Genomic DNA, 53,266 nt, shown 5'->3' with positions numbered 1-53,266 from the left:
GCTGAAAGCATCTAAGCGGGAAGCCTGCTTCGAGATGAGGACTCCCACCCACTTGATGGGGTAAGGCTCCCAGTAGACGACTGGGTTGATAGGCCGGATCTGGAAGCCTGGTAACGGGTGGAGGTGACCGGTACTAATAGGCCGAGGGCTTGTCCATTGATGCTCGCGTCCACTGTGTTAGTTCTGAGGCAACGACCGTTGTCGGCTTTGAGCAGAACGCATAACAGAAAAGTGTGCTTGTTCGCTCGAAACCATTAGGGTTTCGGTGGTCATAGCGTGAGGGAAACGCCCGGTTACATTTCGAACCCGGAAGCTAAGCCTCACAGCGCCGATGGTACTGCAGGGGGGACCCTGTGGGAGAGTAGGACGCCGCCGAACAATCTTTGGAAGGGACCCCTGGTCACCAGCGTTCAGCTGGGACCAGGGGTCCCTTCGTTTTTACAATGCTTGTGGTACCGAAGACAGGAGTCACCATGTCCACCAACTCGCCCGACGACCGACCGGAGCGCGACCAGCGGCGACGGGACAGTGGTGACCGTGGGGACCGCGGCGGCTACCGCGGCGACCGTGGCGGCTTCCGTCGCGACAATGACCGTGGCGGATATGGCCGGCGTGACGACCACCGTGGTGGGGTCGGTCGGCGCGATGACCGACGTGACGACCGCGACCGCGGTGACCGCGGCGAGCGAGGCGGTTTCCGTCGCGACGATCGTCGGGACGACCGGCGCGATGACCGGCGTGACGACAGCCGTGGTGGTGGGTACCGCCGTGAGGGCGACCGTGGTTCGCGTCCTGGGTTCCAGCGTGACGACCGTGACCGCGGTGACCGCGGCGAGCGCGGCGGTTTCCGTCGCGACGACCGCAGGGACGACCGCCGTGACGACCGGCGGGACGACCGTGGGGACCGCGGCTACCGCCGCGACGACCGCGGCGGCGACCGCGGCGGCGACCGTCCTTCCTACCGGCGTGACGACGACCGTGGCGGATATGGCCGGCGTGACGACCACCGTGGTGGGTTCGGTCGGCGCGATGACCGACGTGACGACCGCGACCGCGGTGACCGCGGCGAGCGAGGCGGTTTCCGTCGCGACGACCGGCGCGATGACCGTCGGGATGACCGTCGGGATGACCGGCGCGATGACCGTCGGGATGACCGGCGTGACGACAGCCGTGGTGGTGGGTACCGCCGTGAGGGCGACCGTGGTTCGCGTCCTGGGTTCCAGCGTGACGACCGTGACCGCGGTGACCGCGGCGAGCGAGGCGGCTTCCGCCGCGACGACCGCAGGGACGATCGTCGAGACGACCGCCGCGACGACCGGCGGGACGACCGTGGGGACCGCGGCTACCGCCGCGACGACCGCGGCGGCGACCGCCCCGCCTTCCGTCGGGACGACCGCCGTGACGACCGCCGTGACGACCGCCGCGATGACCGGCGTGACGACCGGCGCGGTGAGGACCGTGGTGGCTTCCGTGGTCGCGACGACCGCGGTGGCTTCCGGGGGCGTGACGACCGTGGCGGCCGTGGGCCCCGTCGGGACGACCGTGGTGGTCGACCCGGTGGCTTCCGTGGGCGTGACGGACGGGACGACCGCCGTGGCGGTGGCCGTTTCCGGGACGAGCGCGACCGCGACCGGGACCGCGAGCCGATCAAGCGGCTGCCGATCCCGGAGGACGTCACCGGCGAGGAGATCGACAAGGACGTCCGGCAGGAGCTGCAGAGCCTGCCCAAGACGCTCGCGGACGACGTCGCCAAGAACCTGGTGATGGTCGCGCGGCTCATCGACGAGGACCCCGAGGGCGCGTACGGCTACTCCAAGGTGGCCCTGCGCCTGGCGTCCCGTGTGGCCGCCGTACGCGAGGCCGCCGGCTTCGCCGCGTACGCGAACCAGAAGTACGGCGAGGCCCTCGCCGAGTTCCGGGCCGCCCGCCGGATGACCGGCACCGTGGATCTGTGGCCGGTGATGGCCGACTGCGAGCGCGGGCTCGGGCGGCCGGAGAAGGCGCTGGACATGGCCGGCGCCCCGGAGGTGCAGAAACTGGACAAGGCCGGGCAGGTCGAGATGCGGCTCGTCGCGGCCGGTGCCCGGCGTGACATGGGGCAGCTGGACGCGGCCATCGTGACCCTGCAGAGCCCCGAGCTGGCCTCCAACGCCGTACAGCCGTGGACCGCGCGCCTGCGGTACGCCTATGCCGACGCCCTGCTGGCCGTGGGCCGGGAGAAGGAGGCGCGGGAGTGGTTCGCGAAGGCCGTCGAGGCCGACCGGGACGGCAGCACGGACGCGTCCGACCGGCTCGCCGAGCTGGACGGTGTGGAGTTCGTCGACGCCCTCGACGAGAGCGAGAGCGAGAGCGAAGGCGCCGGCAGCGGCAAGGGCGAGGGTGAGTCCGAGCAGGCCTCCTCGGAGGACGGCGACGAGGACTGACGTCGGTCACCGAGAAGAGGGCAGGCTCCCGTCGGGGCCTGCCCTCTTCCATGTCTGTGCCCAATCTTCCGTACTCCGCTAGATCTCCAGCGCCCGCAGCACCAGACCCGACGCCGGCTTCGGGCCGAAGGACGTCGACTTGCGCGGCATCGTCACGCCCTGGCGGGCCAGTTCGCGCACGACCTCTTCGCGTACCGGGTGCATCAGGACCGCGGTTCCGCCGTCGCGTTCGGCCTTGGCGACCGTGGCGGCCGTGTCGTGGATGTAGGCGATGTGGGCGGGGGAGTCCTCGGGGATGTGCCAGACGTGGTCGAGGAGCGTGGCGTGCAGGACCGTGGCGTCCAGGGAGCGCCAGGCGGCCGGGCGGTCCGCGGGGATCGTCCGGGCCAGCAGGCCCGGGTCGGGGCGGTCGAGCAGGTGGAAGGCGCCGTCACCGGCCAGCAGGAAGGCGTTGCCCGCGCAGGACGCGTCCGCCAGTACCTCCAGGGCCTCGGCCAGCGGCGCGTCGAGGCGTCGTACCCGGAACAGGCCGTCCACGGCGGAGAGCGCGTCGGCGACCGGCAGGCCGTGCAGCAGTCGGTGGATGGCGCGGACGCGCAGCGGGTAGCGGGCGGTGTCGACCAGGAGGACCAGACCGTGGTCCCAGGGGCTGGGGGAGGGGTGCTCCGCGCGCAGCCGGCGGTAGGTCGCCCAGCGGTGGTGGCCGTCGGCGATCAGGGCCTGGTGGTGGGCCAGCTCGGACTGGATGAGGGACATGTCGGCCGGTTCGGTGACCGACCACAGGCGGTGCTGGAAGCCGTCCTCGGTGGTCGTGGCGAGCAGGGGAGGGCGCTGCGCGGTGCGTTCGACGACCTCGGCCGCCGTGCCGTTGCCGCGGTAGGTCAGCAGCAGCGGCTCCAGGTTCGCGCGGGTGGCGCGCATCAGGGCCGCGCGGTCCGCGACCACGGGCGGCATGATGTCCTCGTGCGGCAGTACCACGCCCTCCTCGGGGTCGGAGACGCGCAGGGCGCCGATGACGCCGCGCTGGATCATGCCGTTGCCGTCCCGCTGCTCGTACACGTACAGGCCCGGCTCGGGGTCCGCGGTGAGGATGCCCTCGTCCAGCCAGCGGCGCAGGGTGTCCGCCGCCTGCTCGGTGCGGGCGCTGGGGGTGCCGGCCTCGGGCAGGATCAGCCGGACGATGTTGTGCGGGTCGGCCGACTGGAGGTGGTGGACCCCGTCGGGACGTACGACGACGTCGTACGGCGGAGAGGTGACGGAGGCCAGGCTGCCGACCCGGTCGGGGTCGTAACGGAGGCCGCGGAACGGGGTGAGTTCCAGGCCCCGGCGCGCCGTTGCTTCCGAGTGACCTGCAGTGTTCATCCCGGCATCGTACGTGTGTCAGTGGGGTGCGGGATGATCGGGGAAAGGCGAGTCAAGAGGAGCGATGTGGACATGAGCCAGGACGTCAGGACGAGGCCCGAGGGCAGTGGGCAGCCCCTGAACGAGGCGTACGACACGGCGCTGCTCGATCTGGACGGGGTGGTGTACGCGGGCGGGAACGCGATCGCGCACGCGGTGGATTCGCTGGCGGTGGCGCGGGCGGGCGGTATGCGTCTGGCGTACGTCACCAACAACGCGCTGCGGACGCCGGACGCCGTGGCCGGGCATCTGACGGAGCTGGGCATACCGTCGGGGGCCGAGGACGTCATCACCTCCGCGCAGGCCGTCGCGCGGCTGATCAGCGAGCAGGTGCCGGCCGGGGCGCGGGTGCTGGTGATCGGCGGTGAGGGCCTGCGGGTGGCGCTGCGCGAGCGGGGACTGACCCCGGTGGAGTCGGCGGACGAGGATCCGGCGGCGGTGGTGCAGGGGTACGGCGGGCCGGATCTGCCGTGGGGGCGGTTCGCGGAGGCGTCGTACGCGGTGGCGCGCGGGGTGCCGTGGTTCGCGTCCAACACCGATCTGACGATTCCGAGCGGGCGGGGCATCGCGCCGGGCAACGGGGCGGCCGTGGAGGTCGTGCGGATCGCGACCGGTGCCGAGCCGCAGGTGGCGGGCAAGCCGCTGCCGCCCATGCACAAGGAGACGATCATCCGGACGGGTGCGAAGCGGCCGCTGGTCGTCGGGGACCGGCTGGACACGGACATCGAGGGCGCGTTCAACGGCGGGGTCGACTCGCTGCTGGTGCTGACCGGTGTCACGGACGGGGCGCAACTGCTCGCCGCGCCGCCGCAGCACCGACCGACCTATGTGGACGCGGATCTGCGCGGGCTGCTCACCGGGCAGCCGGAGATCACCCGGGAGGGTGATGGTTTCCGCTGCGGTGGGTGGACGGCGACCGTCGGCGCGGACCGGCTGGAGCTGGAGGGCGACGGGGAGACGCTGGACGGGTTGCGCTCGCTGTGCGCGGCCGCCTGGACGGCGGCGGGGGACGGGTCCTGCGAGCTGGACGGGGGGAAGGCGCTGGCCCGGCTCGGACTGTGAACCGCATCGCGCGCACCCCGGGGATCGAGATCGCATGCGAGGGTAGGCTAACCTAACCTCGTGTTGGTCGACAGTCCTCCCGAACAGCGCGCGCAGACCGCCCCCGCGCCCCCAACCCGCCGGGCGGTGAGGGCCTTTGGGCTCCTGCTCGCCGTCGCGACCCTGGTGCTCGTCGCCCTGGCGAGCATCGCGATCGGGGCGAAAGCGCTGTCCCTGGACCAGGTCTGGCACGGCCTGTTCCACGACACGGGGACGTACGGTGACGTCGTCGTGGACGAGCGGATCTCGCGCACGGTCCTCGGCCTGCTGGTCGGTGCCGCGCTCGGCCTGGCGGGTGCGGTGCTGCAGGCGCTCACCCGGAACCCGCTGGCAGACCCGGGTCTGCTCGGGATCAACGCCGGCGCCTCCGCGGCCGTCGTCACGGCCGTCACCTACTTCGGCGTCACCAGCCTCACCGGCTATGTGTGGTTCGCCTTCCTGGGGGCCGCGGCGGTCGGCGCGTTGGTGTGGTTCCTGGGCGGCAGCCGGGGCGCCACCCCGGTACGGCTCGCGCTCGCCGGTACGGCGATCAGCGCGGCGCTCTACGGCTATCTCCAGGCCGCGATGATCCTGGACGACGCGGCGCTGGGCAAGATGCGCTTCTGGACGGTGGGTTCGCTGGCCTCGGCCACGGACTCGACCATCGTGCAGGTGCTGCCGTTCCTCGCGGTCGGCACGGTCCTCGCGCTCGCGCTGGCCCGGCCGCTGAACGCGGTGGAGATGGGCGACGACACCGCCCGCGCGCTCGGCGCCGACCTCGACCGCACCCGCGCCCTGGCCATGCTGGCCGCCACCGTGCTGTGCGGTGCGGCCACCGCCGCCTGCGGCCCGATCATGTTCGTCGGCCTGATGGTCCCGCACGTGGTGCGCTCCTTCACCGGCCCCGACCTGCGCTGGATCCTGCCGTACGCCACGGTCCTGTCGCCCGTGCTGCTGCTCGGCGCCGACGTCATCGGCCGGGTCGTGGTCCGCCCCGCGGAACTCCAGGTCGGCATCGTCACCGCGATCATCGGCGGCCCGGTCTTCATCTTTCTCGTACGACGGCGGAGGACGGCCCAGCTGTGAGGACACATCCCAGGAGCCGTGCCGTACGCACCCCGGGCGGGCTCTCCCTGCGCCTGGACCCGCGTGCCCTGATCGTCGTCGCCATCCTCCTGACCGCCGCGCTCGCCGCCGGTGTCGCGCTGATCGGCACCGGCGAGGCCCAGATCCCCGCGGCCGACGTGCTCAGGACGCTCGCCGGGAACGGCACCGCGTACCAGGACTTCATCGTCAACGAGCTGCGGCTGCCGCGCGTCCTCGTCGGCCTGCTGGTCGGCGCCTCGCTCGGTCTCGGCGGCGCGCTGTTCCAGACCATCTCCCGCAACCCGCTGGGCAGTCCGGACGTGCTCGGCCTGTCACAGGGCTCGACGGCCGGCGCGCTGATCGTGATCGTGCTGATGTCCGGCAGTTCCACGCAGGTCACGGTCGGCGCGCTGATCGGCGGACTGGCGACCGGCCTCGCGATCTATCTGCTCGCCTGGAAGCAGGGCGTGCACGGCTACCGCCTCGTCCTGGTCGGCATCGGTGTCTCCGCCGTCGTCACCGCGGTCAACGGCTATCTGCTCACCAAGGCCGACCTGGTCGACGCGGCCCGCGCGGTCGTGTGGATGACCGGCTCGCTCAACGGCCGTGACTGGTCCCAGGTCTGGCCGCTGCTCGGCCTGTGCGCGGTCCTCGTCCCGCTGGTCCTCGCCAACGCGCGCGGCCTGAGGATGATGGAGATGGGCGACGACGTCGCAGGCGCCCTCGGCGTGCGCGTCCAGCCCGTCCGGCTGCTGCTGATGGTCTGCGCCGTACTGCTGACCGCGGCCGCCACCGCCGCCGCCGGACCCGTCAGCTTCGTGGCCCTCACCGCTCCGCAGCTCGCCCGGCGTCTGACCCGCTCGCCGGGGCCGAACCTGGTGCCCTCCCTCTGCATGGGCGCCACCCTGCTGGTCGCGGCGGACTGGGCCTCGCAGCGCGCCTTCGGCGCCGACCAGCTGCCCGTCGGCGTGGTCACCGGCGTCCTCGGCGGCGGCTATCTGCTGTGGCTGCTGGTCACCGAGCGCAGGGCGGGCCGGATATGAAGCGCACGCAGGGCGGGCCGGACCTGAGCGGCACGAACACGAACACGACGAGGAGCACTGTGAACCGCCTGTCCGCCGAGAACGTCACCCTCGCCTACGACCAGCGCGTGATCGCCGAACAGCTGTCCGTGGAGATCCCCGACAACTCCTTCACGGTCATCGTCGGCCCGAACGCGTGCGGCAAGTCCACACTGCTGCGGGCACTGTCACGGATGCTCAAGCCCAGTCGGGGCCGGGTGCTGCTCGACGGACAGGCCATCCAGTCGATGCCCGCGAAGAAGGTGGCGCGGACCCTCGGCCTGCTCCCGCAGTCGTCCATCGCGCCCGACGGCATCACGGTCGCCGACCTCGTCGGCCGGGGCCGCTACCCGCACCAGGGCCTGTTGCGCCAGTGGTCCGCGCAGGACGAGCGGGTCGTCCAGGAGTCGATGCGGCAGACCGGGGTCGCCGAGCTGGCCGACCGGTACGTGGACGAGCTGTCCGGCGGACAGCGGCAGCGCGTGTGGATCGCCATGGCACTGGCCCAGCAGACCCCGCTGCTGCTCCTGGACGAGCCGACCACCTACCTCGACATCCAGCACCAGATCGACGTCCTCGACCTGTGCGCCGAGCTGCACGAGACCCAGGGCCGCACCCTGGTGGCCGTCCTGCACGACCTGAACCACGCCGCCCGCTACGCCACCCACCTCATCGCCCTGCGCGGCGGCGAGGTCATCGCCGAGGGCGCCCCGAACGACATCGTGACGGCCGAGCTGGTCGAGCAGGTCTTCGGGCTGCGCTGCCAGGTCATCGACGACCCGGAGACGGGGACCCCGCTGGTGGTGCCGGCCGCGCGCAAGGCACGGGCGGAGAAGGTCACAGCAGCTTCCTGAGCCGGAACAGGTCCAGCAGGCTCGCCTCCAGCTTCACCCGGCCCCTGCCCCAGGCGGTCGCGAAGTTCAGCTCGCCGTCCACCAGGGCCAGCAGGTCGTCACCGGCCATGACGAGCCCGATCTGCGCCTTCTCGCGCGGTGGCCCCGGGTGGGTCTCGTCGACCTCGATCCGGCCGCCGGTCATCCGGCCCGCGAAGGTGACGTCGAGGTCGGTGATGTGGCAGCTCACCGAGCGGTCCAGGGCGGCGGCCGCGCGCACCTCGCCCTCGGCCCCCTGCATGTTGTCCGAAAGCTTTCCCAGTGCGGCGCGGCACTCCTCGATCGTGGCCATCGCCACCGACGGTACCCCAGTGGTTCGGGGTAGCGTCTGGGCATGAGCGAGTCCGTGTCCGAGGCCGAGGTCGTCCCGCAGGCCGCCGCGATCGTCACAGAGCCGGAGCCGGAGCCGGAGCCGGAGCCGGAGCCGGGGCCCGAGCCCGAGCCCGAGTACGAGCCCGCCGCACCCGCCCCCCTGGACGTTCCGCGCACCCCCACCGGCAACGCCGAGGTCGACGCCCAGCTGGAGCGGCTGGCCGACGCCGACCACCTCGCCACCGACGGACACCTGGCGGTGTACGAGGATGTACACCGGGGGCTGCGCGACGCGCTCACCGCGCTCGACGCCCGCCCGGGACCTCCGGCGCCCCCTTCGGCGTATGGAAACAGGAGCTGAACCGAACGTGGCAGGAGTCGCACGCCGTCGTCTGGACGCGGAGCTGGTCCGCCGGAAGCTCGCGCGCTCGCGCGAGCACGCCGGCCAGCTGATCGCCGCCGGCCGGGTCACCGTCGGCAAGACCGTCGCGACCAAGTCGGCCACGCAGGTGGAGACCGCCGCGGCGATCGTGGTCCAGGCCGACGACAGCGACCCCGACTACGTCTCGCGGGGCGGCCACAAGCTCGCCGGCGCGCTGGAGGTCTTCGTACCGCAGGGGCTCGTCGTCGAGGGCCGGCGCGCGCTGGACGCCGGGGCGTCCACCGGCGGCTTCACCGACGTCCTGCTGCGCGGGGGCGCCGCCCACGTCGTCGCGGTGGACGTCGGATACGGACAGCTCGCCTGGTCTCTGCAGAGTGATGAACGCGTCACCGTCAAGGACCGTACGAACGTACGCGAGTTGACGCTTGAGGCGATCGATGGGAAACCTGTGGATCTTGTCGTGGGCGATCTGTCCTTCATTCCGCTCGGGCTGGTGCTGCCCGCCCTGAAGCGGTGCGTGAAGCCGGACGCCGACCTGGTGATGATGGTCAAGCCGCAGTTCGAGGTGGGCAAGGAACGGCTCGGCAGCGGGGGTGTCGTGCGGAGTCCGCAGCTGCGGGCGGAGGCCGTGCGGGGAGTGGCCGAGAAGGCCTGGGAGCTGGGGCTCGGGGTGCGTGGCGTCACCGCGAGTCCGCTGCCGGGTCCCTCGGGGAACGTGGAGTACTTTCTCTGGCTGCGGTCCGGGGCCCCCGCACTGGACCCGGCCGACGTCGACCGTGCAGTGGCGGAGGGGCCGCGTTGACACAGAACCTGGCGCGTACTGTTTTCCTGCTGGCCCACACCGGGCGGCCCGCGGCGATCCGCAGCGCGGAACTCGTCGTCAAGGGGCTGCTGCGGCACGGCATCGGGGTGCGGGTACTGGAGGAGGAGGCGCGCGATCTGCCGCTGCCGGACGAGGTGCGACTGGTCAAGGAGGCGACTGCGCAGTGCCTCGACGGCTGCGAGCTGCTGATCGTCCTCGGCGGCGACGGCACGCTGCTGCGGGGGGCCGAGTTCGCGCGGGCCTCCGGGGTGCCGATGCTCGGCGTCAACCTCGGGCGCGTCGGGTTCCTCGCGGAGGCCGAGCGGGACGACCTCGACCGGGTGGTCGACCGGGTGGTGGCGCGGTCGTACGAGGTCGAGGAGCGGATGACCGTCGACGTCGTCGTGCACCGCAACGGGGACATCGTGCACACCGACTGGGCGCTGAACGAGGCGGCCGTGCAGAAGGCGGGCGCCGAGAAGCTGCTCGAGGTCGTGCTGGAGATCGACGGGCGGCCGGTGACGGGGTTCGGCTGTGACGGGGTCGTCCTGTCGACGCCCACCGGGTCCACGGCGTACGCGTTCTCCGCCGGAGGGCCCGTGGTGTGGCCGGAGGTGGAGGCGCTGCTGATGGTGCCGATCAGCGCGCACGCGTTGTTCGCGAAGCCGCTGGTCACTTCGCCGGATTCGGTGCTCGCGGTGGAGGTCCTGCCGCACATTCCGCCCGGCGTTCTGTGGTGCGACGGGCGGCGGACCGTGGAGTTGCCGCCCGGGGCGCGGGTGGAGGTGCGGCGGGGGGCTGTGCCGGTGCGGCTCGCTCGGCTGCACCATTCCTCGTTCACGGATCGGCTCGTGGCGAAGTTCGCGTTGCCGACCACCGGGTGGCGGGGGGCGCCGCACTAGCCGACCGGGGGGCGCCTCCGAGACGGCGGCCGCGGCTCTCGTCGTGGCTTGTCGTGTGGTTCCCCGCGCCCGGTGGGCGAAGACACTCGCCGGGGTGACGTGGGCGGGCCATGTGCACTCCCCGCCCCGGACCTCGTATGGTCTGTTCCGTGTTGGAGGAGATGCGGATACGGTCGCTCGGGGTCATCGACGATGCGGTCGTCGAGCTGTCGCCGGGGTTCACAGCCGTCACCGGTGAGACGGGTGCGGGCAAGACCATGGTGGTCACCAGCCTGGGGCTGCTGCTCGGTGGCCGGGCGGACCCGGCGCTCGTGCGGATCGGGGCCGAGAAGGCGGTCGTGGAGGGGCGGATCGCCGTACCCGCGGACGCCGCCGCCGTCGTACGCGCCGAGGAGGCCGGGGCCGAACTGGACGACGGGGCGTTGCTGATCAGCCGTACCGTTTCCGCCGAGGGCCGCTCGCGGGCGCACCTGGGCGGGCGCAGCGTGCCCGTGGGGCTGCTCGCCGAGCTGGCGGACGATCTGGTGGCCGTGCACGGGCAGACCGACCAGCAGGGGCTGCTGAAGCTGTCCCGGCAGCGGCAGGCGCTCGACCGGTACGCCGGGGACGCGGTCGCCGTGCCGCTCGCCAAGTACACGGAGGCCTACCGCCGGCTGCGGGCCGCATCCGCCGAGCTGGAGGAGATCACCACGCGCGCGCGTGAGCGGGCGCAGGAAGCCGACATGCTGCGGTACGGGCTCGACGAGATCGCCGCCGTGGAGCCGCGGGCCGGGGAGGACGTCGAGCTGGCCGAGGAGGCGGAGCGGCTGGGGCACGCCGAGGCCCTGTCGTCCGCCGCGACGGCCGCGCACGCCGCTCTCGCGGGCAATCCCGAGGATCCCGAGGGGATCGACGCCTCGACCCTCGTCGCGGGCGCCCACCGCGCCCTGGAGGCCGTGCGCTCGCACGATCCGGCGCTGGCCGCGCTCGCCGACCGGATCGGGGAGATCGGGATCCTGCTGGGCGATGTCGCGGGTGAGCTGGCGGGGTACGCCGACGATCTCGACGCGGATCCGCTGCGGCTGGCCGCGGTGGAGGAGCGCAGGGCCGCGCTCAACGGGCTCACCCGCAAGTACGGGGACGACGTGGGTGCCGTCCTGGCCTGGGCCGAGCAGAGCGCCGCACGGCTCACCGAGCTGGACGGCGACGACGAGCGGATCGAGGAGCTGACCGCCGAGCGGGACGCGCTGCGCGTCGAACTGGGCGGGCTCGCGCAGGCCTTGACGGACGCGCGGACGGAGGCCGCCGAGCGGTTCGCCGCCGCCGTGACCGCCGAGCTCGCCTCCCTCGCCATGCCCCACGCGCGCGTGTCCTTCGACATCCGGCAGACCGAGGACCCCGAGGGGGTCGAGGTCGGCGGACGTACGGTCGCGTACGGGCCCTCGGGCGTCGACGAGGTCGAGCTGCTGCTCGCCCCGCACCCGGGCGCCCCGCCCCGGCCCGTCGCCAAGGGCGCGTCCGGTGGTGAGCTGTCCCGCGTGATGCTGGCCGTGGAGGTCGTGTTCGCGGGCACCGACCCCGTGCCGACGTACCTCTTCGACGAGGTCGACGCCGGTGTCGGTGGCAAGGCGGCGGTCGAGATCGGGCGGCGCCTGGCGAAGCTCGCCAGGACCGCGCAGGTCGTCGTGGTCACCCACCTGCCCCAGGTCGCCGCCTTCGCGGACCGGCAGCTGCTGGTCGAGAAGACCGACGACGGGTCCGTCACCCGGTCCGGCGTGAAGGTCCTGGAGGGCGAGGAACGCGTCCGCGAGCTGTCCCGCATGCTGGCCGGCCAGGAGGACTCCGAGACGGCCCGCGCGCACGCGGAGGAGCTGCTGGCGACGGCCCGGGCGGACGGGTGAGGGGCCGGACCGGCTCCTTGGCGTTCACTGCCGCGGTCACCCGCGCGGGCATGGCCGTCCTGCGGAGGACCGCGCCCGGCGGGCGGGCGCTTGGGGAGCGGGTGAACCACGCCGGGCGGGCCGTCGGGATGTATGCCGGTCCTGCGTCGGCCGGGGCGGCGGCGGTGGGGGCCGCGCGGGTCCACCCCGCTGCCGGGCTCGCGGTGCTGGCGGCCGGGGTCTGCGGGGCGTACGACGATGTCGCCGGGGACCACCGGCGCGGGTTCCGGGCGCATCTGGGGGCGTTGCGGGACGGCGAGGTCACCAGCGGTGCCGTCAAGTTGTTCGGGATTTCGGCCGCGGGGCTGGTGGCGGGCGCCCTGATGAAGGAGCGGCCGGTGGACAAGGCACTGGCCGGTGTCGTGATCGCGGGGGCCGCGCACTTCGTCAACCTGGTCGACGTACGCCCCGGGCGGGCCGTGGGCGCGGTGCTCGCGCTCGGGGCGCCGGGACTGCTGCGGAAGGGACCGGGCGGCGAACTGACCGCGGCCGCCGTGGGCGCCGCCGCGGCCGTGCTGCCCGACGACCTCGGCGAGCGCACGATGATCGGGGACACGGGGGCGCACGCGCTCGGGGCGGCGCTCGGTACCGCCGTGGTCGTGTGCAACCGGCGCGCGGGGCTGCTCGCGCACGCCGTCGCCGTCGTGGCCGCCGCCGCGTACGGGGACCGGGTGACCGCGTGGGCGCGGGCCCTGTGAGGCACCGCGCGGGAGGTACGGCCGTTGCGGACGGCTGCGCGGGTGGTACGGGCGCTGCGGATGACTGCGCCGGTGGTACGGGGCGCCGTGCGGGGATGCGGGTGCTCTGAGGGGCTGAGCCCGTCGCGTGGGGGTGCTGGGGGCGGCTGACCTCGCGGGACCCGACCCCGAGGCGTCCCGGCGTGCCGGGGTGCATCTCACCCGTGTGGGTGACGTGCTCCGGCGCATTGCCCCGGCCCGCCGCACGGTGCGCCCACCCACGTTTCCCTGAACGGCCGTACGTCCTGGCATGCTTGGCACGGAACGCGGGGCGGGCGGCGGGTCGGGACAGTCCGCGCCGGAGGCGCGCGGGGTACGTCCTTCCACCCCCCTGACCCCGCTACCTTCTGTACGTTTCCTCGTGACCACACCACGCCGAACCAGGAGCCCCGGCCGCGTGAGCCCCGTGAGCAGCAACGCACCGCACGGCCAGTCGCCGCTGCGCACCGTGCAGGTGCTGGGCGGAGGCAACGCCGGCAGCAGCGCGCACGTACGTTCGCTCGCTGAGGGGCTCGTGGCGAGGGGCGTGCGGGTCACGGTGTGCGCCCCCGTCGAGGCCGACCGCGCCTACGACTTCAGCGGGGCCGGCGCCGCGCACGTACACGTGCCACGCAGCAGCGACCCGGCCTCCGTGGCCGCGCTCCGGGCGGCCTGCGCCGACGCCGACCTCGTGCACGCGCATGGCCTGCACGCCTCCTTCCGCGCCGTGCTCGCGCTCGGCGGACGCAGCACCCCTCTGGTGGTCACCTGGCACAACCGGGCGCGGGCCGACGGGGCACGGGCGCATCTGCTGCGGCTGCTGGAGCGGCGGGTGGTGAAGACAGCGGCCGTCGTCCTCGGCACCAGCTCCGACCTGGTCGACCGGGCCCGCCGGAGCGGCGCGCGCGACGCCCGGCTCGCGGCCGTCGGCCTGCCGGGAGGGCGCCGGCCCTTCGCCGCTCTCGGCCGCGCCCGAGCGGGGGAATCCCCGTCCCATGACGACCTCGACCGGTTGCGGCCCAAGATCCGGGCCGAACTCGGCACCACCGGCCGCCCCTTGCTCATCGCGGTCGGCTCCCTCGACCGGCACCGCGGCTACGAGGTCCTGCTCGACGCGGCCCGCGCCTGGCGGGACCTGGACCCCGTGCCGCTGGTGGTCATTGCCGGGGAGGGCCCGCTGCGGCCGGTGCTGCAGCGGCGGATCGAGGACGAGGAACTGCCGGTGCGGCTCATCGGCCGCCGCGAGGACGTGCCCGAGTTGCTCGCAGCCGCCGATCTGGCGCTGCTGACCAGCAGTTGGGAGTCGCGGTCGGTCTTCGCCCAGGAGGCGCTGCACGCGCGCGTACCGCTCGTCGCGACCCGCGTCGGCGGCAACCCGGACCTCGTCGGCGATGCCGCCGAACTCGTCCCGTACGGCGATGCGGAGGCGCTCGCCGAAGCCGTCGTACGACTGCTCGCCGACCCCGAGCGGCGAGAGCGGCTGCGGGAGCTGGGCCTGCGGCAGGCCGCCACCTGGCCGACGGAGGACGAGACCGTCGCCCAGGTGCTCAGCGTGTACGACGAGTTGACCCAGCCCCGGCCGCTCGCCTAAGAGACGTGGCGGCGGGCACGGAGGGCCAGGCTCAATGCCAGGACCGTCTGCGGGTCGTCGAGGTCGGTGCCGAGCAACTCCCCGATGCGGGCCAGGCGGTTGTAGAGGGTCTGGCGGTTGAGGTGCAGTTCGCGGGCCGTCTCGGCCTTGCGGCCGGCGTGCGCCAGGTAGGTCTCCAGGGTCGGCAGCAGCGGTGGCCTGGAGCGGTGGTCGTGGTCGCGCAGCGGGCCGATCGCGCGGTCCACGAAGGCCGCCAGGTCCGGGTGGTCGCGCAGCCGCCACAGCAGCAGGTCGATGTCGAGGCGGCGGGCGTCGTACCAGGGCCGGTCGGTCAGGCCCTGGGCCGCCGTCGCCGTCTCCGCCGCGTGCCTCAGCCCCGCCGAGGCGGCCGCCCAGCCACCCGCCACTGCGACGACCACCACCGGCGGGGGAGAGCCCGGCCGTCGCATCCCGGCCCGCTCCACACCCGCGCGCAGCGCCGCCGCCACCCGGTCCGCGACCGCCGACCGCTCCGGCTCCGAGCGCAGCCCCAGCAGCACCAGCACCCGGCCCTCCACCGGCCGCACCCCCAGCAGCACCGGCACCCCCACCGCGGCCAGCTCCTCCGAGACCGCCCTGGCCAGCACCGCCCACCCGCCGCCGGGGGAGAGGGAGTCGCCGATGCGCATCACCACGGGCAGCAGCGGGCTGTCGCCGGGCTTGAAGCCGAGGACCCGGGCCTGCGCCGGCGCGTCCTCCGCCGTGATGCGGCCCTCGGCGAGATCGGTGAGGAAGTCACCGCGGCCGCGAGCCGCCAGCTCCTCCTCCTGCCGGGCCTGCATCAGCACCACGGCCAGGATGCCCGCGGCCCGCTCGGCGGCGATCCGGTGCACCGGAGCCAGCGGTGAGCGCACCGGCAGCAGAACGAGCCGGGCGCGTACCGAGCCCGCCGTACCGGGACCGCCGCCGGGCACGTCCACGAGCACCGAACCGGCCGGCGGCGGGGCGTCCTTGTGCGGGCCGCGCAGCCCCTCCCACACCTGCAACGGATCCGCGCCCTCGGGCCCGGACCCGGCGGCGTACAGCAGCCGGCCGTCCGCCGTCTCCAGGAACACGGGATTGGCGCCGAAGTCGGCCAGGATGCCGAGCACCTGCGGCACACCGCCACCGCTCAGCAGGGCCTCGGTGCAGCGCCGGTGCACCTCCTCCGCCCGCTGCAGCAGCGCGTAGTGGCCGTTGACGATCTCGGTGTGGATCTCCTCGGTCACGGTCACGAACGGCACCTCGCGGTGCAGCTGGACCAGCGGGAGCCCGGCGCTGCGGGCGGTGTCCACCAGGGCGGCGGGCAGCCGGGTGAAGCGCGGGCCCAGCTCCACCACCAGGGCGGCGATCCCGCGCTCGGCGAGGGTCCGTACGAAGGCCCGCTGGTCGGCGGGGCGGGTGCCGAGGCCGTAGCCGGTGGTGAGCAGCAGCTCGCCGCCCTTGAGCAGCGAGGCGATGTTCGGCACCTCGCCCGCGTGCACCCAGCGCACGGTCCGCCCCAGCCGGTCGGCGCCCGCCAGGATCTCCGGCAGCCCGCTGCGCAGGCCGGGCAGCTCCAGTGCCCGCTGAACGGTGATCCCGGCGCCCTGGGTGTCGAATCGGTGGTCCGTGCGGCTGTCCATGCAGCGGACGCTACCCGCGCGCACGTTCCGGCGACATCTCCGCGCGGTTACGGGGGCGATCATGAGGCCCTCGCGCACGACACGGCGTCGCCCCGGGCGCCGGATCGCACGGGCGCACCGGGGACATCACCGAGGCCGGCTGTCCGCCGCGGGCTACGAGGGGCTCTCAGACGGGCCTGATGTTGTGGTTGAAGCGGAACACGTTGTCCGGGTCGTACCGCCGCTTCAGCTTCTCCAGGCGCAGGGTGTTCCCCTCGCCCAGGCCCGCCCTGACCCGCTCCGGGCCCTCGTCCCCGATGAAGTTCAGGTAGACGGCGCCGGTGCTCCACGGCCGGACGCCGGCGCGGACGTCCCGCACCCAGGCGGTCGCCCGCTCGTCGTCGGCCGGATCCTCCCAGAGGGCGAGCGGGTGCACGGCCCAGGCCGCGTCCCGGTACGGCACCGGGTACTCGTGCGGACCGGCGGCGATCGCCCCGCCCTGCGGGAACAGCAGATGCTGCGTGCGGGTCGGCACCGGCATGCTGTCCGCGCGGGCGCAGAAGACCTCCACCAGGTCGTCCGGGAGCGCGGTCAGGTACTCCGCCGACCAGTGGTTGCGCATCCCGGGCGGAAAGTCGAGCATGCACTGCACGTCGGCGTACGGCATGTCACCGGCCAGCTCCACCTCGTGCGGCAGCGCGAGCAGCGGCTCGGCGAGCTTGCGCAGGTCGTCCTCGCCGCCGGCGTAGGTCAGCAGGGCCGCGCACACCAGCTTGCCCACCAGCTCAGGGGGCGTGAACTCGTCGGACGGGCCGGTCAGGTACAGCACCGCGCCGCCCGCCTCGTCCGGCCCGGTACGGATGATCTCGCGGAAGGTGCGGGTCACGTCCGGTCCGTGCTGCGGCAGGAACATCAGCAGGACGATCGAGAACTCCGGCAGCTCGTGCAGCCGCAGGGTCAGTGCGGTGGCGACGCCGAAGTTGCCGCCGCCACCGTGCAGGGCCCAGAACAGCTCGGGGTTCTCGTCGGCGTTCGCGTGCACCCGCTCGGCGTCGGCGGTGACCAGTTCCACGCCCAGCAGGTTGTCGACGGCGAGGCCGAAGGTCCGGTCCAGCCAGCCGGTGCCGCCGCCCAGGACGAAGCCGCCGACACCGGTGGTGGACGCCCGCCCACCGGTTGTCGCGAGGCCGTAGGGCTCGGTGGCCCGGTCCAGATGGCTCATCGTGGCACCGCCCTCGACCCGGACCGCCTCGGCCACCGGGTCGACGGTCACCCGGTGCATCCGGCGCAGGTCCACCACGAGCGCGCCGTCGCCCAGCGCCGTCCCGGCCACGCCGTGGCCGCCGCCGCGCACCGCGATGTGCAGGTCCAGCTCCCTGCCGAAGCGCACGGCCCGCACCACGTCGGCGGCGTCCGCGCACTGTGCGATCACGGCCGGCCGCCGGTCGATCATCGCGTTGAAGACGGTCCGGGCCTCGTCGTAGCCCAGGTCCCCGGGGGCGAGCACGTCGCCGACCAGATCCTCGCGCAGCGCGGCGAGGGCCGCGCCCGCCTTCGACGGGGGAGCCATGGCCGCCCCCTTCCGTGCAGGGGCTGGGTGACCCTCCCAGGGTAGGCGCGCGCGGCCCGGTGCTCCCGCTCAGCCGCCGTACGCCCCGGAGGCCGTCAGCCGCAGCGCGGTGTCGATCAGCGGAACGTGGCTGAAGGCCTGCGGGAAGTTACCGACCTGGCGCTGCAGGCGCGGGTCCCACTCCTCGGCGAGCAGACCGAGGTCGTTGCGCAGCGCGAGGAGCTTCTCGAACAGCTTGCGGGCCTCGTCCACCCGGCCGATCATCGCCAGGTCGTCCGCCATCCAGAACGAGCAGGCCAGGAAGGCGCCCTCGTCGCCCGGCAGGCCGTCGACGCCCGTGTTCTCGCCCTCCGTCGGGTAGCGCAGGATGAACCCGTCCGGGGTGGACAGCTCGCGCTGGATGGCCTCGATCGTGCCGATCACGCGCTTGTCGTCCGGCGGCAGGAAACCCATCTGCGGGATCAGCAGCAGCGAGGCGTCCAGCTCCTGGGAGCCGTAGGACTGGGTGAAGGTGTTGCGCTCCTTGTCGTAGCCCTTCTCGCACACGTCCCGGTGGATGTCGTCGCGCAGCTCCTTCCAGCGCTCCAGCGGGCCGTCCGCGTCCCCGGACTCGATCAGCTTGATGGTGCGGTCCACCGCCACCCAGGCCATCACCTTGGAGTGCACGAAGTGCCGGCGCGGGCCGCGCACCTCCCAGATGCCCTCGTCCGGCTCCTGCCAGTGGTCCTCCAGGTAGCGGATCAGCTTCAGCTGGAGCAGGGAGGCGTAGTCGTGGCGGGCCAGACCGGTCATGTGCGCCAGGTGCAGGGCCTCGGTGACCTCGCCGTACACGTCCAGCTGGAGCTGGTGGGCCGCGCCGTTGCCGACCCGGACCGGGGCGGAGCTCTCGTACCCCGGCAGCCAGTCCAGCTCGGCCTCGCCCAGCTCGCGCTCGCCCGCGAGACCGTACATGATCTGCAGGTTCTCCGGGTCGCCGGCGACCGCGCGCAGCAGCCACTCACGCCAGGCGCGGGCCTCCTCGCGGTAGCCGGTGCGCAGCAGCGAGGACAGGGTGATCGCCGCGTCCCGCAGCCACGTGTAGCGGTAGTCCCAGTTGCGGACACCACCGATGTCCTCCGGCAGGGAGGTGGTGGGGGCCGCGACGATGCCGCCGGTGGGGGCGTACGTCAGTGCCTTCAGGGTGATCAGCGAGCGGATCACCGCCTCGCGGTACGGACCGTGGTACGTACAGTGCTCCACCCACTCGCGCCAGAACTCCTCCGTCGCCTCCAGCGACTGCTCCGGCTCCGGCAGCGGCGGCGCCTCCTTGTGCGAGGGCTGCCACGAGATGGTGAACGCGATCCGGTCACCCGGGGCGACCGTGAAGTCGGCGTAGGTGGTCAGCGCCTTGCCGTAGGTCTCGGCCTCTGTGTCGAACCACACGGAGTCGGGACCGGCGACCGCCACCGTCCGGCCCTCGTGCTTGTGCACCCACGGCACGACCCGGCCGTAGGAGAACCGCATCCTGAGGGCCGAGCGCATCGGCACCCGGCCGGTGACGCCCTCCACGATCCGGATCAGCTGCGGCGCGCCGTCGCGCGGCGGCATGAAATCGGTCACGCGGACCGTGCCGCGTGGGGTGTCCCACTCCGACTCCAGGATCAGCGAGTCGCCGCGGTAGCTGCGCCGGGCGGCGGTGGGGGGCTTGGCGTCGGCGGCGTGCGCCGGGCCGAGCCGCCAGAAGCCGTGCTCCTCGGTGCCCAGCAGGCCGGCGAAGATGGCATGCGAGTCGAAGCGGGGCAGGCACAGCCAGTCCACCGTGCCGTCCCGGCAGACCAGTGCGGCGGTCTGCATGTCTCCGATGAGTGCGTAGTCTTCGATGCGCCCGGCCACGTGCAACTCCAGTCGAACGGCCACGTCACCCCCGCGCAGGGGGCTGTCGCTAGTGCGGTCAAGGGGTCGTTGTTATGCGTCGTTGAGCGGTGAAGCAAAGCAGTTTGCCGAGCCCTGAGGCAACACGACAGTCTTTGCTCAACGAACTGCCGCGCTCTCGTTGTTCCGGGTGATGGTGGCGGGGGTGTGCCGTCGTTCCGGCCGGGCTCGGCAGAGAATGTCCGAGCAGGATACGACGCACGTAGATGATCTGCGTGCCGCTCCGGGCAACCCGTGTGGGCCGAACGAGTGAGCAGCCGGTGACATCAGTGTGACCGCGACGCGCCGCGGTGACCATTGTGGCCCCGCGGTGTGCCCGGGCGAGCGCGGAGCGTGGCCGGAAGCCATCTCCTCCGGGCGCTGATACCCTGGTAGCCCGTGGACCGGTGGGCCTGAAACCCCCGAACCGCAGCGACGGCACCTCCGGAAAACTCCGGGCGGGCAGCCGCCCCGCATCACAGACAGCGACCACGGGAGTCCCCTCTTGGCCATGCCGCCCAAATCCACGACGACCAAGCACATCTTCGTCACCGGGGGTGTCGCCTCCTCTCTCGGCAAGGGCCTCACCGCCTCCAGCCTGGGCATGCTGCTCAAGGCCCGGGGCCTGCGCGTCGTGATGCAGAAGCTCGACCCGTACCTGAACGTCGACCCCGGCACGATGAACCCCTTCCAGCACGGTGAGGTGTTCGTCACCAACGACGGCGCCGAGACCGACCTGGACATCGGCCACTACGAGCGCTTCCTCGACCGGGACCTGGACGGCTCCGCCAACGTCACCACCGGTCAGGTGTACTCGACGGTGATCGCCAAGGAGCGGCGCGGCGAGTACCTGGGCGACACCGTGCAGGTCATCCCGCACATCACCAACGAGATCAAGCACCGCATCCGCCGCATGGCGACGGACGAGGTCGACGTCGTGATCACCGAGGTCGGCGGCACGGTCGGCGACATCGAGTCGCTGCCGTTCCTGGAGACCGTCCGCCAGGTCCGCCACGAGGTCGGCCGGGACAACGTGTTCGTGGTCCACATCTCGCTGCTGCCGTACATCGGCCCGTCCGGCGAGCTGAAGACCAAGCCGACCCAGCACTCGGTCGCGGCGCTGCGGAACATCGGTATCCAGCCGGACGCGATCGTGCTGCGCTGCGACCGCGAGGTCCCGACCGCCATCAAGCGCAAGATCTCGCTGATGTGCGACGTCGACGAGGCCGCGGTCGTGGCCTGCCCCGACGCCCGGTCGATCTACGACATCCCGAAGACCGTGCACGGCGAGGGCCTGGACGCCTACGTCGTCCGCAAGCTGGACCTGCCGTTCCGTGACGTGGACTGGACGACCTGGGACGACCTGCTCGACCGCGTCCACAACCCCGACCACGAGATCACCCTCGCCCTGGTCGGCAAGTACATCGACCTGCCCGACGCCTATCTGTCGGTCACCGAGGCGCTGCGCGCCGGCGGCTTCGCCAACAAGGCCCGCGTCAAGATCAAGTGGGTCACCTCCGACGACTGCAAGACCCCGGCCGGCGCCAAGGCCCAGCTCGCCGACGTCGACGGCATCTGCATCCCCGGCGGCTTCGGCGACCGCGGTGTGCTCGGCAAGGTCGGTGCCATCCGCTACGCCCGCGAGAACAGGATCCCGCTGCTCGGCCTCTGCCTGGGCCTGCAGTGCATCGTGATCGAGGCCGCGCGCAACCTCGCCGACATCCCGGACGCCAACTCCACCGAGTTCGACCCGGCCACCGCCCACCCGGTCATCTCCACCATGGCCGAGCAGATGGACATCGTCGCCGGTGAGGGCGACATGGGCGGCACCATGCGGCTCGGCATGTACCCGGCGAAGCTGGCCGAGGGCTCCATCGTCCGCGAGGTGTACGACGGCAAGGAGTACGTCGAGGAGCGGCACCGCCACCGCTACGAGGTGAACAACGCCTACCGCGCGGAGCTGGAGAAGAAGGCGGGGATCCTGTTCTCCGGCACCTCCCCGGACGGCAAGCTCGTCGAGTACGTGGAGTACCCGCGCGACGTCCACCCGTACCTGGTCGCCACGCAGGCGCACCCCGAGCTGCGCTCGCGCCCGACGCGTCCGCACCCGCTCTTCGCCGGCCTCGTGAAGGCCTCGGTCGAGCGGAAGAATTCCAAGTAACACACCGGTTGTACGGTGGCCGGGGTGCATACCTTCAAAGGTGGGCACCCCGGCTTTCGTATGGAGCCGGATTTTTACCTGCACGTGTGGGAGGACAGGGCATGACGATCAAGGACACCCCGGAGGAGTGGGAGATCCGGGGGACGGAGACCCCCTTCGTGGGCAACAAGACCTCCGTCCGCACGGACGACGTGGTCATGCCCGACGGCTCCGTGGTCCGCCGCGACTACCAGGTGCACCCCGGCTCGGTCGCCGTCCTCGCCCTGGACGAGGAGGACCGGGTCCTGCTGATCAACCAGTACCGCCACCCCGTGCGGCAGAAGCTGTGGGAGATCCCGGCCGGTCTGCTCGACGTGCCCGGCGAGAACCCGCTGCACGCGGCCCAGCGGGAGCTGTACGAGGAGGCACACGTCAAGGCCGAGGACTGGCGGGTGCTGACCGACGTGTACACCACCCCCGGCGGCTGCGACGAGGCCGTACGGATCTTCCTCGCGCGTGATCTGTCCGAGGCCGAGGGGGAGCGCTTCGAGGCGGAGCACGAGGAGACCGACATGGAGCACGCGCGTGTGCCGGTCGACGAGCTGGTGCGCCGGGTGCTGGCCGGTGACCTGCACAACAACTGCCTGGTGGTGGGCGTCCTGTCGCTGGTCGCCGCCCGCGGCGGGGACGGGCTGGACGCCCTGCGGCCGGCCGACGCGCCGTGGCCGGCGCGCCCCTTCGCGTCCTGAGCCGCACCCGTCCGGCGCACTGGTGTGACCATCGCCTGATCCGATCGGGCGATGTGTCCGCCGCGCTCCTCACGGAACGTCGCAGAGAGTGAACTAGGCTCTGCAAACGCCCGTGACGGAAGAACCGGCGGGCTTGCGCGTGCGGTGGGACGGGAGTGTGGCCCGTGACGGATCAGGCGGTGGACACAGACGATGCGCGGCTGTCCGCGCACCCGGCCGCGAACGGTCATTTCCTGGGCCGCACGCGGGAGTTGAAGGAGCTGCGCGCCGACATCGAGCGCGCGGGCCTGGACACCCTCTCCGGCCGCAAGGCGCCTCGCGCGCGCGTGCTGCTCATCGCCGGCCGCCCCGGTTCGGGCCGGACCGCGCTCGCCGAGGAACTCGTCCGGCAGGTCGCCGAGCGTTACCCCGACGGGGTGCTGCGGGCCCGGCTCAGCGAACCCGACGGCACCCCCGTCCCGGTCGAGCGCACCGCCCGCGAGTTGCTGGCCGCGCTGGAGCTGCCCGCGCCCGCCGGAGCGGCCGAGGACGATCTGACCGCGGCGCTGCGCACGGCCCTCGCCGACCGGCGGGCGCTGCTCCTGCTGGACGACGCGGCCGGCGCGGACCAGGTGGACGCGCTGCTCCCGGACGCACCCGACTGCCTGGTGGTGGCCGTCTCCGGCGGTCCGCTCACCGGGATCGCCGACGTCCGCCCCTGCACCCTGGGCGGTCTCGACACCAAATCGGCGGTGGACCTGCTCACCGGATTCACCGGCGCGGTCCGCATCACCGTCGACCCGCGCTCCGCGGAGAGCCTGGTGGAGGCCTGCCAGGGCCACCCGGCCGCCCTGGTCCTGGCCGGCGGCTGGCTCGCCGCACGTCCCCAGGCCGCCGTCTCCGACCTCGCCAAACGGCTGCACGCCGGTGCAGACGACGGTACCGACGGCACCCCGCTGGCCCGCGTCCTGCGGCTCGTGTACGCCCAGCTGCCCGGCCCGGCCGCCCGGATACTGCGACTGCTCTCCCTCGCCCCGGTCGGCCTGATCGACCCGCACACCGCATCCTCCCTCGCCGGCTGCTCGGTCGACGCCGCCCGCGCCGTCCTGGACGACCTGGTCGCCCTGGGCCTGCTGCGCGGGACGGACTCCCCGCTGCCCCAGTACGACGTCCCCGGCTGTCTGCACCCCCTCCTGCGCGCCCTCGCCGAGAGCCAGGAGCGGCCCGCGGAGCTGCAGCTGGCCCGCGCCCGGATGCTGGAGCGGACGGTACGGCTGCTGCAGTCCTGCCGGGCGATCACCGAGACGGACAGCCCACAGGCCCGGGAGAAGCTGAGCGCGATGCCCCGCGAGGTGCGCTTCCCGAACCCCAGGGCAGCCGCCGACTGGCTGCGCATCCGGCGGCCCGCCCTGCTGGCCTCCGCGCGCCTGGCGGTGGCCGACGGGGAGCTGGACACCCTGGCCAGGCGGCTGCTGTCCCAGCTGGTCAGGGCCATCGTGGCGCATGAGGGCACCCAGGCCGCGGCCCCCGACCTGTACGGCGTCCACGGCCTCGTCCTGGATGTCGCCGAGCGCCGCGGGCTGCCCCGCGAGAAGGCCGCGGCCCTGCTGAACCTGGGCGATCTGGACGCGCAGACCGGCCGCACCCGGGACGCGCTGGCCCGCTACCGGGCCGCGCTGGACGCCGGACGCGAGGCGAACGACCCGTATGCGACCGGCCGCGCGATGGAATCCGTAGGCGGCGCGTACCAGGAGCTGGCGGACTACGACCGGGCCGCCGACTGGTTCGGCCGGGCCCTGGCCGAGCGGCTGGCCCGGGGCGAGCGTGAGCAGGCCGCCCGGCTGTACGGCCGGATCGCCACCGCCCACACCTACGCGGGCCGTTACGGCGAGGCCCTCAGGAACTGGCGGGCCGCGGTCGCCGGCTACCGAAAGAGCGGCGATGTCGCGGCCCACGCGCGGGCGTTGAGCGAACTGGCCCGGGTGCAGGAGTACGCGGGGCGGCCCGAGGAGTCGCTGCGTACCTGCCAGGAGGCGGTGGAGTGGGCGCGGCGCGCCGAGGACGTCCGCTTGCAGGCCGCGCTGCAGCTGCGGCTGGCCGACACCCTGGAGCGCCTGGGCGACCCCGCCTCGGCCCATCTGCACCGCGCGGCGGCCGAGCGCATGCTGGATGAGGAGCCACCGGAGAGCGACGAAAGGCCGGAACACGGCGTTAGCGCCTGCGAAATCCGCAGTACATCCAGCGAAGATTGATGCAATGAAAGGCTAGACAGGCGGAACGCCTTCATTAAACTGGCTCTGCCGCACGTTCTCCTGCGGTGTCTCCCGGTGTGCCCATGCATGCCTGGTTATGTCATGTAGCGCACCCTCCGTACCCTCTGAGCCAAGGACCGTGATCGACGTGAAGGTCGGCATCCCCCGCGAGGTCAAGAACAACGAGTTCCGGGTGGCCATCACCCCCGCCGGTGTGCACGAGCTGGTGCGCAACGGCCACCAGGTCGTCATCGAGCGGGGCGCCGGCCTCGGCTCCTCGATCACGGACCAGGAGTACGTCGCCGCCGGTGCCGCCCTCCTCGACACCGCCGACGAGGTGTGGGCCACCGCCGACCTGCTGCTGAAGGTCAAGGAGCCGATCGCGGAGGAGTACCACCGCCTCCGTAAGGACCAGACCCTCTTCACCTACCTGCACCTGGCCGCCTCCAAGGAGTGCACGGACGCGCTCATCGAGTCCGGCACCACGGCCATCGCCTACGAGACGGTGGAGCTGCCGAACCGCGCGCTGCCGCTGCTCGCCCCGATGTCCGAGGTCGCGGGCCGCCTGGCCCCGCAGGTCGGCGCCTACCACCTGATGCGCGCGGCCGGCGGCCGTGGCGTGCTGCCGGGCGGCGTGCCGGGCGTGACCCCGGCCAAGGCCGTGGTCATCGGCGGCGGTGTCTCCGGCTGGAACGCCACCCAGGTCGCCGTCGGCATGGGCTTCGACGTGACCCTGCTCGACCGCGACATCAACAAGCTGCGCGAGGCCGACCGGATCTTCGGTACGAAGGTCAAGGCGATCATGTCCAACTCCTTCGAGCTGGAGAAGGCCGTCCTCGACGCCGACCTCGTCATCGGCGCGGTCCTCATCCCGGGCGCCAAGGCCCCGAAGCTGGTCACCAACGAGCTGGTGTCCCGCATGAAGCCCGGAAGTGTCCTTGTCGACATCGCGATCGACCAGGGCGGCTGCTTCGAGGACTCCCGTCCCACCACGCACGCCGAGCCGACCTTCCGCGTGCACAACTCGGTCTTCTACTGCGTCGCCAACATGCCGGGCGCGGTGCCGAACACCTCCACCAACGCCCTCACCAACGCGACGCTGCCGTACATCGTCTCGGTCGCCAACAACGGCTGGGTGGAGGCGCTGCGCCGCGACCCCGCGCTCGCCAAGGGTCTCAACACCCATGACGGCAAGGTCGTTTACAAGGAGGTCGCCGAGGCGCACGGCCTGGAGCACGTCGAGCTGGACTCGCTGCTCGGCTGACCCCCGTGACCTGGTGAGTCGCTAAGTCGCCCGCGGGCAAAAGGCGATTCGTCAACACGTCTCGTCAACATCGCGCACCCGGCCGGACCTTGCCCGACAAGGTCCGGCCGGATGTGTGTATGGTCACTTTGCGGCTCTCGGCCAACTCGCCTCGAACGTAACCCTTCGACCGATTCGCACACCGGTGAAACCTGCTGTGCGACGGCCGTACGCCCTTGACAGCGAGATGTTTCATTGCCGACACATCCTGCCGGGTCCGGCGGATTGTGTTGCTGCGGACCGCCGACACGCCATAGAGTCGCCAACCGTCGGCATGGTGCCACGCTGACCTTGTCTAGAAGTTTCCTGGTCACCAAGGAGGTAAGACGACTTGTGAATGAGTCGACATTTTCTCCCGGGGGTGGTCAACCAGGAATGCCGGTACGGGGCCAGGGCCCCACGGGATTCGAGGCTGTCGGCTCCGTAGCTGTGCGCACCTTCGCAGCCCACCAGAGTCCGGGGCCGCAACCGGCCCGGACAGCACACCAGAGCATGGATGGCCATCACGTGAACGCCATGGCCGGCGACGGAAGTGGCGCGCCCCACAACCACTTCGCCGACTACGACGAACTGCCCGAGGGGCACTTCTACGACCCCGACGCCGAGTACGAGCCCGATCCCGAGTACGCGGCCACGCTGGCGCCCGACGCGGCCCGCCAGCGCCGTGAGCGCATCGGCCCGACCGGACGCCCGCTGCCGTACTTCCCGATCCCGGGCCCGCTGACCGACCACGGCCCCGCGAAGATCATCGCGATGTGCAACCAGAAGGGCGGCGTCGGCAAGACGACGTCGACCATCAATCTGGGTGCCGCGCTCGCGGAGTACGGCCGGCGCGTGCTGCTCGTGGACTTCGACCCGCAGGGCGCGCTGTCGGTCGGACTCGGCGTCAACCCCATGGAGCTGGACCTCACCGTCTACAACCTGCTCATGGAGCGGGGCATGTCCGCGGACGAGGTGCTCCTGAAGACGGCGGTCCCCAACATGGACCTGCTGCCCTCCAACATCGACCTGTCGGCCGCCGAGGTCCAGCTGGTCTCCGAGGTCGCCCGCGAGTCGACGCTGCAGCGCGCGCTCAAGCCGCTGATGGACGACTACGACTACATCGTGATCGACTGCCAGCCCTCGCTCGGCCTGCTCACGGTCAACGCGCTGACGGCCGCGCACAAGGTGATCGTGCCGCTGGAGTGCGAGTTCTTCGCCCTGCGCGGTGTGGCCCTGCTGACCGAGACCATCGAGAAGGTCCAGGAGCGGCTCAACCCCGAGCTGGAACTGGACGGCATCCTCGCCACGATGTACGACTCGCGCACCGTGCACAGCCGTGAGGTGCTCGCGCGTGTCGTCGAGGCGTTCGACGACCACGTCTACCACACGGTCATCGGGCGCACGGTCCGCTTCCCGGAGACCACGGTCGCCGGTGAGCCGATCACCACCTACGCCTCCAACTCCGTCGGTGCCGCCGCCTACCGCCAGCTCGCCAGGGAGGTGCTCGCCCGGTGTCACGCCGAGTGAGTCTGCCCGGGGCCGACGAACTGTTCCGTACGACAGGGGGGATGGCGCTCCAGCCGTCCAGTCCCCGGCGCGGGACCAACGGTGAGGCCCGGGTGCCGGCTCCCGCGGGGGAGAGCGACGAGGTGGCCGCCGCCGAGGACGCACCGCAGGCGGTGCCCGTCCAGAGCGGTGACGGAGAGGGCGCGGAGCATGTCGCGGCGGAGGCCGAGCAGGCCGACGCCGGCGAGTCCCGCACGCGCCCGGCGCGTCGGCAGGCGGCGCAGGAAGGTTCTGCCCCCGCGCAGCCGCGCCAGCGCGGGCGGGCGGCGTCCCGGCGGCCCAGCGGACGCGAACGCCACGACGAGAAGATCACGGTCTACGTCTCGGCCGAGGAGCTGATGGACCTGGAGCACGCTCGTCTCGTGCTCCGCGGCGAGCACGGCCTCGCCGTCGACCGCGGGCGGATCGTCCGCGAGGCGGTGGCCGTGGTCCTGGCCGACCTGGAGTCCCGCGGGGACGCGAGCATCCTCGTACGACGGCTGCGCGGGCGGTAGCGGTAGCCTGCGGGGGCCATGACCTCGAACGAATCCGGCTCCGCCGGGCGCCGCCGGGTCCTCGGGCGGGGCCCGGGGGCTGCGGTTCGCTCTGCGCCGGCTCCGGTGGACAGCCCGCCCGTGACCGAGGCCGAGTCCCCGGCCGAGCCCGGCGGTCACAACGGCGGCCGTCCGGAAGAGACGCCCGAAGTCGTCGTACCCCAAGGCCCCGCAGCCGCCGGACCCGTAGAGCGGTCAGCCGCCGTTTCCGAGGACTGCGGAGTCTCCGTACCCGTGGATCCGGAAGCCGCCGAATCCCGGGATCGGGCCCCCGCCGTCCCCGCAGAGCCCGCGGCCGGTGAACCCGAAGGCCCGGCCCCCGCCGTCCCCGCAGAGCCCGCAGGCGCCGAAGTCGTAGAGCCTCGTGACGGCGTTTTCACGGTGCGCCTCGCCAACTTCGAGGGGCCCTTCGATCTGCTTCTCCAGCTGATCTCCAAGCACAAGCTGGACGTCACCGAGGTCGCCCTGTCGAAGGTCACCGACGAGTTCATGGCGCACATCCGGGCCATGGGGCCGGACTGGGACCTGGACCAGACGACCGAGTTCCTGGTCGTGGCCGCCACCCTGCTCGACCTGAAGGCGGCCCGGCTGCTGCCGGCCGCCCAAATCGAGGACGAGGCCGACCTGGCGCTGCTGGAGGCTCGGGACCTGCTGTTCGCGCGGCTGCTCCAGTACCGCGCCTACAAACAGATCGCGGACATCTTCAACGAGCGCCTCGACGAGGAGGCCCACCGCCACCCCCGCACCGTCGGCCTGGAACCCGAGCACGCCGAGCTGCTGCCGGAGGTCGTCATCAGCATCGGCCCCGAGGGCTTCGCCAAGCTCGCGGTCAAGGCGATGCAGCCCAAGCCCAAGCCGCAGGTCTACGTCGACCACATCCACGCCCCGCTGGTCAGCGTCCAGGAGCAGGCGGGGATCGTGGTGGCGCGGCTGAAGGAGCTGGGCGAGGCGAGCTTCCGGGCTCTCGTGGCGGACACCGACGACACCCTGACGGTCGTGGCGCGGTTCCTCGCCCTGCTGGAGCTGTACCGGGAGAAGGCCGTCGCCCTGGAGCAGGAGACCGCGCTCGGGGAGCTGACCGTGCGCTGGACGGGCGGGGACGCGGACGCGGCGCCGATGGTCACCGACGAGTTCGACCGGCCGCGCGAGGCGCCCGAGGAGGAGAAGAAGGCATGAGCGAGGAGACCGCTGAACTCCCGGCGGGGCCGGGCGGCGTCGCCGACCTGGAGCTGAAGCCCGCCCTGGAGGCGATGCTCATGGTCGTGGACGAGCCCGCGACCGAGGAGCACCTGGCCAGGATCCTCGAACGGCCGAAGCGGCAGATCGCGGACGCGCTGCGCGAGCTGGCCGACGAGTACACCGTGCAGGGCCGCGGTTTCGAGCTGCGCTTCGTCGCCGGCGGCTGGCGCTTCTACACCCGCGGCGCGTACGCGCCCGCCGTCGAGCGGCTCGTCCTGGACGGCCAGACCGCCCGCCTCACCCAGGCCGCGCTGGAGACCCTCGCGGTCGTCGCCTACCGCCAGCCGGTCAGCCGCAGCCGCGTCTCCGCCGTGCGCGGAGTCAACTGCGACGGCGTCATGCGCACCCTGCTGCAACGCGGTCTGGTCGAGGAGGCGGGCGCGGAACCCGAAACAGGTGCGATCCTGTACAGGACGACGAACTACTTCCTGGAGCGGATGGGCCTGCGCGGCCTGGACGAACTTCCGGAGCTGGCGCCCTTCCTCCCGGAGGCGGAGGCGATCGAGGCCGAGACCCAGGAGGGAGTCCCGTCGTTCGACCCGGACGCGCCCGACGCGCCCGGCGGTCAGGACGCAGACGACTAAGACGGAAACCTTGATGCGAAGCAGCGGCAGCGGCAAGAGCGGCGGGCGCGGTAACTACCGCGGTGCCGGCAACGACAGGGACCAGAAGCAGGGGCAGGGTCGTCCCCGCAAGCCCCGCCCCGAGGAGCGCCGCTACGACGTGGGGCCCGGGGCCACCAAGGACGGCCCAAAGGCCGGTCGTGGCGGTGCCGCGCGGGGCGGCGCCAAGGGCGGCCCGAGGAAGCCCCAGGAGGGCGGCCGTACGGCGCCCGCGCGCTCCCGCGAGTACGAGACGCGGGTCGAGGAGCGCAACCGGGAGCGGTACGCGGGCAAGAAGGACGTCAAGCTGCCCAAGACCTTCCCGGGCGCCGAGCAGGAGGGCGAGCGCCTGCAGAAGGTTCTCGCGCGCGCGGGCTACGGCTCCCGGCGCGCCTGCGAGGAGCTGATCGAGCAGGCCCGGGTCGAGGTGAACGGCGAGATCGTGCTCGAGCAGGGCCGCCGTGTGGACCCGGAGAAGGACGAGGTCAAGGTCGACGGCCTGACGGTCGCGACCCAGTCGTACCAGTTCTTCTCGCTGAACAAGCCCGCCGGTGTCGTCTCCACCATGGAGGACCCGGAGGGCCGCCAGTGCCTCGGGGACTACGTCACCAACCGGGAGACGCGCCTCTTCCACGTCGGCCGGCTGGACACCGAGACCGAGGGCGTCATCCTGCTCACCAACCACGGCGAGCTGGCGCACCGCCTCACGCACCCGAAGTACGGCGTGAAGAAGACCTACCTCGCGCACATCGTCGGCCCGATCCCGCGCGACCTCGGCAAGCGCCTGAAGGACGGCATCCAGCTGGAGGACGGCTACGCGCGCGCGGACCACTTCCGGGTCGTGGAGCAGACCGGCAAGAACTACCTGGTCGAGGTGACCCTGCACGAGGGCCGCAAGCACATCGTGCGGCGCATGCTCGCCGAGGCCGGCTTCCCGGTCGACAAGCTGGTGCGCACCGCGTTCGGGCCGATCACGCTCGGCGACCAGAAGTCCGGCTGGCTGCGGCGCCTGTCGAACACCGAGGTCGGCATGTTGATGAAGGAAGTCGATCTCTAAAACGCCTTGCCGTGATCACCATCCCCTTTTATGGTCAGAGTGACGATAAAAGGGGATGGTGATCACGTGCCCACACGTGCCGCGACCGGAGCACTTCTCGGCCTCGCCCTCGGGGACGCCCTCGGCTACCCGACCGAGTTCATGACCGTGCCGTCGATCCTCGCCCGGTTCGGGTCCTGGCGGGAGTTGGAGCTGCCCCAGCGGGCCCTCGTCTCCGACGACACGCAGATGACCCTCGCCCTCGGGCGGGCGCTGCGGACGGCCATGGAGCGCGGGTACCTCGCGCCGCTGCGGCTGGCCCGGCCGCTGCGCGAGGAGTTCGTGGACTGGTACCGGTCGCCGGAGAACAACAGGGCCCCGGGCAACACCTGTTTGACGGCCTGCGGTCTGCTCAAGGAAGAGGGCCGCGCCTGGCAGGACGCCAGCCAACTCGGCTCCAAGGGCTGCGGCGCCAACATGCGGGTGGCGCCGATCGGGCTCGCCCCGGGACTGAGCGACGAACAGCGCGCCGGCGCCGCCCAGTTGCAGTCCGCGCTCACCCACGGCCACCCCACCGCGCTGGCCGCCTCCGACCTCACCGCCCACGCCGTCCACCTGCTCGCGCAGGGCGCCGACCCGACGGGCCTGGTCGGCCGGTTGCGCTCGTACGCGCTGGAGCACCGCACCCACTACGACCACACCTGGCTCGGCGATCTGTGGACCCGCTCCCAGGACCCCGGCCCCGAGCACTTCATCGCGCGCGGCTGGGACGAGTGCCTGAGAATCCTCGACCGCCTCCAGGAGGCCGTACGGACCGCCTCCCCGGAGGCCGACCCGTGCCTGGCCACCGGCGAGGGCTGGATCGCCGAGGAGGCCTTCGCCACCGGGCTGCTGTGCTTCCTGCTCTTCCCGGACGAGCCGGTCACCGCCCTGCGCCGGGCCGCCTGCACCGCCGGCGACTCCGACTCCATCGCCTGCCTCACCGGCGCCTTCGCAGGCGCCTGGCTGGGCGCGGACGCCTGGCCCGCCGACTGGACCGAGCGGATCGAGTACCGGGGCGACCTGTTGGCGCTGGGCACGCTCTGGGACGCTTAGGCCCATGATCGAAGACCTCGACATCGACCTCGCACCCGTGGTCGCGGAACAGCCCGACCCCCTGTTGTTCGCGACCGTCTCCGGAGCCCACCTGTACGGCTTCCCCTCGCAGGACTCGGACGTGGACCTGCGCGGCGTCCATCTGCTGCCGGCGGCCGAACTGCTCGGGCTGCGCGAGCCGGAGGAGACCCGGTCGCGGACCTGGGTGCGCTTCGGTGTCGAGCTGGACCTCGTCACCCACGACCTGCGCAAGTTCGTACGGCTGATGCTCCGCCGCAACGGCTACGTCCTGGAACAGCTGCTCTCCCCCCTGGTCGTGCACAGCACCGAGGCGCACCGGGAACTGGCCTCGCTCGTGCCGGGCGTCCTCACCAGCCACCACGCCCACCACTACCGCGGCTTCGCGGTCACCCAGCAGCGGCTGTTCGACAAGACCGGCGAACTCAAGCCGCTGCTCTACACGTTCCGGGTGCTGCTCACCGGCATCCACCTCATGCGCAGCGGCGAGGTCCAGGCCCATCTGCCCACGCTCCTGGAGCACGTCGACGCCCCCGGCTACCTGCCCGAGCTGATAGCCGCCAAGGCCGAGCGGGAGCACGGGGCGGCCGCTGTCGACCACGCGCGCGTGGAGGCCGACGTGGAGCGGCTGCACGCGCTGCTCGACGAGGCGCAGGCCGCCTCAGCCCTCCCAGACGCGCCCACCGCGTACGACGCCCTGCACGACCTGGTCGTACGGCTGCGCCTGCAGGGCTGAGGAGCGGCGCACCCGGAAGAGGAAGTCCGCCACGCGCGCGCGGTCCGGCTCCGGCGGCAGCGGGGTGCCCCGCAGGGCCTCCTCGGTCTCGGCCGCCAGCCGGACCAGCCACGCCTCGGCCTGCGCCCACGGCACCTCGCCGCGCTTCACCGCCAGCAGGGGCTCGCGCTGGTCACCCACGTCGATGCGCAGCTCCCCGGTGCGCAGCAGGTCGCGGGCGCTGATCAGGAGCCGCAGCAGGTGCATCGCGTGCTTCCAGCGAGGCGCGCCCGTCGTGCGGACGTCCGCGTCGAGCTTCTTGCGCTGGCCGAGGGCGTAGCGGGTGAAGGTGTCGTGGACCTGGCGGGAGAGGAAGGCGTCGCGCAGGGACAGCAGCTCGCGGCCGGTGTCGTCCAGGTGCTCCACCAGCGGGGAGTGCAGGCACTCCAGGATGTTCGGGTTGCCGCGCAGCGCCAGCTCGCAGAACCGCTCCAGCTCCCAGGAGAACTGCTCCTCGCCAGGCCCCTCCACATGGGTCGGCGGCTTCTCGAACCGCCAGTAGAGGGGAGTGGGGGCGAGGAACACGCCCCGCCGGTCGGTGTCGCTCGTCTCCGTCGCCAGGCCGAAGGCCCGGGAACCCATGACACAGGCGTAGATCGTGTGGTGGCGTACCAGGTGCTCGGGGTTCTCGGGCTGCATGCCCGGAGCGTACGCGGGCGCCTCACGCCAGGCGGATCGAATTTCCCTGCACCTCGATCGTCTCGGCGGGCAGCGGCCTGGCCGCCGGGCCGTGCGCCACCGAGCCGTCGGCGATGTGGAATCTGCTGCCGTGGCAGGGGCAGTCGATGGTGCCGTCCGCCACCTGGTTCACCGTGCAGCCCTGGTGCGTGCAGACCGCCGAGAACGCCTTGAAGTCCCCCTTCTTCGGCTGGGTGACCACGATCTTGCGGTCCTTGAAGACCTTGCCGCCGCCCTCCGGGATGTCACTCGTCTTCGCCAGCTCCTTCCCGCCGGATCCGGACGCCGGTGAGGGGGACACCGAGGTTTCGGGCGCCGAGGATTCGGGCGCCGAGGATGGGGACGTCGAGGAACTCTTGTCGTCGCTGCCGCATCCCACACAGGGCGCGGCGAGCGCCGCCGCGCCCGTCGCCAGAACCGTGCGCCGCGTCGCGGGCTGGGTCATGTCACCACTCCGTACAGACGTTGAAGGACAAGGGAACGAACCGGTCCATACCGGAACGTCCGCATCGTCTCAGTGATCGGGCGCCACACGCCCCACCCGCGCGGGCTGACTACGCTGGACGGGCCAGCACAGACACACCTGTCAGCGAGGAGCAGCGCCGTGGCGGTACGAGCGGTCCGGGGGGCCGTCCAACTTGAGCGGGACGAGGCCGGACACATGGACGAGCAGGTCGGGGCGCTGCTCACCGCCATCCTGGAACGGAACGGCCTGACCGCCGACGACCTGATCAGCATCTGGTTCACGGCCACCCCCGACCTGCACAGCGACTTCCCGGCCGCCGCCGCCCGCAAGCTGGGCATCGTCGACGTCCCCCTGATCTGCGCCCAGGAACTCGACATCGAGGGCGCCATGCCGCGGGTGGTGCGGGTCCTGGCGCACATCGAGTCGGACCGGCCCCGCGCCGACATCGCCCACGTCTACCTCGGCGCCGCGGCCGCCCTGCGCAAGGACATCGCCCAGTGAGAACCGCACTCGTCGTCGGAACCGGCCTGATCGGCACCTCCGCCGCCCTCGCCCTCGCCCAGCGCGGGGTCACCGTCCACCTCGCCGACCACGACCCCGAGCAGGCCCGTACGGCCGCCGCGCTGGGCGCCGGCACCGACGAGGCACCCGACGGACCCGTCGACCTGGCGATCGTGGCCGCCCCGCCCGCGCACGTGGCCGGCGTCCTGGCCGACGCCATGCGCCGGGGTGCGGCCCGCGGCTACCTGGACGTCGCCAGCGTCAAGGGCGGCCCGCGCCGCGAACTGGAGGCGCTCGGCCTGGACCTCACGGCGTACATCGGCACGCACCCCATGTCCGGCCGCGAGAAGTCCGGCCCGCTGGCCGCCACCGGCAACCTGTTCGAGGGCCGCCCCTGGGTGCTCACCCCGACCCGGGACACCGACACCGAGGTGCTGAACCTCGCCCTGGAACTGGTCTCGCACTGCCGGGCCGTCCCGGTCGTCATGGACGCCGACGCCCACGACCGCGCCGTCGCCCTGGTCTCCCACATGCCCCACCTGGTGTCCAACATGGTCGCCGCGCGCCTGGAGCACGCCGAGGAGGCCGCCGTACGGCTGTGCGGACAGGGCATCCGGGACGTGACCCGGATCGCCGCCTCCGACCCGGGCATGTGGATCGACATCCTGTCCGCGAACCCGGGCCCGGTCGCCGACCTGCTCTCCGACGTCGCCGCCGACCTGGACGAGACCGTGCGGGCCCTGCGTGCCCTGCAGTCCTCCGACGAGGCCAAGCGGCGTGAGGGCGGCGCCGGCATCGAGGACGTGCTGCGCCGCGGGAACGCGGGCCAGGTGCGGGTGCCCGGCAAGCACGGCAGCGCGCCGCGCAGGTACGAGACCGTCGTCGTGCTCATCGACGACCAGCCCGGCCAGCTGGCCCGCATCTTCGCGGACGCGGGACGGGCCGGGGTCAACATCGAGGACGTGCGCATCGAGCACGCGACCGGTCAGCAGGCCGGCCTGGTGCAGCTCTCGGTCGAGCCGAAGGCGGCGGCGGTGCTGAAGGAGGCGTTGCGCGAGCGGGGCTGGGCCCTGCGGCAGTAATGCCCGGTGAGGGCGCCTCCCGCGAGCCAGTAACCTTGTGCGGGGCGCCCTCGCGTCCCGCACCCCGCCCACCACCCTTCACCAGGAAGGTGCCCTCCCGTGGAAAACGGCGCCGCCCCGACCGCCAAGCCCGTGATCGTCGCCATCGACGGTCCCTCCGGCACGGGCAAGTCGAGCACGTCGAAGGCCGTGGCCGCGCAGCTCGGCCTGAGCTACCTGGACACCGGTGCGCAGTACCGGGCGATCACCTGGTGGATGGTGAACAACGGCATCGACCTCGAGGACCCGACAGCCATCGCCGCCGTGGCCGGCAAGCCGGAGATCGTCTCCGGCACCGACCCGGCCGCCCCGACCATCACGGTCGACGGCGTGGACGTGGCCGGCCCGATCCGCACCCAGGAGGTCACCTCCAAGGTCAGCGCGGTCAGCGCGGTGCCCGAGGTGCGCGCCCGGATCACCGAGCTGCAGCGCTCGCTGGCCACCGGTGCGGAGCACGGCATCGTGGTCGAGGGCCGGGACATCGGTACGACCGTCCTGCCGGACGCCGACCTGAAGATCTTCCTCACCGCCTCCCCGGAGGCCCGCGCGGCCCGCCGCAGCGGCGAGCTGAAGGGTGCCGACATCCACGCCACCCGCGAGGCGCTGATCAAGCGGGACGCGGCCGACTCCAGCCGCAAGACCTCGCCGCTCGCCAAGGCCGACGACGCGGTCGAGGTGGACACCACCGAGCTCACCCTCGCCCAGGTCATCGAGTGCGTCGTCACCCTGGTCGAGGAGAAGCGGGCCGGAAAGTGACCCAGCCGTCCCTCCCCTCGGAGCGGGGTGCCGAGGTCGGGCGGCGCATCGGCGTCGGCCTGATGTACGGGCTGTGGCGGCCGCGCGTGCTCGGCGCCTGGAAGGTGCCCGCGACCGGACCGGTGATCTTCGCGGTGAACCACTCCCACAACATCGACGGCCCGATGGTCATGGGAGTGGCGCCCCGGCCGACGCACTTCCTGATCAAGAAGGAGGCGTTCGTCGGCCCGCTGGACCCCTTCCTGACCGGCATCGGCCAGCTGAAGGTGGACCGCGCCTCCGCCGACCGGGCCGCCATCACCCAGGCCCTCGGCGTGCTCGAGGCCGGGGGAGTGCTGGGCATCTTCCCGGAGGGCACCCGGGGCGAGGGCGACTTCGCCTCCCTGCGCGCCGGGCTCGCCTACTTCGCGGTCCGCAGCGGGGCGCCGATCGTGCCCATCGCCGTCCTGGGAAGCTCCGAGCGGCCCGGTCGGTTGATAAAGGCACTGCCTCCGCTGCGCTCGCGCGTCGACGTCGTCTTCGGCGACCCCTTCGACGCGGGCGACGGCAGCGGGCGGCGCACGCGCAAGGCGCTGGACGAGGCGACCGAGCGCATCCAGAAGCAGCTCACCAGCCACCTGGAAAACGCCAGGCGCCTGACCGGGCGCCGGGCGACACTTGAGTAGTGGATCAGCCGGGAGAAAACCGGACCGATCCACCGACCACCACGAATGAACGACGAGGTACGGACTTCATGAACGACGACATCCAGCCCGACGGCTCGGCCGAGCACGAGTACGAGCACGGGGCTCTCGGCGACGCCGAGTACGCGGAGTTCATGGAGCTCGCCGCGGAAGAGGGCTTCGACATCGAGGACGTCGAGGGCGCCATCGAGGCGGCGGGCCACGGTCCGCTGCCCGTGCTCGCCGTCGTCGGCCGCCCCAATGTCGGCAAGTCGACCCTCGTCAACCGGATCATCGGCCGCCGCGAGGCCGTCGTGGAGGACCGGCCGGGCGTCACCCGCGACCGCGTCACCTACGAGGCCGAGTGGGCCGGCCGCCGCTTCAAGGTCGTCGACACCGGCGGCTGGGAGCAGGACGTCCTCGGCATCGACGCCTCCGTGGCCGCCCAGGCCGAGTACGCGATCGACGCCGCGGACGCGGTCGTCTTCGTCGTGGACGCCAAGGTCGGCGCGACCGACACCGACGAGGCGGTCGTACGGCTGCTGCGCAAGGCCGGCAAGCCGGTCGTGCTGTGCGCCAACAAGGTCGACGGCCCGAGCGGCGAGGCGGACGCGGCCTACCTGTGGAACCTCGGCCTCGGCGAGCCCCACCCGGTCTCGGCGCTGCACGGCCGCGGCACCGGCGACATGCTCGACGCCGTCCTCGATGTCCTGCCGACCGCCCCCGAGCAGTCCTTCGGCACCGCCGTCGGCGGCCCCCGCCGTATCGCGCTCATCGGCCGCCCGAACGTCGGCAAGTCCTCCCTGCTGAACAAGGTGGCCGGCGAGGAGCGCGTCGTCGTCAACGAGCTGGCGGGCACCACCCGCGACCCGGTCGACGAGATGATCGAACTCGGCGGCAAGACCTGGAAGTTCGTCGACACCGCCGGCATCCGCAAGCGCGTCCACCTCCAGCAGGGCGCCGACTACTACGCCTCCCTGCGCACGGCCGCCGCCGTGGAGAAGGCCGAGGTCGCGGTCGTCCTGATCGACGCCTCCGAGAACATCTCCGTGCAGGACCAGCGGATCGTCACCATGGCTGTCGAGGCGGGCCGCGCGCTGGTCATCGCCTACAACAAGTGGGACACCCTCGACGAGGAGCGCCGCTACTACCTGGAGCGGGAGATCGAGACCGAGCTGGGCCAGGTCGCCTGGGCCCCCCGGGTCAACGTCTCGGCCCGCACCGGCCGCCACATGGAGAAGCTGGTCCCGGCGATCGAGACCGCCCTCGCCGGCTGGGAGACCCGCGTCCCCACCGGCCGCCTCAACGCCTTCCTCGGCGAGCTGGTCTCGGCCCACCCCCACCCGGTCCGGGGCGGCAAGCAGCCGCGCATCCTCTTCGGCACCCAGGCCGGCACCAAGCCCCCGCGGTTCGTGCTCTTCGCCTCCGGCTTCATCGAGGCGGGCTACCGGCGCTTCATCGAGCGCCGGCTGCGCGAGGAGTTCGGCTTCGAGGGCACCCCGATCCACATCTCGGTGCGGGTGCGCGAGAAGCGCGGCGCCAAGAAGAAGTAACAGCCGTACGACGTGAAGGGCGGCCCAGGTTCCCCAGGGGCCGCCCTTCACCGTTCGTCCGTCACACGCCCCGGCGTGGTCCCGGCGGCAGCGGCAGGGCCGCCGGGACGTGGTGCATCCCGGTGTCCTGGTGCCGCCCGAGCGTGCCGACCCGCTGCCACTGCCCGTGGGACTGCGACTGCTGCCGCGCGCTGTACGCGCCGGCGCTGTAGGCGCTGTACGAGCTGCTGAACGACCCCGCCCGGTGCCCGCCGTACGACCCGACACCGTCCGAGAGATCTCCGAAGGCGCTGAACCGCAGATTCTCCTCACCGCTGCGGTCACCCGGCAGCGTACGGAAGGTCTTGACCCACTCCGCGTAGAGCGTGTCGTAGATCGGCGTGGCCGATGGCCCGCCGGCCCCCTCCTGCCCTGTCCGGGCGGACGGTACGGAGGCGAAGGAGGACCGGCGAGGAGGGGGAGTGTCGTATGCGTGCACGTATGTCCAAACGACCGGAACCTCGAAGAGATGCGGTCACGGCATCAGGGGCGCGGGCAACCGCGCGAGAAACCACGGGCGAACCCCAGCCGCCGGCCCACGCGCAGTCCCCGCCCGGTGGGCGAACTCACGTACCCGCGAGAGGAAGCGCCGCGGCCACCAACTTGCCGTTCGCCGCAGCCCTGTCGAGTGCCTCCCGCAGCAGATCCTCCCGCGGCTGCCGCCCGATCGACCCCACCGGCGCCGCGAACATCAGCACCTGCTGGTGCTTGTTGGCCGCCGCCCGCCAGCTGTCCGTCACCTGCAGCGGCTGGTGCGCCTGCCACCAGGCGACCGGCTGCCCCCCGTTGAGGCCGGGCTGGAGCACCGCGTGCAGCTGGCCCACGGCGAGCAGCACCGACCAGCCGTGCAGCACCGGCGGCACCGAGGCCAGCTCGGTCACCGGCATGTAGCCCTGCTCGATGAGCAGCGGGAGGAAGTCGTCGCCGGCCCCGATGGTGCCCGGGCGCACGATCGGCGAGGTCGGCTCGACGACGAGCGCGGGGTGCAACTCGCCCTCGATCAGGACGAGTCCGCTCGTCACGCCGAGCACCGCCTGCTCGGGCACGGCCTGTGTGGCGGCGCCGGCGAAGTCGCCGCCGGTGCCGCCGATGGAGCGGACGGCGCCCTGCAGCTGCTCCTCGGTGACCTGGACGACCTGCGAGGGCAGGCAGCCGGCGTGGGCGAAGGCGAGGACGGCGGTCTCGTCGCCGATGAACAGAACGGTGCTGGTGCGCTCCTGCTCGGAGTCGCCCGGGGTGCGGCAGGACGTGCAGTCGTAACTGCCCGGGGCGTTCTCTCCGGCGAGCAGCCGGTCGGCTTCTTCGTCGCCGATCTCGGCGCGTACGGCGTCGCTGACGTCGAGCATGCGCGGCACGGTGGCTCCCTCGGGATGCGGTGCTGGGTCGGCCGGGTGGCTCCCGGCCGATGAGCCCCGGGGTTCCGGGCTCATGAAGAAGACAACGGACGTCCTGTGGTGGGAGTCACGCCCCGAGCCGAACCGGTTCGAACCATCCACCGCACAGCGTCACCTTCGGTGCGGAACCTGCCACTCACCGTCAACTCATCGCGTGGTCAAGGGACTTGAATGGGTGAAGTGGGTCACAGGCCGCTGGGGCGGTTGGTCGACAAATGCCGAAATCGACGGATGAAATAGGTGGCCGAAAATCGCCGATACTCGCGGTAACAGGCAACTGGCCTGGACCGACGAGCAGTTGGTTGATTCCGGCCGCTCGTCCTCCCTACATTCCTCCGCCGTGTGCAACGAGCACCGCTCGGGTACGTCCGCCGGCCGGCACAGGCAGAGCACCGTCGCCGACACCGGCCGCGGCGGACGGGGCGGGCGCGAGGAGCCGCGGTGATCCGCGGCGAGGCGCGCTCCGCCTGGGGGAGCCCGGGTTCGTGGAGAGGGAATCACATGTCCGAGTGTGCCGATACCACCCGCACCACCGCCCGTCCCGACAGCGCCCGCAAGGGTCGTACAGCCGCCGCGCTCGCCGGAGCCGCTCTGCTGGCCCCGCTGGGAGTGCTGGCCGCGACCGGCAACGCCGCCGCGGCGGACAACGGAGTGTGGGACCGCATCGCCCAGTGCGAGAGCGGCGGCAACTGGCACATCAACACCGGCAACGGCTACTACGGCGGGCTCCAGTTCTCCGCCGGCACCTGGCGCGCGTACGGCGGCACCGCCTACGCCCCGACGGCCGACCGGGCCTCCAGGAGCGCGCAGATCGCCGTCGCCACCAAGGTCCAGCAGGCCCAGGGCTGGGGCGCCTGGCCGGTCTGTTCGGGCCGCGCCGGAGCCTTCGGTGCGGCACCCGCGGCGGCTTCCCCGGGTTCCTCCGGCAGCGCCGCCTCGAAGGGCGTGACGACGAAGTCCGCCCCGACGAAGTCCGCCCCGACGAAGACGCCGGAACGCTCCCCGGCGCACACGGGCCGCAGCGCGTCCCGCGGTGACTACACCGTCCGCGAGGGCGACACGCTGAGCACCATCGCGGCCCGGCACGGGACCACCTGGCAGCGGATCTACGCCGCCAACAAGGCCGTCATCGGCGGTGACCCCGACCTGATCGTGCCCGGACAGCGCCTGGCGCTCTGACGTCGGTCGCACTCCGGGCGCCGATCGTCCGGCACGAGGCAGCCGCTGTTCCGACCAGGACAGCGGCTGTCCGCATCCGCTGGCAGACTCGGCCCCATGTTGGAGACCTCGGCGCGACTGCTGCGCCTGCTCTCGCTGCTCCAGGCCCACCGCGAGTGGTCCGGCGCCGAACTCGCCGAACGGCTCGGCGTCACGGCGCGCACCGTCCGCCGGGACGTGGACCGGCTGCGCGATCTGGGCTACCCGGTCAACGCCAGCCCCGGCACCGGCGGCGGCTACCAGCTGGGCGCGGGCGCCGAACTCCCGCCGCTGCTGCTGGACGACGACGAGGCCGTCGCGGTGGCCGTGGGCCTGCGCACCGCCGCCGGGCACGGCATCGAGGGCATCGGCGAGACCTCCGTACGCGCCCTCGCCAAGCTGGAGCAGGTGCTTCCGAACCGGCTGCGCCGCCGGGTGAGCGCCCTCAACGCCTTCACCGTGCCGATGCTGCGCGACGGCCCGCCGGTGTCCCCGGTCGACCCGGCCCTGCTCACCGAACTCGCCCACCTGTGCCGGGACACCGAGCGGCTGCGGTTCGAGTACCGCAGCCACGAGGGCGCCGCGAGCCGCCGCACCGTCGAGCCGTACCGGCTGGTGTGCACCGAGCGGCGCTGGTACCTGGTCGCCTGGGACGTCGACCGGGCGGACTGGCGGACCTTCCGCGTCGACCGCATCACCCCCAGGCCCCCGCACGGCCCGCGCTTCACCCCGCGCGAGCCGCCCGCCGAGGACCTCGCCGCCTATGTGTCGAAGGGCGTCTCCACGCGCGCGTACGCCACGCACTCCGCCGTCCGGCTGCTGGTTCCGCTGCACGAGGCCGCCGATCGCGTCTCGCCGTCCGCCGGAACGCTTCAGGCCGACGGGGAGGACGCGTGCATCCTGCGCAGCGGGGCCGCGAACCTGGACGTGATGGTCGTGCACATCATGCTGCTGGGCCTCCCCTTCGAGGTGCTGGAGCCCGCCGAGCTGACCGAGGCGGTCAGGAGGATTCGGGACCGGCTTGATGCCGCTCTGGCTCGGGCTGGGGAGCCTGGCCCGCGTACTCCGGGTGGTGCAGGTCGAACGCCGGGGACTCCGAGCGGATCCGGGGCAGGGTGACGAAGTTGTGCCGGGGCGGCGGGCAGGAGGTCGCCCACTCCAGGGAGCGGCCGTAGCCCCAGGGGTCGTCGGCCTCGACCTTCTCGCCGTGGTGGGCGGTCTTCCAGACGTTGTAGAGGAACGGCAGCGTCGACAGGCCGAGCAGGAAGGAGCCGATCGTCGAGACCGTGTTGAGCGCGGTGAACCCGTCGGCCGCCAGGTAGTCGGCGTACCGGCGGGGCATGCCCTCGGCACCCAGCCAGTGCTGGACCAGGAACGTGGTGTGGAAGCCCACGAACAACGTCCAGAACTGGATCTTCCCGAGCCGCTCGTCCAGCATCTTCCCGGTGAACTTCGGCCACCAGAAGAAGAAGCCGGCGAAGACCGCGAAGACGACCGTGCCGAAGACGACGTAGTGGAAGTGCGCGACCACGAAGTACGAGTCCGTGACGTGGAAGTCCATCGGCGGCGACGCCAGGATCACCCCCGTCAGGCCGCCGAACAGGAACGTCACGAGGAAGCCCAGCGCCCACAGCATCGGCGTCTCGAAGGACAGCGAGCCCTTGATCATGGTGCCGGTCCAGTTGAAGAACTTCACGCCCGTCGGCACCGCGATCAGGAACGACATGAAGGAGAAGAACGGCAGCAGCACCGCGCCCGTCGCGAACATGTGGTGCGCCCAGACCACGATCGACAGACCGGTGATCGCCATGGTCGCGCCGATCAGCGTCAGGTAGCCGAAGATCGGCTTGCGGCTGAACACCGGGATGATCTCCGTGATGATCCCGAAGAACGGCAGCGCGATGATGTAGACCTCGGGGTGCCCGAAGAACCAGAACAGGTGCTGCCACAGCAGCGCCCCGCCGTTCGCCGCCTGGAACACCTGCGAGCCGAAGCGCCGGTCCGACTCCAGCACCAGCAGCGTCGCCGCCAGCACCGGGAACGCCATCAGGATCAGGATCGACGTGAACAGCGTGTTCCAGGTGAAGATCGGCATCCGGAACATCGTCATGCCCGGCGCGCGCATCCCGATGATGGTGGCGATGAAGTTGACCGCGCCGAGGATCGTCCCGAAGCCGGCCAGCGCCAGGCCCGTGATCCACAGGTCCGGGCCGATGCTGGGGGAGTGTCTGAGGTCGTTGAGCGGCGCGTAGGCGAACCAGCCGAAGGCGGCCGGCCCGTCCGGCACCAGGAGCGAGCCCAGCACGATCAGCCCGCCGAACGCGAACAGCCAGTACGAGAGCATGTTCAGCCGTGGGAAGGCCACGTCCGGGGCGCCGATCTGCAACGGCATCAGCTCGTTGGCGAAACCCGCGAAGCTCGGCGTCGCGAACAGCAGCAGCATGATCGTGCCGTGCAGCGTGAACAGCTGGTTGTACTGGTTGTTGTCCATGAGCTGCAGTCCGGGCCGGGCCAGCTCGGCGCGCATCAGCAGCGCCATGATCCCGCCGGCCAGGAAGAAGCCGAACGCCGTGATCAGGTACAGATGACCGATCTTCTTGTGGTCGGTGGTGGTGAGCCAGTCGACGACCAGCCGGCCGCCGCGACTGCCCCGCACCGGTCGTGCCGCCGCCCCTACGGTCTCGGTCCCCATCGCTCGCTCGCCCCTTCGCTCGTCGCGCCCGGGCCCGCCGCAGCCCGCGGCACGCGTACCCGCGAGCCGGCGTCTCGATGCTCGCGGGGCCGTGGGCTCCGACAGACGGCGTACGGCGGTCGTGTGCCGAATCCGTGAATTTCCTATGCGGCGTCAGCTGACCGGACACCGCAGGGGATTGCCGGGAATCGCGCCCCGGGCCCGCCCCGATCCCCACTGCGGCACTTTCCGCCGGGTAATTCGAAGTGGCACCGCGACACGCGTGAATTCTGTTCGATTACCCCGGTAAGCCGTACGGAAACCCCCGAACGTGTGACGGAGTTCGAAGGAAACACGGGAGGGGAAGCTGTGACAGAAGTGTGACCGGAGGCGGATGCGTCTCTTACCCGGCCGTGCCCGGCTTCCGTCGCCGCCCGATGCGGCCTAGCGTGGCGGCATGGCACCGATTCCCACTCCGCCAGCGGAGCCCCAGGACAGTCCGGACGGGTACGTCGGCCTCGACGCCGCGCACGCCGAGCGGCTCGCTCGGCAGCGGGGGTGGTCGGCGGTACGGTCACTGCCGCCGGGCGCGATCATCACCATGGAGTACCGGGTCGGGCGGCTCAACTTCGAGGTGCGCGACGGCCGGGTGGCCCGTGCCTGGAAGGGCTGACCCCGGCGCTCGGACGCGTGCACGACGAAGGCCCCGTCTCCCTCTCGGGAGCGGGGCCTTCGTCGTGGCGCGGGTTGGCTGTGCGTACCGGACCCGCTGCCTCTCGCGCCGTCAGCCGCCGGTCAGGGGGCGGGCCGGCTGGGACGTGCCGCGGGGGAGGCGGTCGGCGTGCGGTGGGCGGCGGCTGCCCACGGGGGTGACCGGGGTGCGTTCGGAGCGGGCCGTGTGGGGTCCGGGGGCCAGGTGCATCGGACCCCGGGAGGCGCGTGTCGAGGAGACCGGTTCGCGTACCGGGGTCGGCTCGGCGGGCACCCCGCGCGGCTTGAGCACCACCGGCGTGACGGGGACGACCGGTTCGGCGACGGGCCGGCTGCGGCGGGCGCGCCAGCTGTCGCGCAGGTCGAAGAGCCATCCTTCCGCCGTGGCGATCAGCGGCTCGAACCACGGCAGGGCCAGCAGGATGAGCAGGCCGGCGGCCCAGCCCAGCAGCACGTCGCTCAGCCAGTGCGTACCGAGGTAGACGGTGGTGAGGCCGACGCCGAGCGAGGTGACCGCCGACAGCGCCGACAGCCAGCGGCGCGCTCTCGGGGTGGAGGCCAGATACGCCAGGATGCCCCAGGTCACCACGGCGTTGGCGGTGTGGCCGCTGGGGAATATATCGCCGCCGAGGCCCATCTCGTTCGAGCCGATCACGGTGGCGTAGTGCGGACCGAGCCGCCCCATGCCGATCTTGGCGGCGCCGACCGTCATGTTCAGCAGCAGCAGTGAGGCGGCCAGGGTCAGCAGCGGGCGGAGCGTGTGCTGCCGCCAGGAGCGCCAGCCGAGCCAGGCCGCGACCATCACGGCGGTGGGGCCGCGCTGGCCCAGCACCACGTAGTAGTCGAGGAACGCGTGGATCTCCGGCCACTGCTGGTACGGCCGGAAGAACATGACCTGCCAGTCCAGCCGGACCAGCCAGGAGGTGGTCACCACGGCCCACACGATCGCCAGGTAGAAAGCCAGGGTCGCCGAGAACAGAACGACCCGGTGCCGGCTCATCCTCGGCACGTCGATGTGGGCCGGTCGTTCCGGCTCACGGTCCAGCCTGGCGAACACCCGGTCCAGACGCCGGGTGAGGTTTCGTTCGGTACGCACCCAATCGACGTTACAGCGAGTGAGTGGTGGTCCCGGTCGAAACAGGGGCTTTGTGATGACGATGTGATGTGGGAAACGTCTCAAGGGCGGTGCGAATTCCCGGCATTCCGCAATCCTGTGAGGCCCTTCTCTTCAATTCCTTTGATCATGCCGGGCGTTGTTTATATGGCGCTTATGAATGCGTTAACCCGATCCTGACGTGGAATTGGCCGGAGCGTCATCGGGCCGACGAAGTCGATCATGGAGGACCGGAGCCGTTCAGCCAGAACGCCCCGTAGACCGCCGACGCGACCGCCAACCCCGCCGTGACCAGCACCGATCGGGACGTGCGCAGCCGGGCCAGGGCGCAGGCGAGGGGCAGCAGTACCGGGAACGCGGGCATCAGCAGCCGCGGCTTGGAGCCGAAGTAGCTCGACGCGCACAGGGCGAGCGCGAGCACGACACCCGTGTACACCAGCAGTTCGACCGGCTGACGCCCGCGGACACCGGTGACGTACAGCCAGATCAGCAGGGCGACCCCGATGATCAGGCCGACCCCGGCGAGGGCGGACGGGAATGACGTGAACTTGTCGGCCACGAAGCGGGCGAAGGCGTAGCCGCCGTCGAACCCGTTGCGCCAGCCGGCCTGGACGTCCAGGTATCCGAGCGGGCCCTTGCCGGTGCGATGGCCGACCCAGAGGACATAACCGGCGGCACCGAGCGGAGCGAGCGCCATCCCGAGCGCGCGACGCCAGACCGGGGCGTGGGGAGTTGACTGTGCGCCATGGGTGAGGGAAGAGGCCCCTGTGCCGAAAGCGGCCGACGGGGCCTGTGTTACCGCGGGGGCGTGCGTCTTGTGGTGCGTGCCCTTCGCCGCGCGCTCGCTCCCCGCGCGTGCGCGGTGCCCCTGCGCCGGGGCGCGTTCGTCGTTGGACGCGCCGTGCGCACGCCGCGCGCTTCGCTCTCGCACGAACGAGACCACGCAGGCCACCCACACCGCCGCGACCACCGCCGCCCCCACCGGCCGGGTCAGTCCCGCGAGCGCCGCCAGCAGACCCGCGCTCACCCACCGCCCGGTCAGCACCGCGTACAGCGACCAGGCCGCCAGCGCCGTGAACAGCGACTCGCTGTACGCCATCGACTGCACGATCCCGACCGGCAGCACCGCCCACAGCAGCACCGCGCACCAGCCCACCCGGGGGCCGTACACCCGATCGGCGACCGCCAAGACGCCGGCCGCCGCGGCCGCCGAGGCGAGCAGGCTCACCACGAAACCGGCGTCCGCGTACGACAGCGGTACGACCGCGTGCAGCAGCCGCTCCAGCCACGGCAGCAGCGGGAAGAACGCCAGGTTCGAGTGGATGTCGCCGTTCGGCAGCCGCACCTCGTAGCCGTACCCCAGCTCGGCGACCCGCGTGTACCACAGCGAGTCCCAGCGCGCGGTGAGCAGGGTGTACGCGCTCTTGCCGCGCGCGGCGCTCCACGCCACCAGCGCCAGCAGTCCCAGAGCGCGGACCGCCGCGTAGCCCAGGAGGGCCGGCGCCGCCCGGCGCAGGAGGGGGGCGGGGGAGGGGGCCACGCGCGTTTCAAGATCGGTCACGGGCTCGATTATCGACCGGACGGGGAACCGGACAGCTCGCCGGGTCGTGGTCAAGACAGGGCGACGTGGCGTACGCCACACGGGTTCCGTCACGCGTGTGAGAGGTCCGCCACGTGTCCCCGCGACGAACTCGCGTACGCTGACGAGCCACCCGCGTGGGTTTGCGCGGGCCGGAGACACCGCTCCTCTCCGGCCGTACGACAGGGAGTCCCCACCCCGTCGCTCCGCCCCACGCGAGGGATGATCTGGGAGGTACGTACATGTCCGGGACGACCACGGCTGCCGTACGGCCGCGCCGTCGGGCGGCCGGGGCCGGTGCCAACCGCTGGGTCGTCCTCGTCGTCCTCTGCGTGAGCCTGCTGCTCGTCGCCCTCGACGCGACCGTGCTGCACGTGGCGGTCCCCGCCGTCACCGAGGACCTCAGGCCCGGCGCCATGGAACTGCTCTGGATCGTCGACGTCTACCCGCTGGTCTGCGCCTCGCTGCTCATCCTCTTCGGCACCCTGGGCGACCGCGTCGGCCGCAGACGTGTGCTGCTGCTCGGCTACGCCCTCTTCGGCGTCGCCTCCGCCGTGGCCGCCTTCGCGCCCAGCGCCCAGACGCTGATCCTCGCCCGCGCGCTGCTCGGCGTCGGCGGCGCCATGATCATGCCCGCGACCCTGTCGATCCTCCGCCAGGTCTTCCCCGACCGCCGCGAACGCGCGCTCGCCATCGGCATCTGGAGCGCGGTCGCCGCCGTCGGCGCGGCCGTCGGCCCGCTGCTGGGAGGCTTCCTGCTGGAGCACTTCTGGTGGGGCGCGGTCTTCCTCGTCAACATCCCGCTGATGCTGGTCAGTCTGCCGGTGGGCCGGATCCTGCTGCCCGAGTCCCGGGGCGATCGCGCCGGCCCCTGGGACGTGACCGGCGCGCTGATGGCGGCGGCCGGACTCTTCGGTGTCGTGCTCGGGGTGAAGCGGCTGGGCGGCGGCGAGGGGGCGGCGAGTCCCTTCACGGTGCTGCCGCTGCTGGCCGGTGCGGGCCTCCTCTTCTTCTTCGCGCGGCGCCAGCGCCGGCTCTCCCACCCGCTGGTGGACCTGCGGATGTTCCGCCGGCCCGCGTTCAGCACCGCCGTGGGCTGCATCGTGCTGGCGATGCTCGCCCTGGTCGGCCTGGAGCTGATCGCCGCCCAGTACCTGCAACTGGTGCTCGGCCTCTCGCCCCTGCAGACCGGCCTCAGGCTGCTGCCCCTGACCATCGCCGCGATGGCGGCGGGCCTGGCGGGCGCGCGGATGCTGCGCCGCTTCGGACCGCGCCGCATGGTGTGCTTCGGTTTCTGCCTGACGGCGGCCGCCGTGCTGACCCTGACGGCGATGGGCGGCTCCGACAACGCGCCGCTGCTGCTGGCCGGCTTCGTGCTGCTGGGCTTCGGCCTGGAGACCACGCTCTTCGGCGCCTACGAGTCGATGCTCAGCGAGGCCCCGGCGGACCAGGCCGGCGGCGCGGCGGCGATCGGCGAGACCTCGTACCAGCTAGGCGCCGGGATCGGCATCGCGCTGCTCGGCAGTGTGATGAACGCGGCCTACGCGCCGGGGCTGCGGTCGGTGCCGGGCGTTCCGCGGCGCGCGTCGGACGCGGCGGGGCACTCGCTCGGCGAGGCCTACGAGGTCGCCGGACGCCTCGGCGGATCCGCCGGGGACGCGCTGCGCCGGGCGGCGCGGGACTCCTTCGTGCACGGGCTGCACATGACGCTGCTGGCGAGCGCGGGTCTGTTGCTGCTGGGCGCGGTGATGGCGCTGCGGCTGCCGTGGATCATGCAGTGCGGCGACGAGGAGCCGGCCGGTGCCGAGGTGGAGCTGCCGGCGCCGCGGGAGTCGGAGACGGCGGCCGAGAAGCCGCGGGTCTCCGCCTGACCTCCTCTGGACGTGCGGGACACTGCACCGTAACGTCGGCTGGAGAGTCGTAACTAGCGCTGCTAGTTTTGCTGCGTTCCCGTGTCCCGGAGGGTGTTCCATGTCCGCGTCCGCGAAGCTGCCCCCGTTCGATGCCGCCGACCCGCTCGGGATCGACGACCTGCTGGACCCGGAGGACCTGGCGATCCGGGACACCGTCCGCAGCTGGGCGGCCGACCGTGTGCTGCCGTACGTGGCCGACTGGTACGAGAAGGGCGAACTGCCGCAGATCCGGGAACTCGCGCGGGAGCTCGGCGGCATCGGCGCCCTCGGCATGTCCCTCACCGGGTACGGCTGCGCCGGTGCGACGGCCGTGCAGTACGGACTGGCCTGCCTGGAGCTGGAGGCGGCCGACTCGGGCATCCGGTCGCTGGTCTCCGTGCAGGGCTCCCTCGCCATGTACGCGATCCACCGGTTCGGCAGCGAGGAGCAGAAACAGGAGTGGCTGCCGCGCATGGCCGCCGGCGAGGTGATCGGCTGCTTCGGCCTGACCGAGCCCGACCACGGCTCCGACCCGGCCTCCCTGCGCACCTACGCCAAGCGCGACGGCGACGACTGGGTGCTGAGCGGCCGCAAGATGTGGATCACCAACGGATCGGTCGCCGGGGTGGCCGTCGTCTGGGCGCAGACGGAGGAGGGCATCCGCGGCTTCGTCGTCCCCACCGACAGCCCCGGCTTCTCGGCGCCGGAGATCAAGCACAAGTGGTCCCTGCGCGCCTCCGTCACCAGCGAACTGGTCCTGGACGACGTGCGGCTGCCCGCGACGGCGGTCCTTCCCGAGGTCACCGGCCTGCGCGGACCGCTCAGCTGCCTGTCCCACGCCCGCTACGGCATCGTCTGGGGCGCCATGGGCGCCGCGCGCAGCAGCTTCGAGGCGGCCGTGGAGTACGCGAAGACGCGGGAGCAGTTCGGGCGACCCATCGGCGGCTTCCAGCTCACCCAGGCCAAGCTCGCCGACATGGCGGTCGAACTGCACAAGGGAATCCTGCTCGCCCACCATCTGGGGCGCCGGATGGACGCCGGCCGCCTGCGTCCCGAGCAGGTCAGCTTCGGCAAGCTCAACAACGTCCGCGAGGCCATCGAGATCTGCCGTACGGCGCGGACGATCCTCGGTGCCAACGGGATCTCGCTCGAGTACCCCGTGATGCGGCACGCGACCAACCTCGAGTCGGTGCTCACCTATGAGGGCACCGTCGAGATGCACCAGCTCGTGCTGGGCAAGGCGCTCACCGGGCTCGACGCCTTCCGGTGAGCACCCGAGGGGGCAGGGCCGGGGAACGGCCCTGCCTCAGCTCTGGTTGAAGAATCCGTCCTCGCGACGCGAGGCAGGCTCGCCGCTGATGATCTCCGTGTTGGCGGGCGTCAGCAGGAAGACCCGGTTGGCGACCCGCTCGATGGTGCCCCGCAGGCCGAAGGTGAGCCCCGCCGCGAAGTCCACGACGCGCTTGGCGTCGGCGGGCTCCATCGCCGTGAGGTTCATGATGACCGGGACCCCGTCCCGGAACAGCTCGCCGATGGCGCGGGCGTCCCGGAAGCTGTCCGGGGTGACCGTGCCGATCCGGCGGCCCTTCTCCTCGGCCGTGTCCGTGGCCACCTTCACCCGGGGGTCCGTGACCCAGGCGTCCCCGGACTCGGTGCCCTCGGAGTAGTCGTCGTCGTAGTAGCGCTCGTCATCGTTGTCGTCGACGAGGCCGAGCCACGCACTCGCCTTGCGTACCGATCCCATGGACGCCTCCTCTCACAGCGGTCTTTCTTGCTTTCCGCATCCCTATGGTCATCCATGATGCGGACGGCGCGCCAAGTGGATAGACGCCGCGCGGGGGGTTTGTGACGGTACTGGTGCACAGCGGATCCGTCGAGAGTCCTTGTGCCCCAAGGGTCGCGACTCATACGGCTGCTGACTGTGAGTGAAATATGATTGTCGGCGGCGGATGGGTGATGCACCGTGCGTACGGGTGAACGGCACCCCTGATACGACCCGACTGTCGGCCGATACGATGCCGCAGCTCAACGTCGTCCTACGGCACGGGGGATCGTCGTGTTCGGAATCGTCAGGCCCTGCTCCCATCGGCTCGGGGAGAACCTCAAGAACCAGTGGATGGCCCACTTGTGCGGGCTGTGTCTCGCACTGCGCCGGGACCACGGGCAATTCGCGCGCATCGTGACGAACTATGACGGGCTTCTGATATCGGTTCTGACGGAGGCTCAGGCGGGTGTGCGCAGCGGCGGGCGGCGCACGGCCGGCCCGTGCGCCCTGCGCGGAATGCGCACCGCCTCCGTCGCCCAGGGCGAGGGCGCGCGACTCGCCGCCGCCGTCTCCCTGGTTCTCGCCTCCGCCAAGGTGCGTGACCATGTCGCCGACGGCGACGGGCTGCTGGCGCGCAGACCGGTGGCGGCCGCGGCGCGCCGGGTCGCGGCGGGCTGGGGGAGAGCCGGGGCGCGCGGCGGATCGGCGGTCGGCTTCGACACGGACGTCCTCGTCGACGCCGTCGACCGGCAGCTCGGCATCGAGACGCTCGCCGGACCCGGCACCCCGATCCTGACGGTCACCGAGCCGACGGAGACCGCGACGGCGGCCGCCTTCGCGCACACGGCGGTGCTGGCCGGGCGGCCGGCCAACGCGGAGCCGCTCGCCGAGGCGGGCCGGCTGTTCGGACGGCTCGCCCACCTGCTGGACGCCGTGGAGGACAGGCACGCTGACGCCGCGTCAGGCGCCTGGAACCCGCTCACCGCCACCGGTACGTCACTGCCGGAGGCCCGGCGGCTGGCCGACGACGCCCTGCACGGCATCCGGCTGGCACTGCGGGAGGCGGAGTTCACCGACGGCAAGCTGGTCCACCTGCTGCTGGTGCACGAGCTGGCCCGATCGGTGGACCGGTCGTTCGGGACGGTGCCGGCGTGCGCGGCGCATCGGCCGGGGCCGGGTGCGGATGAGCACGGCCGGCTCGAGGCGGGGATGCCACAGGGTCCGTACGGGCCGCAGCCGGGGATGCCGCAGGGGCCGTACGGCGGCGGCAATCCGTATCTGGGCGCCGGTGACGCGTACGCGGGTGGCGGCAATCCGTATGCCGGTGGGGGCGGCGCCGGAGGGGCCGGCGGGGGTGGTGGTTTCGGTGGAGGCGGCGGTGGCTTCGGGAGCGGCCCCGCGTCCGTGCCGCCGAAGGGGCGGCGCGGGTTCTGGGCGGGGTGCGGGATGTTCCTGACGCTGTGCTGCACCTGCAAGATGTGCTGCGCCGAGGAGTACGAGGGGCCGTGGTCGCGGAAGAAGCGCAACGGCTGCTGCCAGTACTGCGACTGCTCGTGCCCGGGCGGCTGCGACGGGTGCGACTGCTGCTGCCCTTGCGACGGGTGCTGAGCCTCTCGCGCGTCGCCCGCCGGGCGCCGGGCCCCTGGGACGTCAAAGACTCCGCAGGGACGCCACGTTCCGCAACTCGTACTCATATCCGCGCTTGTTTTCCGGGATCAGCACCAGCATGTCGCGGAAGAAGCGCTCCGCGGCCTGCCCAAGGGCGAGAGTGAATTCACCGTCCCGGATACGGGCGACACGCTTTCCATCGCCGGCATCGCAGCGGATCAAGAGATCAGACTGTCCGACCCGCTCGATGGACAGGTGGATCGGCTGATCCGGGAACAGTACTTCGGCGCGGCCCGATTTCTTCGCCTCTATAGTCAGCTTGACGAGGTAGGCCCATAGCTGGTCGACGTAGTCCCACATGCTCTGGTCGATCAACTGCACACCGTTGACCGTGAGTGCCAATGCACCCTCCACATAGAAGGGGTCTCCATCGTAAGAAGTGACTTCTTCCACCGCGGTGAATTCGCCGGCGGCATTGCGGAGGTAGGTGGAAATCTCAATCATCAATCAACCCGGTGTTTCGAGGTGGAGGTGCTGCCGCAAGGGTGCGGCGGGGGGGGGGGGGGGGGGGGGGGGGGGGGGGGCGGGGCGCGGGGGGGGGGGGGGGGGGGGGGGGGGGGGGGGGGGGGGGGGGGGGGGG

48 protein-coding genes and 2 rRNA genes are annotated in these 53,266 nt (G+C 72.1%); 36 read left to right on the top strand and 14 right to left on the bottom strand.

The features are described from left to right. The 4 genes from ACGFRF_RS40500 to ACGFRF_RS40485 all read left to right on the top strand — a co-directional run. Positions 1-157, top strand: a 23S ribosomal RNA gene (locus ACGFRF_RS40500); the annotation flags it as partial. A gap of 104 nt (positions 158-261) precedes the next feature. After that, positions 262-378 (top strand): 5S ribosomal RNA (gene rrf, locus ACGFRF_RS40495). Between the two features lie 159 nt (positions 379-537). Next, positions 538-1,764 (top strand): hypothetical protein, encoded by a 1,227-nt coding sequence (locus tag ACGFRF_RS40490; protein WP_393748970.1) that lies wholly within the window; start codon positions 538-540, stop codon positions 1,762-1,764. After that, complete coding sequence (locus tag ACGFRF_RS40485; protein WP_393748968.1) at positions 1,656-2,423, top strand: hypothetical protein; 768 nt, start codon at positions 1,656-1,658, stop codon at positions 2,421-2,423. Before ACGFRF_RS40490 ends, ACGFRF_RS40485 begins: the two co-directional genes overlap by 109 nt. A gap of 78 nt (positions 2,424-2,501) precedes the next feature. Here the strand turns inward: ACGFRF_RS40485 and ACGFRF_RS40480 are convergent, their stop codons facing one another. Further along, positions 2,502-3,785, bottom strand: a complete 1,284-nt coding sequence (locus tag ACGFRF_RS40480; protein WP_393748960.1) for a DUF1015 domain-containing protein — start codon at positions 3,783-3,785, stop codon at positions 2,502-2,504. 72 nt (positions 3,786-3,857) lie between these two features. Between ACGFRF_RS40480 and ACGFRF_RS40475 the strand changes: the two genes are divergently transcribed. The 4 genes from ACGFRF_RS40475 to ACGFRF_RS40460 are packed head-to-tail and all read left to right on the top strand — an operon-like array spanning position 3,858 to position 7,905. After that, the gene (locus ACGFRF_RS40475; protein ID WP_393748958.1) at positions 3,858-4,886 is read left to right on the top strand and encodes an HAD-IIA family hydrolase; all 1,029 of its coding nucleotides are present in this window, start codon (positions 3,858-3,860) and stop codon (positions 4,884-4,886) included. 60 nt (positions 4,887-4,946) lie between these two features. After that, a complete protein-coding gene (locus ACGFRF_RS40470; protein WP_393748956.1) occupies positions 4,947-5,990 on the top strand; it encodes a FecCD family ABC transporter permease in 1,044 nt (347 codons plus the stop codon). Further along, entirely contained in the window at positions 5,987-7,033 is a 1,047-nt protein-coding gene (locus tag ACGFRF_RS40465) for a FecCD family ABC transporter permease (RefSeq protein WP_393748954.1), read from the top strand. Before ACGFRF_RS40470 ends, ACGFRF_RS40465 begins: the two co-directional genes overlap by 4 nt. Before the next feature lie 59 nt (positions 7,034-7,092). Continuing rightward, the gene (locus ACGFRF_RS40460; protein ID WP_393748952.1) at positions 7,093-7,905 is read left to right on the top strand and encodes an ABC transporter ATP-binding protein; all 813 of its coding nucleotides are present in this window, start codon (positions 7,093-7,095) and stop codon (positions 7,903-7,905) included. On the opposite strand, the gene ACGFRF_RS40455 is transcribed toward ACGFRF_RS40460, so the two are convergent. Then, a complete protein-coding gene (locus ACGFRF_RS40455) occupies positions 7,889-8,236 on the bottom strand; it encodes a sterol-binding protein (protein WP_393748950.1) in 348 nt (115 codons plus the stop codon). The two genes, ACGFRF_RS40460 and ACGFRF_RS40455, sit on opposite strands and share 17 nt — an antisense overlap. Positions 8,237-8,278: 42 nt before the next feature. Between ACGFRF_RS40455 and ACGFRF_RS40450 the strand changes: the two genes are divergently transcribed. The 6 genes from ACGFRF_RS40450 to ACGFRF_RS40425 all read left to right on the top strand — a co-directional run bounded on the left by ACGFRF_RS40450 (position 8,279) and on the right by ACGFRF_RS40425 (position 14,568). Beyond that, positions 8,279-8,617 carry a hypothetical protein gene (locus ACGFRF_RS40450; RefSeq protein WP_393748948.1) on the top strand — a complete coding sequence of 113 codons (339 nt, stop codon included), beginning with the start codon at positions 8,279-8,281 and terminating at the stop codon, positions 8,615-8,617. A gap of 7 nt (positions 8,618-8,624) precedes the next feature. Continuing rightward, on the top strand, positions 8,625-9,440 hold the full coding sequence (locus ACGFRF_RS40445) for a TlyA family RNA methyltransferase (RefSeq protein ID WP_393748946.1): 816 nt from the start codon (positions 8,625-8,627) through the stop codon (positions 9,438-9,440). Then, positions 9,437-10,342, top strand: a complete 906-nt coding sequence (locus tag ACGFRF_RS40440; protein ID WP_393748945.1) for an NAD kinase — start codon at positions 9,437-9,439, stop codon at positions 10,340-10,342. The genes ACGFRF_RS40445 and ACGFRF_RS40440 overlap by 4 nt, the downstream gene beginning before the upstream one ends. Before the next feature lie 137 nt (positions 10,343-10,479). Next, on the top strand, positions 10,480-12,222 hold the full coding sequence (gene recN / locus ACGFRF_RS40435) for a DNA repair protein RecN (protein ID WP_393748943.1): 1,743 nt from the start codon (positions 10,480-10,482) through the stop codon (positions 12,220-12,222). A gap of 50 nt (positions 12,223-12,272) precedes the next feature. Further along, positions 12,273-12,959: a hypothetical protein gene (locus ACGFRF_RS40430; protein WP_393748966.1), complete on the top strand. Its 687-nt coding sequence runs from the start codon at positions 12,273-12,275 to the stop codon at positions 12,957-12,959. 436 nt (positions 12,960-13,395) lie between these two features. After that, on the top strand, positions 13,396-14,568 hold the full coding sequence (locus ACGFRF_RS40425) for a glycosyltransferase family 4 protein (protein ID WP_393748941.1): 1,173 nt from the start codon (positions 13,396-13,398) through the stop codon (positions 14,566-14,568). On the opposite strand, the gene ACGFRF_RS40420 is transcribed toward ACGFRF_RS40425, so the two are convergent. The 3 genes from ACGFRF_RS40420 to ACGFRF_RS40410 form a co-directional block, all read right to left on the bottom strand. Continuing rightward, positions 14,565-16,211, bottom strand: coding sequence for a PucR family transcriptional regulator (locus ACGFRF_RS40420; RefSeq protein ID WP_393748939.1), 1,647 nt, complete (start codon positions 16,209-16,211; stop codon positions 14,565-14,567). The two genes, ACGFRF_RS40425 and ACGFRF_RS40420, sit on opposite strands and share 4 nt — an antisense overlap. A gap of 166 nt (positions 16,212-16,377) precedes the next feature. After that, the gene (locus ACGFRF_RS40415) at positions 16,378-17,760 is read right to left on the bottom strand and encodes an FAD-binding protein (RefSeq protein ID WP_393748937.1); all 1,383 of its coding nucleotides are present in this window, start codon (positions 17,758-17,760) and stop codon (positions 16,378-16,380) included. A gap of 69 nt (positions 17,761-17,829) precedes the next feature. Then, on the bottom strand, positions 17,830-19,632 hold the full coding sequence (locus ACGFRF_RS40410) for a glycoside hydrolase family 15 protein (protein ID WP_393748964.1): 1,803 nt from the start codon (positions 19,630-19,632) through the stop codon (positions 17,830-17,832). 529 nt (positions 19,633-20,161) lie between these two features. Between ACGFRF_RS40410 and ACGFRF_RS40405 the strand changes: the two genes are divergently transcribed. The 11 genes from ACGFRF_RS40405 to ACGFRF_RS40355 all read left to right on the top strand — a co-directional run bounded on the left by ACGFRF_RS40405 (position 20,162) and on the right by ACGFRF_RS40355 (position 32,880). Further along, on the top strand, positions 20,162-21,811 hold the full coding sequence (locus tag ACGFRF_RS40405; protein ID WP_393748935.1) for a CTP synthase: 1,650 nt from the start codon (positions 20,162-20,164) through the stop codon (positions 21,809-21,811). 101 nt (positions 21,812-21,912) lie between these two features. After that, complete coding sequence (locus ACGFRF_RS40400; RefSeq protein ID WP_393748933.1) at positions 21,913-22,539, top strand: NUDIX domain-containing protein; 627 nt, start codon at positions 21,913-21,915, stop codon at positions 22,537-22,539. Positions 22,540-22,703: 164 nt separating this feature from the next. Beyond that, positions 22,704-24,770 (top strand): tetratricopeptide repeat protein, encoded by a 2,067-nt coding sequence (locus ACGFRF_RS40395; protein ID WP_393748932.1) that lies wholly within the window; start codon positions 22,704-22,706, stop codon positions 24,768-24,770. Positions 24,771-24,909: 139 nt separating this feature from the next. Next, positions 24,910-26,034: an alanine dehydrogenase gene (ald, locus tag ACGFRF_RS40390; RefSeq protein WP_393748930.1), complete on the top strand. Its 1,125-nt coding sequence runs from the start codon at positions 24,910-24,912 to the stop codon at positions 26,032-26,034. A gap of 414 nt (positions 26,035-26,448) precedes the next feature. Beyond that, positions 26,449-27,582: a ParA family protein gene (locus ACGFRF_RS40385; RefSeq protein WP_393748928.1), complete on the top strand. Its 1,134-nt coding sequence runs from the start codon at positions 26,449-26,451 to the stop codon at positions 27,580-27,582. Next, positions 27,567-28,115: a hypothetical protein gene (locus tag ACGFRF_RS40380; protein WP_393748926.1), complete on the top strand. Its 549-nt coding sequence runs from the start codon at positions 27,567-27,569 to the stop codon at positions 28,113-28,115. The genes ACGFRF_RS40385 and ACGFRF_RS40380 overlap by 16 nt, the downstream gene beginning before the upstream one ends. 18 nt (positions 28,116-28,133) lie before the next feature. Continuing rightward, the gene (locus tag ACGFRF_RS40375; RefSeq protein ID WP_393748924.1) at positions 28,134-29,330 is read left to right on the top strand and encodes a segregation and condensation protein A; all 1,197 of its coding nucleotides are present in this window, start codon (positions 28,134-28,136) and stop codon (positions 29,328-29,330) included. Continuing rightward, positions 29,327-29,977, top strand: a complete 651-nt coding sequence (gene scpB / locus ACGFRF_RS40370; protein WP_393748922.1) for an SMC-Scp complex subunit ScpB — start codon at positions 29,327-29,329, stop codon at positions 29,975-29,977. Before ACGFRF_RS40375 ends, scpB begins: the two co-directional genes overlap by 4 nt. 13 nt (positions 29,978-29,990) lie before the next feature. Continuing rightward, the gene (locus ACGFRF_RS40365) at positions 29,991-31,052 is read left to right on the top strand and encodes a pseudouridine synthase (protein ID WP_393748920.1); all 1,062 of its coding nucleotides are present in this window, start codon (positions 29,991-29,993) and stop codon (positions 31,050-31,052) included. A 30-nt stretch (positions 31,053-31,082) separates the two neighbouring features. Continuing rightward, positions 31,083-32,126 (top strand): ADP-ribosylglycohydrolase family protein, encoded by a 1,044-nt coding sequence (locus ACGFRF_RS40360; RefSeq protein WP_393748918.1) that lies wholly within the window; start codon positions 31,083-31,085, stop codon positions 32,124-32,126. A 4-nt stretch (positions 32,127-32,130) separates the two neighbouring features. Beyond that, positions 32,131-32,880 (top strand): DNA polymerase beta superfamily protein, encoded by a 750-nt coding sequence (locus ACGFRF_RS40355; protein WP_393748916.1) that lies wholly within the window; start codon positions 32,131-32,133, stop codon positions 32,878-32,880. On the opposite strand, the gene ACGFRF_RS40350 is transcribed toward ACGFRF_RS40355, so the two are convergent. Both ACGFRF_RS40350 and ACGFRF_RS40345 read right to left on the bottom strand, forming a co-directional pair. Continuing rightward, positions 32,806-33,558, bottom strand: coding sequence for a DNA polymerase beta superfamily protein (locus tag ACGFRF_RS40350; protein WP_393748914.1), 753 nt, complete (start codon positions 33,556-33,558; stop codon positions 32,806-32,808). The two genes, ACGFRF_RS40355 and ACGFRF_RS40350, sit on opposite strands and share 75 nt — an antisense overlap. 22 nt (positions 33,559-33,580) lie before the next feature. Further along, complete coding sequence (locus tag ACGFRF_RS40345) at positions 33,581-34,042, bottom strand: Rieske (2Fe-2S) protein (protein WP_393748912.1); 462 nt, start codon at positions 34,040-34,042, stop codon at positions 33,581-33,583. Positions 34,043-34,201: 159 nt separating this feature from the next. Here ACGFRF_RS40345 and aroH point away from each other — a divergent pair, with 159 nt between their 5' ends. The 5 genes from aroH to der all read left to right on the top strand — a co-directional run bounded on the left by aroH (position 34,202) and on the right by der (position 38,656). Next, positions 34,202-34,564: a chorismate mutase gene (gene aroH / locus ACGFRF_RS40340; RefSeq protein ID WP_393748910.1), complete on the top strand. Its 363-nt coding sequence runs from the start codon at positions 34,202-34,204 to the stop codon at positions 34,562-34,564. Continuing rightward, entirely contained in the window at positions 34,561-35,646 is a 1,086-nt protein-coding gene (locus ACGFRF_RS40335) for a prephenate dehydrogenase (protein ID WP_393748908.1), read from the top strand. Before aroH ends, ACGFRF_RS40335 begins: the two co-directional genes overlap by 4 nt. Before the next feature lie 99 nt (positions 35,647-35,745). After that, positions 35,746-36,441, top strand: a complete 696-nt coding sequence (gene cmk / locus ACGFRF_RS40330; RefSeq protein ID WP_393748906.1) for a (d)CMP kinase — start codon at positions 35,746-35,748, stop codon at positions 36,439-36,441. Between the two features lie 62 nt (positions 36,442-36,503). Continuing rightward, entirely contained in the window at positions 36,504-37,106 is a 603-nt protein-coding gene (locus ACGFRF_RS40325; protein ID WP_393748962.1) for a lysophospholipid acyltransferase family protein, read from the top strand. A 68-nt stretch (positions 37,107-37,174) separates the two neighbouring features. Next, positions 37,175-38,656: a ribosome biogenesis GTPase Der gene (gene der / locus ACGFRF_RS40320; protein WP_393748904.1), complete on the top strand. Its 1,482-nt coding sequence runs from the start codon at positions 37,175-37,177 to the stop codon at positions 38,654-38,656. A gap of 61 nt (positions 38,657-38,717) precedes the next feature. On the opposite strand, the gene ACGFRF_RS40315 is transcribed toward der, so the two are convergent. Together ACGFRF_RS40315 and ACGFRF_RS40310 are read right to left on the bottom strand one after the other, a co-directional pair. After that, on the bottom strand, positions 38,718-39,134 hold the full coding sequence (locus tag ACGFRF_RS40315; RefSeq protein ID WP_393748902.1) for a hypothetical protein: 417 nt from the start codon (positions 39,132-39,134) through the stop codon (positions 38,718-38,720). A 127-nt stretch (positions 39,135-39,261) separates the two neighbouring features. After that, the gene (locus tag ACGFRF_RS40310; protein WP_393748900.1) at positions 39,262-40,050 is read right to left on the bottom strand and encodes a hypothetical protein; all 789 of its coding nucleotides are present in this window, start codon (positions 40,048-40,050) and stop codon (positions 39,262-39,264) included. Positions 40,051-40,590: 540 nt separating this feature from the next. On the opposite strand from ACGFRF_RS40310, the gene ACGFRF_RS40305 reads away from it, so the two are divergent. Together ACGFRF_RS40305 and ACGFRF_RS40300 are read left to right on the top strand one after the other, a co-directional pair. Beyond that, positions 40,591-41,268, top strand: a complete 678-nt coding sequence (locus tag ACGFRF_RS40305; RefSeq protein ID WP_393748899.1) for a transglycosylase family protein — start codon at positions 40,591-40,593, stop codon at positions 41,266-41,268. Positions 41,269-41,364: 96 nt separating this feature from the next. Next, on the top strand, positions 41,365-42,405 hold the full coding sequence (locus tag ACGFRF_RS40300) for a helix-turn-helix transcriptional regulator (protein WP_393748897.1): 1,041 nt from the start codon (positions 41,365-41,367) through the stop codon (positions 42,403-42,405). Here ACGFRF_RS40300 and ctaD read toward each other — a convergent pair. Then, positions 42,287-43,978, bottom strand: coding sequence for a cytochrome c oxidase subunit I (gene ctaD / locus ACGFRF_RS40295; protein WP_393748895.1), 1,692 nt, complete (start codon positions 43,976-43,978; stop codon positions 42,287-42,289). The two genes, ACGFRF_RS40300 and ctaD, sit on opposite strands and share 119 nt — an antisense overlap. Positions 43,979-44,414: 436 nt before the next feature. Here ctaD and ACGFRF_RS40290 point away from each other — a divergent pair, with 436 nt between their 5' ends. Next, complete coding sequence (locus ACGFRF_RS40290; protein WP_393748893.1) at positions 44,415-44,630, top strand: I78 family peptidase inhibitor; 216 nt, start codon at positions 44,415-44,417, stop codon at positions 44,628-44,630. 111 nt (positions 44,631-44,741) lie between these two features. Here the strand turns inward: ACGFRF_RS40290 and ACGFRF_RS40285 are convergent, their stop codons facing one another. Continuing rightward, complete coding sequence (locus tag ACGFRF_RS40285; RefSeq protein ID WP_393748891.1) at positions 44,742-45,764, bottom strand: phosphatase PAP2 family protein; 1,023 nt, start codon at positions 45,762-45,764, stop codon at positions 44,742-44,744. A 238-nt stretch (positions 45,765-46,002) separates the two neighbouring features. Next, positions 46,003-47,343: a mannosyltransferase family protein gene (locus ACGFRF_RS40280; RefSeq protein WP_393748889.1), complete on the bottom strand. Its 1,341-nt coding sequence runs from the start codon at positions 47,341-47,343 to the stop codon at positions 46,003-46,005. 260 nt (positions 47,344-47,603) lie between these two features. Between ACGFRF_RS40280 and ACGFRF_RS40275 the strand changes: the two genes are divergently transcribed. Both ACGFRF_RS40275 and ACGFRF_RS40270 read left to right on the top strand, forming a co-directional pair. Next, entirely contained in the window at positions 47,604-49,232 is a 1,629-nt protein-coding gene (locus ACGFRF_RS40275; RefSeq protein ID WP_393748887.1) for an MFS transporter, read from the top strand. Positions 49,233-49,332: 100 nt separating this feature from the next. Beyond that, positions 49,333-50,523 (top strand): acyl-CoA dehydrogenase family protein, encoded by a 1,191-nt coding sequence (locus ACGFRF_RS40270; protein WP_393748885.1) that lies wholly within the window; start codon positions 49,333-49,335, stop codon positions 50,521-50,523. A gap of 36 nt (positions 50,524-50,559) precedes the next feature. Here ACGFRF_RS40270 and ACGFRF_RS40265 read toward each other — a convergent pair whose 3' ends face one another. Then, a complete protein-coding gene (locus ACGFRF_RS40265) occupies positions 50,560-50,997 on the bottom strand; it encodes a cell division protein SepF (RefSeq protein ID WP_356939047.1) in 438 nt (145 codons plus the stop codon). Between the two features lie 312 nt (positions 50,998-51,309). Here ACGFRF_RS40265 and ACGFRF_RS40260 point away from each other — a divergent pair, with 312 nt between their 5' ends. Beyond that, positions 51,310-52,626 carry a DUF5685 family protein gene (locus ACGFRF_RS40260; RefSeq protein ID WP_393748883.1) on the top strand — a complete coding sequence of 439 codons (1,317 nt, stop codon included), beginning with the start codon at positions 51,310-51,312 and terminating at the stop codon, positions 52,624-52,626. Between the two features lie 42 nt (positions 52,627-52,668). On the opposite strand, the gene ACGFRF_RS40255 is transcribed toward ACGFRF_RS40260, so the two are convergent. After that, positions 52,669-53,130 (bottom strand): hypothetical protein, encoded by a 462-nt coding sequence (locus ACGFRF_RS40255; RefSeq protein ID WP_393748881.1) that lies wholly within the window; start codon positions 53,128-53,130, stop codon positions 52,669-52,671. Positions 53,131-53,266 lie beyond the last annotated feature (136 nt).

The organism is Streptomyces sp. NPDC048521 (assembly GCF_043199855.1).
Taxonomy (GTDB): Bacteria; Actinomycetota; Actinomycetes; order Streptomycetales; family Streptomycetaceae; genus Streptomyces.
The sequence above is the reverse complement of the archived record's forward strand: the minus strand, read 5'-3'. Positions and strand labels throughout refer to the sequence as shown.

Coding starts and splice junctions, on each gene's coding strand:
- ACGFRF_RS40325 (WP_393748962.1), top strand. CDS start 36,504: ATGTACGGGCTGTGGCGGCCGCGCGTGCTCGGCGCCTGGAAGGTGCCC.
- ACGFRF_RS40355 (WP_393748916.1), top strand. CDS start 32,131: ATGATCGAAGACCTCGACATCGACCTCGCACCCGTGGTCGCGGAACAG.
- ACGFRF_RS40265 (WP_356939047.1), bottom strand. CDS start 50,997: ATGGGATCGGTACGCAAGGCGAGTGCGTGGCTCGGCCTCGTCGACGAC.
- ACGFRF_RS40450 (WP_393748948.1), top strand. CDS start 8,279: ATGAGCGAGTCCGTGTCCGAGGCCGAGGTCGTCCCGCAGGCCGCCGCG.
- der (WP_393748904.1), top strand. CDS start 37,175: ATGAACGACGACATCCAGCCCGACGGCTCGGCCGAGCACGAGTACGAG.
- ACGFRF_RS40300 (WP_393748897.1), top strand. CDS start 41,365: ATGTTGGAGACCTCGGCGCGACTGCTGCGCCTGCTCTCGCTGCTCCAG.
- ACGFRF_RS40350 (WP_393748914.1), bottom strand. CDS start 33,558: ATGCAGCCCGAGAACCCCGAGCACCTGGTACGCCACCACACGATCTAC.
- ACGFRF_RS40290 (WP_393748893.1), top strand. CDS start 44,415: ATGGCACCGATTCCCACTCCGCCAGCGGAGCCCCAGGACAGTCCGGAC.
- recN (WP_393748943.1), top strand. CDS start 10,480: ATGGTCTGTTCCGTGTTGGAGGAGATGCGGATACGGTCGCTCGGGGTC.
- ACGFRF_RS40255 (WP_393748881.1), bottom strand. CDS start 53,130: ATGATTGAGATTTCCACCTACCTCCGCAATGCCGCCGGCGAATTCACC.
- ACGFRF_RS40480 (WP_393748960.1), bottom strand. CDS start 3,785: ATGAACACTGCAGGTCACTCGGAAGCAACGGCGCGCCGGGGCCTGGAA.
- ACGFRF_RS40365 (WP_393748920.1), top strand. CDS start 29,991: ATGCGAAGCAGCGGCAGCGGCAAGAGCGGCGGGCGCGGTAACTACCGC.
- ACGFRF_RS40415 (WP_393748937.1), bottom strand. CDS start 17,760: ATGGCTCCCCCGTCGAAGGCGGGCGCGGCCCTCGCCGCGCTGCGCGAG.
- ACGFRF_RS40475 (WP_393748958.1), top strand. CDS start 3,858: ATGAGCCAGGACGTCAGGACGAGGCCCGAGGGCAGTGGGCAGCCCCTG.
- ACGFRF_RS40375 (WP_393748924.1), top strand. CDS start 28,134: ATGACCTCGAACGAATCCGGCTCCGCCGGGCGCCGCCGGGTCCTCGGG.
- ACGFRF_RS40345 (WP_393748912.1), bottom strand. CDS start 34,042: ATGACCCAGCCCGCGACGCGGCGCACGGTTCTGGCGACGGGCGCGGCG.
- ACGFRF_RS40270 (WP_393748885.1), top strand. CDS start 49,333: ATGTCCGCGTCCGCGAAGCTGCCCCCGTTCGATGCCGCCGACCCGCTC.
- ACGFRF_RS40385 (WP_393748928.1), top strand. CDS start 26,449: ATGCCGGTACGGGGCCAGGGCCCCACGGGATTCGAGGCTGTCGGCTCC.
- ACGFRF_RS40400 (WP_393748933.1), top strand. CDS start 21,913: ATGACGATCAAGGACACCCCGGAGGAGTGGGAGATCCGGGGGACGGAG.
- ACGFRF_RS40455 (WP_393748950.1), bottom strand. CDS start 8,236: ATGGCCACGATCGAGGAGTGCCGCGCCGCACTGGGAAAGCTTTCGGAC.
- scpB (WP_393748922.1), top strand. CDS start 29,327: ATGAGCGAGGAGACCGCTGAACTCCCGGCGGGGCCGGGCGGCGTCGCC.
- ACGFRF_RS40305 (WP_393748899.1), top strand. CDS start 40,591: ATGTCCGAGTGTGCCGATACCACCCGCACCACCGCCCGTCCCGACAGC.
- ACGFRF_RS40360 (WP_393748918.1), top strand. CDS start 31,083: ATGGTCAGAGTGACGATAAAAGGGGATGGTGATCACGTGCCCACACGT.
- ACGFRF_RS40275 (WP_393748887.1), top strand. CDS start 47,604: ATGTCCGGGACGACCACGGCTGCCGTACGGCCGCGCCGTCGGGCGGCC.
- ACGFRF_RS40420 (WP_393748939.1), bottom strand. CDS start 16,211: ATGGACAGCCGCACGGACCACCGATTCGACACCCAGGGCGCCGGGATC.
- ACGFRF_RS40430 (WP_393748966.1), top strand. CDS start 12,273: ATGGCCGTCCTGCGGAGGACCGCGCCCGGCGGGCGGGCGCTTGGGGAG.
- ACGFRF_RS40405 (WP_393748935.1), top strand. CDS start 20,162: ATGCCGCCCAAATCCACGACGACCAAGCACATCTTCGTCACCGGGGGT.
- ctaD (WP_393748895.1), bottom strand. CDS start 43,978: ATGGGGACCGAGACCGTAGGGGCGGCGGCACGACCGGTGCGGGGCAGT.